Genomic DNA, 57,671 nt, shown 5'->3' on the forward strand with positions numbered 1-57,671 from the left:
AAGTGAGGTGTTATCTATCTTTTTTCTACTATAATAATCCACTCTTCGGGATAACTATTTCTTCGGTATTATCCTGGTTATCCCGATATCGGGATAACCAGGACCTGAGTGTGGCTGGGCAGCGTGCCGGACTTGCCGGAGAACGCTCTGGTCTATTTATGGAGCAGACACGGATTGCAAAGGAGATGAGAAAAGCCGATGAGCAGCGAAACGTACCAGCTCACTTTATTCGACCTCGATACCTCGTTTGGGAGAATGTCCCCGGAGCCTTTAGCTCCGCAGACGGCGAGGATTTCAGGGCGGTCATCGAGGAGATCGTCCGCATTAAGTACAGTGCCTGTGATGTGCCTCGACCTGAGTCCGGGCGCTGGGAATCTGCTGGGGCTGTCATATTGGGAACTGAATTCAGCTTGGCTTGGCGTGTCATGGACGCTCAATTCTGGGGAGTCGCCCAGCGTCGCCGTCGCATCTTCCTTGTCGCAGATTTTGGAGGCACAACCGCACCCGAAATACTATTTAAGCAAGACGGCCTGTTTGGGGATATTGCGGAGAGCGGAAGCCAGGGGCAAGGAGCTGCCGCCCCAGCTCAAGGAGGCACTGACGATACAGGCGGAGCTTGCCTGACCCCATGGGATGTGCAGAGCCGCCGCATCTTTGAGGAAACTGGAACATGGCCCTCTCTTTATGGCGGCGAAGGCGGCGGGCATGGGTATATCCAGACAGAGGAAAAAACAGCGATAGCCTTTGCCGCCAACCAGCGTGATGAAGTGCGGAACCTCCAGGATGTAGCCGGAGCCTTGGGTGCCAGCCCCGGCATGAAACAGCAGACTTTTGTGGCGGATGCTGAAAAAATCAGCGCTTTTCATGTCAACCAACGGGACGAGGTGATTGATCTTGACGGCATATCAGGCGCTCTGCTGGCAACCCGCAATATGCAGATGCAGACCTTTGTCACCCAGCAGCCATTGGTCTGCTTAAACGACCATGGCGGAGAACGAATGGATATCACCGAGGAAGTAACCCCTACGCTCCGTGCAGACATGGGAGGTCATCCTCCCCTTATATCCCAGCCGAACTGTCTAAACGGATGGGATACCCAGCAAAGCCGTGTGTTCACGCCGGAGGGTGTGGCGCCCACTCTTGCCGGAGCGGACGGGGGCGGCGGAAGAAACCCGGCAGGACTTCTATTTGCGGCAGGAGTTATCAGCAAAGGTGACGGCGATTGTTTTCTCACGCCGGAGGTTCATACCTCCATCACCAGCGGCGGCGGTCAGGCCGGACAGGGCTATCCCTGTGTGCTTACCGCAGGATTCTGCGGCAATGCCAGCGCAGAGGCCAGAGGAATCGGTTATCAGTCAGAGTGTTCGCCCACTATTAAAACCGGTACTGCTCCATCCGTGCTTTGCTTAAACGATCAAGGCGGCAGCCAGATGCACTGCACGGAGGACATCACAGGTACGCTCCGCGCCCAGGAGCATGGTCACCAGCCGCTGGTCATGGCGACCCAGCAGGGAGGCGCAGAAATCGGCGTCGGCATCTGCCCAACCATCACTGCCAGCGCAGGCATGAGCGGAAACAACCAGCCGGTGCTGTTTGATAACCATGCCAAGGATTGCAGATATAACGGACCGTTGGAGGTAGCCCCTACCGTCACCTCGACCTATGGTACCGGCGGCAATAATGTACCGCTCGTGGGAAGTGCTATTTTGCAGGAAACCATCTGCATTGCTGGCAACACCATTGACCGGGAGCCGGAGAACGGCGGCAACGGATTGGGCTGTCAGCCGGACATCAGCTATACCATTACCACCAGCGACCGCCATGCGGTATTCAGCCGACAGCGGAGCGATGAATTTTCCGAAAATGATGTGGTTGCCACACAAAGTGCAAGGCAGCATAAGGATGCCACCGATCTCATTTGTCAGCCTGAAGTATTCGGCCAATCACAATATGGCAACTATGCGGAGGGCTGTACCACTCTGCGTGCCCAGGGTGGCGACAACGGAGGCGGAAGCGAAAATCTTGTAAAAGAGAATGGACGCAACCTCATCCGCAGACTTACTCCTCTGGAATGTGAGCGGCTCCAGGGCTTTCCTGATGGCTGGACGTTGATACCGGGAGCATCGGACAGTGCCAGATACAAGGCACTTGGAAACAGCGTGGCGATACCGTGCGTGGACTTTGTCCTCCGTGGCATCGCTTATTTTTTGCGAATAATCCATGAGGAACAGGAGGAATCACCCCCATGTATATCTACCCCGACAACTTAAAGTCAAAGGCTACCCTGTGGCTATGGGAGCTACGGGATATTGGAATCATCGGCGTCGGATGTCTGATTTCTGTCTTTGCCCTTTCCCAGCTCGGCTGGCTGCCGCCCATCGTCCTGACGGCGCTCTATGCCTTTTTATCCATACGTTTTGAGGACGTGAGTATCCTCGATTTTATCCGCTATGCCGCCGCTTTCTTCTTCGGCAAGCAACAATCCTATGAATGGAGGGCATGAATATGAACAGAAAAAGGAAACAGGAGGCAAGGGAGAAAGCCTCCACCCGCCAGCTCATCGGCATCGAGGACATCACAGGCCACAGCCTTGTGACTCCCCATGGTGAGCTGGTGTTTTTTATGGTTAAACCCACCAACATCAGCGTCCTGTCCGATTCCAGCATCGGGGCAAGGATTTATGCTCTTATGAATGTGCTGAAAGGCATCTCGGATATTGAAATGCTGTGCCTTAACAGCCGTGAAAACTTTGAGGGCAACAAGAGCTATCTGAAAGCCAGGATGGATGCCGAGCAGAATCCTGTCATCCGAAAGCTGCTGGCACAGGACATGACCGCCCTTGACCGTATGCAAGTGCAGATGGCAACAGCGCGGGAATTTTTAATCATCATCCGCCTGCGTGGAGAAAAAGAAAAGGACGTAGGCCCCTACCTCTCCCGTATCGAAAAGAGCCTCAAGGATCAGGGCTTTACTGCGCGCAGAGCCGGTGAAGCCGATACCAAGCGTCTGCTTGGAGTCTACTATGAGCAAAATGTCACTACTAAGATGTATGAGGATTATGACGGCGAGCGCTGGGTGATTCTCGGAGAATAAGTAAAATTCAATAGGCCGTAGGGAGGTACCTTGCGGCCAAAAGGCATGGAACCTCCCACGGCTGGACAGGAGGTATTTTTTCATGCCTAAAATCAAAAAAACAAAGGCTGATGCTGGGGCGGCAGAGTCGAAAATCAAGGATTTTCTTGACATGATCGCACCGGGCATCATCAAGTTCAATACGGACCATTTTATATGCGGCAACACCTATCGGTGTGTCTGGGCTCTCCGTGAGTACCCTACCGCAACCGATGAGCAGGCCATCCTGCGTCATCTTGGGGAAAAGGACGGTGTGACCCTGCGTATCTACACCAGACAGGTAACGGCGGCAGAGGAAAAGAGAATCATCCATAACGCAGCCAATAAAAACCGCATGGATAAGAGCAGCACCAACGATCTCCAGCAGACAGTCACCGCCGAAAGCAATTTGCAGGATGTGGTCACACTGGTGTCCTCCATGCACCGAAACCGTGAGCCGCTCCTCCACTGCGCTGTTTTTATTGAGCTGACAGCGAACAATTTGGACGATTTAAAGCTCCTCCAGACCGACGTCTTGACTGAGCTGGTCCGCTCAAAACTCAATGTAGACCGGCTGATACTGCGCCAGCGGGAGGGCTTTCTGTCGGTCGGCCCTGCGGGACGGAATGTGTTCGGCAGCCAATTTGAACGGGTTTTACCCGCCAGCTCGGTGGCAAACCTCTATCCGTTCAATTACAGTGGCAAGACCGATCCCCACGGCTTCTATCTTGGCCGTGATAAATTTGGTTCAAATATCATTGTGGACTTCGATAAGCGTGACGATGACAAGACGAATGCGAACATTTTAATCCTCGGTAACTCCGGTCAGGGCAAGAGCTATCTCCTCAAGCTCATCCTCTGTAACATCCTCGAATCGGGTAAGTCCGTCCTGTGCCTTGATCCTGAACATGAATATGTTGACCTCGCAGAGAACCTCGGCTGTTTCATCGACTTGATGAGCGGGCAATACCGTATCAATCCTCTGGAGCCTAAAACATGGGATGAAGGAGGCAGCCCGGAGGACACCGACGCACCCCAGGCATTCCGCCAGTCCACCAAGCTCAGTCAACACATTTCCTTTCTTAAGGATTTTTTCCGCTGTTATAAAGATTTTTCCGACCGCCACATCGACGCCATAGAAATCATGCTGGGCAAGCTGTACGAAAAATTTGGCATCAGCGACCGCACTGATTTCAGAAGCCTTGCCACCACAGACTATCCTGTCTTATCTGACCTTTATGCTCTCATTGACGATGAGTTTAGGGGATATGACAAAAGTAACTATCAGCTCTACCCGCAGGAATTGCTGCAGGAAATCCTGCTGGGGCTCCACTCCATGTGTATGGGAGCCGAAAGTAAATTCTTCAACGGCCACACCAACGTGACCGACCACCGCTTTATTGTGTTCGGAGTAAAAGGATTGCTGCAAGCCAGCCGGAATGTGAAAAACGCCCTGCTGTTCAATGTGCTTTCCTTTATGAGCGACAAGCTCTTGACCGGGGGAAATACCGCCGCATCAATTGATGAGCTGTATCTGTTCCTGACCAATCTGACTGCGATTGAGTATATCCGAAATTTCATGAAGCGTGTCAGAAAAAAGGAGTCGGCGATAATTCTGGCTTCTCAGAATTTGGAGGACTTCAATATAGAGGGCATCAGGGAGCTGACAAAACCGCTGTTCTCCATTCCTACTCACGCTTTCCTCTTTAATGCAGGGAACATTGACAAACAGTTTTATATCGACAGCCTCCAGTTAGAGGAATCCGAATACAACCTAATCCGCTTCCCCCAGCGTGGTGTGTGCCTCTACAAATGCGGCATAGAGCGGTATAACCTTGCGGTCCATGCCCCTGCCTACAAGGAAAAGCTGTTCGGAAAGGCGGGTGGCAGATAATGAAGAAGGGAGAAAAAGTCATGGACAGAGTTCAAAATCAGAAAGAAAACAAGGCGGGTATCCTCGATGATATGCTGTCTTTTATCCGCTACACTCCGAACCGGGAAGCGGATATATTAGCTTTTATGGAGAAGTACCAAAAAGCGGATCACGAAGAACGCCCTGCTATTTTGGAGCATCTCCGGTGCTGCATGGACGGAAAGGAATACCCCAACCCTTACGCCGGGGGCTACCATTATACGCCGGATGATGTGTCCCTCATGGGAAAGATTCTGGATGAGTACATCGATGATCTCGTATCCGCAGAGGGTGATCCTGCCGCTATCTCGGAGTGTGTGCGGGATACAGTCTTGAAAATCAATGCTCTCAATGAGGAATGCGGACGGTACCTGATTGATACCTGGCGCAGGGAACGGCTGTGCGGATTCATCAACTCTGCTGCGGAAACAGCGGGACTGTCACAGGAAAAAGACCTTACCCTGCAGCACAGGATGTGGTAAAGGCGGTGGGTAAATGGAGATACAAGGTCAGAATTTCGGGATTGAAATTGAAATGACTGGGATTACACGAAGCCGTGCCGCCGAGGTGATTGCAGAACATTTCGGCACGACAAAGGAATATGAAGGCAGCTTCTACGATGCCTATTATGCCTGTGACAGCCAGCGGCGAAAATGGAGGGTCATGAGTGACGGCAGTATTGACTGTCAGAAGAAAGACGGCCGCAGAAAAGTAAGCGCCGACAGGAGCTACAGCGTAGAGATGGTCAGCCCCATCTGCCAGTACCAGGATATCGAAACTGTGCAGGAATTGATGCGCAAGCTCCGGGAAGCCGGGGCATTTGTGAATTCCTCCTGCGGTATCCATATCCACATCAATGCCGCCCCCTTTGATGCCCCCAAACTCCGCAACTTGGTCAACATCATGGCGGCCAAGGAGGATATGATCTATAAGGCATTAAAGGTTTCAAGAGGCAGGGAAACCAACTACTGCCAAAAGATTGACTCTGCCTTTTTAGAGCGGATCAACCGGCAGAAACCCACTACCCTCGACCAACTGAAGCGTATCTGGTACAACGGCAGCGATGGCAGCCGGGAGCATTATCACGATAGCCGCTACCACTGTCTCAATCTGCACAGCGTGTTCCAGAAAGGCACGGTGGAATTCCGTGCTTTCAATGGGGACCTCCATGCCGGAAAAGTCAAAGCATATGTGCAGTTCTGCCTCGCCATGACCGCACAGGCGCTCAACCAGCGGTCGGCAAGCCCGACAAAAACACAGTCCACCAATGAAAAATATACCTTTCGGGTGTGGCTTTTGCGCCTCGGTATGATTGGGGATGAATTTAAAACGGCCCGTAAGCATCTGCTGGATCACTTGGAGGGCTGCATCGCATGGAAAGACCCGGCACAGGCAGAAAGGCAAAAAGAACGGCTGCGGCAAAAGCGTGAAGCGGAGCGGTCGCAGGAGCAGACACCGCCGGAAGAAGCTGTGCCGGAAACTGTATTGGAAGCGGAGGATGAACAGTCCTCCGCTTTTACTATGTCAATGTAAAGGAGATCGTATGAAAAACAAACTGTATATTGCCTATGGCAGCAACCTCAATCTGCCGCAGATGGCTGGGAGATGCCCCACCGCCAAGGTGGTCGGGGCTTCCGAGATAAAGGATTATGCCCTTGTGTTTCGGGGCGGCAGGCACGGTGCGGTGGCTACCATTGAGCCTTGCGAGGGTTCTTCTGTTCCTGTTTTGCTGTGGAAGATCACGCCGAAAGATGAGACTGCCCTCGATATTTATGAAGGCTTTCCCAGATTTTACGACAAGGAAACCATGGACCTCCCGTTGGACGGCAAGACTGTTTCAGCCATGGTCTACGTTATGACGCCGGGGCATCGCCTGGGCTATCCCTCCGACTATTATTACAATACCATCCATGACGGTTACAAAACTGCGGGCTTTGATACCGCTGTTTTGGAGCAGGCGATAGATTATACCGAGCAGCTCATGGAAAGCGAACCGGAGCCGGAACAGCAGAACCTGTTCGGTTTTGGCAGCCAGAAATGGTGGTGATGGCATGGCAGATCCCGCTACCATTACGGCTGTTGCAAAAGCCGCCGCTGCCGCTCTTTCGGATGAACGCACCCGAAAGACCATCGGCTGGACCATTGCCGCCATCCTGTCGCCGCTTATTTTAATCATCGTGCTGGTCTGCTCCCTGCTCTCCGGAACCACCAACCACAACAACACCGCCGTGGAGCTGTGCTTCCATGGCGGTGTGATACCGGGGAGTATGCCCGCGGATTACAGGGAATACATCGGGGATATGCGTCGCAGCTTTACCCTCATAGACGGAGCCATCGCCACAGTGAATTCGCAGATGGAGGACGGCAACAGCCTTGACGATTACCGGGTCAAGGCTATTTTTTATTCTCTGTTTTTCGGCGCTGAGTCCCCCTCCCGGCTGGAACACCGGAAATATGTGGACTGTTTTGTGACCTACGAGGAACGCACCCGCACCGTGGAAAATGATGACGGAACAACCTCGGAGGAAACTTATACCGTGGCTGTTCCCATTACCTCTCTGCCTGCCATCTACAACAACATCAGGACATTGTTAGGCAGAGCTATTACCTATGAGGATCAGGCAAACGCCAATGAAATCTATTACCGTGCCTTATACGGTATCGGAGCTCCGGCCGAGGATGATGATTTCACCATGTGGGAGGGTTGGACTCCAGACCAGCTTGACGGTTTCTTTTCTGACTTGCCTGTGGGTGAGGTGGGAGCTGAAGCTGTCCGCCTCGGCCTTTCCCGCCTCGGTGATCCCTACTCCCAAGAGCTGCGTGGACAAGGAAGCTACACCGACTGCAGCTATCTTGTGCGGTGGGTGTACAAAAAGCTGGGGGTAAATCTTCCCGGCACGGCTGCGGCGCAGGGAAAATACTGCGTGGACAATGGGCTGACCATTCCAAAATCAAGTCTTGCTCCCGGTGATTTGGTGTTCTGGAGCCATAAACCTAACGGCCGTTTCATGAACATCACCCATGTGGGAATCTACGCCGGTGACGGCAAAGTGGTTGACGCTTCCTCCTCCAGAGGACAGGTCGTCTACCGGGACTTATTCGATTCCGGCAATCAGGTTCTGTACGGCAGACCCTACGCCGAGGCACAAAAATCTTCTGCCGATGGCTTTATTTCTCCCCTCGGCAGCGGCTGGCGTTCCATGGTGACCTCGGAATTTGGTGGCAGGACAGACCCCCTCACAGGGGAATGGGCGGGACATACCGGCCTTGACCTTGGCGCCTCCAAAGGAACTGCCATCCGCTCGGCAAAGGCGGGGACAGTGAAAACTGTGGTCTACGGAAACACCGGCTACGGCTACTATCTGACCATTGACCATGGGAATGGAATGGTCACTTTATACGGACACTGCTCTCAAATCCTCGTCCGTGAGGGGCAGACGGTAAAGGCCGGAGAAACCGTTGCAAAGGTAGGTTCCACAGGGCGAAGCACCGGAAATCATCTGCACTTTGAGGTGAGAGTGAACGGTGCGCAGAAGAATCCGAGAAACTATTTGCCGTAAACAGGCTGGTTTTTTCTTTCTGTTTTGCGGCATTGATACCAATAAAAAATTCAAGGGAGGACACTCAATATGAAAAAAGAAGCCATCACCGTACAAATGGATGCCGAAAAACTCCGAGCGGTCAAACGCTATATGGAGAAGAAAGATGCGGACTTGGAGCAGGAGCTTTGCGACCAGCTCCAGCGCCTTTATGAAAAATTCGTCCCTGCCAATGTGCGGGAATACATCGATGAAAGTGCCGATATCGAAACCCCGGCAAGCACTTTGTCTAAAAAACAGAAAGAAAAAATCAGGCAGACCGCAGAGCCGAGGCAGGCGGATGAGCAATGATGCAGTATTTTGATAAGCACGGCAATGAGATTAAGGCCGGAATGTTTCTCCGAATGGAGGACGGCAGCATAGAGGAAATATACGCCTGCACTGACTCATACGGCAAAGAGGATCTCGGCATCAATGCCAGCAATGATGAATTTCTGAAACAGCACGGCTTGGGCGAGTTTGACCGGGAGTTCTATCCGCTTTCCTCTTTCAGCCTAAGAGAAACAGAACTTTGCCAATCTGAGCCTACCCAAGGTTATTCTGGCATGGAGATGAAGTAGCGTACCGCCCTACTGCCCCCGTCACCCAGCGTTGCCCCCTGTTCGCCCCTGTGTGGGCTTTTGCGGGGCTGGGTGACAGGTTTACCCGCCAAACCGAATACAACCGATTTTGAGGGCTTTGTGCAGAGCTGTAAGAACCCCGCTTCTCAGCCAAAGCATACAGAACCCTCATGCGGCCTCTACGGTCGAAAAAAGAGCAGGATAAAGGCGGGTGGTCGCAAGCGCCCTCCTGCCAACCATTTCGCCCAGCAGTGCTGGGCGTTTTTCGCACTTTCCCATGAGGTGGTCGGATTCCGGATTTGTCACGGTCAGGGTGGTCGGGATTTTAGAAAAGGCAAGAAAACAAAGGAATTTACACGGTCACCTCACAGGTGGACACCCATGAAAGGTCGGATTTCACATGAAAAATAACAAGGAACGAACAGCGGTCTGGCTGTACCCCGAAACAATGGAACGGCTGGACGGCTGGCTGTCAAAGGATAACTGCAAGAGCCGCAGCGAGTTTATTGAAAAGGCACTCAGCTTCTACATGGGCTACCTTGGGACGGAGGACATCTCCTCCTATCTCTCCAAGGCTCTGCTTGTATCCATCCAGGGCACATTGCAAAAGACCGAAAACCGGGTGGCAAACAATCTGTTTCGGCTTTCTGTGGAAATCAGCATGATGATGCATCTGCTGGCAACTACGCTGGAGATTACCGATGAGGAACTGCACCGGCTCCGCGGCCGATGCGTTGCCGAGGTAAAACGGACCAGAGGGAAAATCCGTCTGGACGATGCGGTGGATTTCCAGAGCAGCCCTGAGACGGAAGAATAATGGCCCGCATCATTCTCAAGTGCCCCTACCTCAAAGGCGGGGAAAAGACTGCTGCCCATTTAAGCAACCTCGTCAAATACATTGCCACCCGCGACGGCGTAGAAAAAATGGAAAGTGGTCATAAGCTCTGGCACTCCACCAAAAAACAAAAGGATTTGATTGCACAGATACTCCGGGAGTTTCCCGATGCCAAGGAACTGTTTGAATATGAGGATTACCTCGAAAATTCCAACCGGGGAAACGCCTCCGAATTCATCACCATCGCATTGGAACGGCATCTTGATAAAATCAGCGGCCGGGAAAAATATCTGGACTACATCGCAAACCGTCCCCGTGTCGAAAAGTTTGACAGCCATGGCTTATTCACAGCCGGTGACGATCCGCTAGTTTTATCACAGGTCGCTGATGAAGTAGCCAACCACACCGGAAATGTGTGGACTCCGATTATTTCTCTCCGGCGTGAGGATGCCGCACAGATGGGATATGACAATGTACTTGCATGGAAGGCTCTGCTTTCTGAAAAGGCTGTGGAAATTGCGGAGAACATGAAAATCCATCCTGACCATCTGAAATGGTATGCCGCCTTTCACAATGAATCGCACCATCCGCATATTCACATGGTCTGCTATAGCACCGACCCAAGAGAGGGCTATCTTACGAAACAGGGCATCAAAAAAATGAAGTCCTCTCTGGCAAATGAGATTTTTCGTCAGGAGCTCATTCCGCTCTACGGAGAAAAGACGCAGCGGCGGGATGACCTGAAGGAACAGGCGGCCGAGTCCATGAGGGAGATGATCCGTCAGATGAAAGGCGGCGTTTTACAGAGCGGCCGCATGGAGCAGCTCATTACACACCTTGCTGAGCGCCTGCAAAACACCTCCGGTAAAAAACAGTATGGCTATCTCAAAGCAGACCTGAAAAATGTGGTGGATGAAATCGTGGATGAGCTTGCCAAGGACAGCCGTATCGCAGAAGCCTATCGCCTGTGGTGGGAGGTCAGGGGCAGGATCGAATCCATCTACACCGAAACACCGTCAGAGCCGCCGCCCCTTTCCCGCTGTGATGATTTTAAGCCCATCCGCAACATGGTCATTCAAGAAGCATTGCTGATTGGGAGCATGACCTTTGAGGAACCGGCATCTGTGGAAACAGCCCTGCCGGAGTCGGAGGATGATCTGGAGATGCCCTCCTCTGACATGGCGGATGAAGAAGATCAGGAACCGGCAGATGATTCCGGGGAACGGTCCTCCAGCGATGAAGCCTCTGCCGATAAGGAATCCTCCGACTCATGGTGGACGGATGGCTACAAACAGGCAAAGCAATATTTATATGGCGATGAGGATGCCGGAATTTTGCAGGATTTTGAAAAAGCCCATGAACTCTTCCTCATGGAAGCGGAGGCAGATAACCCTCTCGCCTTATGTGACCTGGGCAGAATGTCTGCGGATGGTCTTGGCTGCGAAGCGGACGCCGATGAAGCATACCGCTGGTACGAAAAGGCCCTTGCTGTTTTCCATGCTGCCGAGGAAGAAAAACCTTGGAAGTACACCGAGTACCGTATCGGCAAAATGTATGCCGCCGGACTTGGCACAGAGCAGGACTATCTGCAGGCGGCGGATTGGCTCACCCTGTCTGCGGATGAGAATTACAAGTACGCACAGTATTCTCTTGGCGGCCTGTATTACCATGGCAAAGGTGTGGATCAGGATCATGAATCTGCCTTTGCCCTCTACACCCGCTCGGCAGACCAGAGCTTCCCCTATGCCAGTTTTGAACTTGGTAAAATGCTGAGGGACGGAATTGGCTGTGTAAAAAATCAGCAGGACTCTGACCGTCGTTTCAAGGAAGCCTTTCTCGGTTTTGTTTCCCTGGAGGAACAGGGCCATGATGATAAGCTCCAGTACCGTTTGGGCTGGATGCTTCTGAATGGTGTGGGTACCGACAAGGATGAAGCCAGGGCAAAGGAATACTTTGAAAAAGCGGCATTCGTGGGAAACCCCTTTGCCTACCACCAGCTTGCCAAGCTTATCCTCTCCGATGAAAAAGCACCACAGCAGGATGTGGAGAAAGCCCTCGGCTACCTCAAAAAAGCGGTGGAGGCTGAGAATCCCTATGCCGCATATTTTCTCGGCAAGCTCTATGAAAAGGGACAGCACGTTCCGCAGAATATCGCAGAGGCAATACGGCTTTATACCCTTTCCGCAGGACAGGATAATGACTTCGCCGCATACCGGCTCGGCAAGCTGTACCTCGGCGGTGAGGGCGTACTGAAGGATGTGGAGTCCGCCATTCGCTGGATGACCTTTGCCGCCGACAGAAAGAACCAATTTGCTGAATATGCCCTCGGCGTCCTCTACTTCAAGGGGGAGGATGTTCCGAAGGATGTTCCCAAAGCTCTGGAATACCTAAAACGGTCTGCCGGTCAGGGCAATCAATTTGCACAGTACCGGCTGGGCAAGATTTACCTTATGGGCGAGGATGTGCCAAAGGATATTCAGACTGCCCTGCAATTTCTGACGGCTGCCGCAGAACAGGGAAATCAGTATGCGCAGTACACCCTCGGCAAGCTGTATCTGATGGGAAAAGATGTCCCCAAAGACAAAGAAACTGCCGTCCGCTGGTTTACCCTCTCGGCAGCACAGGGCAACATTTACGCCCAATTTTTCCTCGGCCATATAGATGATTTCAAAGACCCCTCCGTTCTGCTGGCGGGAACACGGCTCCTGCATCACATGAGCCGTGTTTTTGCAGACAACGCCCCACCGCTGAAACCACCCGGCCAGAGAACCGACCGTAAGCTCCTCCGCAAGCTCCGTGAGAAAAAGCAGGCGCAGGGCCATGCGAGGGATGACCACGAACAGACCATGTCATTATAACGATTGGAGGATAACCGTGAAGAAACAGAAAAAGAAAATTGAGCAGCCGCCGATCAAAGAGAAATCGCTCCAGACCTATTGCCGTCCTGTAAAAAGGGCGGCTTTTTTTCATAGAATCGGCACTCGCCATAAATAGGAGGGGGATCATGGGTGTATATGTGCATTTTACAGATGACCAGAAATACCGTGCCAACAATGTAGACCTCGTGGATTTTCTCCATCGGCGCGGTGAGAAGCTAATCCCCAGCGGCCGGGATAAGCGGTTGGCGTCCGACCACAGCATTACCGTCCGGGGAAACGAGTGGTACGATCACTCTGCAGAGAGCGGCGGGTATGCCATTGACTTCGTGCGACAGTTCTATGGCCTCACCTTTCCTGAGGCTGTAACCATGCTGCTGGGCGGTGAGCAGGGCGAAGTCTATCGACCCGCCTCACAAAAGAAACAGGAGGCGAAACAGCCCTTTGCCCTTCCGAATCCCCACAGCGATATGCGCCGCGTCTATGCGTACTTGGTGAAAACCCGGCTCATCGACCGTGAAGTGGTCAGTTACTTTGCCAAGGCGAAGCTCCTGTATGAGAGCTGTGAAAAATCTAAGGACAGCATGAAGGAATACCACAATGCGGTCTTTGTGGGATACGATGAAAACGGAGTTCCCCGCCATGCCCATAAACGAGGGCTCTATACCGAGGGAACCGGCTTCAAAGGAAATGTGGATAGCTGCGATCCGGCATACAGCTTCCACCACATCGGCACAAGTAACCACCTCTATGTGTTTGAGGCTCCCATCGACTTGCTGTCTTACATCACCCTGCATCCCAACGACTGGCGGAACCACAGCTATGTGGCGCTCTGCGGTGTTTCCGAATACGCCATGCTGAAGATGCTGGAGCTGCATCCGAACCTAAACCATGTGGTTCTGTGTCTGGATCATGACGAGGCGGGGATCGAAGCCTCGGAGAAATATCACGATCTGCTCATAGAAAAGTGTGTTTCATGTGATAGGGATTTGTCCATACACAAGGACTGGAACGAGGATATCAAGGCAAATCACGGATTACCGGCAATCCCTGCTGAGGAACATCCCCAGCATTTAATCCGGGATGAAATATGCCGGGAGCTTACCGAAACGTCAATGACTGTGAAATCCAACTGTTCCGCCAACACCCTGTCAGCCCTGCTCGTAAAAGCCCGATCCCATCTGCATTGGGGACAATTTTCAGGGGTGGATGAATGTCTGAGGGAAATGTGTCGCCTCTCCATGGCTGCTGCTGCGAGGGAGTATCGGCAGATGGATCACAGCCGGAATCTCTCCACGGTGCAAAGCCGCCTGCATAGTGGTTTCAGGACTTATGAAAACCGCGGACATCTGAAAACCCGGCTGGATTTACTGGAATCCGATATCATGGCTCTGCAGGGCTTTGAGCGTGTGGTGACCGCCGGTGAAAAGGAAAAGCTGGCAGAGTGCTATGAACGCATTGCCTCCCACGGCCTCAAAGGAGCGATCCTGCTGGAGAAATACCGGCAAAAGATGGAGCAGACCCAGGAAATGAAACTGTCTATGTAATCCCGGCAATAACTCCATCCCCGCTTCTGACATTCTAAATGAATTCAGAAGAAGGAGGATACTATTATGCCGTCTCAGGTCTATATTTTAATTGCAGCGGCCGCCGTGATGTTTTGTGTCATCGGCGGTCTTTCCCTTTTGGCTCACTATTATACCCTAAACGGAATCAAGTCCCGCACGGTAGGTGATGGCCAGCATGGTACGGCACGGTTCGCATCAAAACAGGAAATCAAAAATACCTATAAGCACATCCCCTTTCAGCCGGAGCTGTGGAGGCAAGGACAATGCCTCCCTACTGCCGCCGAGCAGGGAATCATTCTCGGAAGCGTAGGTGCAAAAAATAAAGTTACGGCAATGGTGGATACTGACGATGTCCACTGTCTCATGATCGGTGCCTCTGGCGTGGGGAAAACTGCATACTTTTTATACCCCAACCTGGAATATGCCTGTGCCTCCGGCATGAGCTTCCTGACCACCGACACCAAGGGCGACCTGTATAGAAACTATGGAACTATCGCCCGCAACCACTACGGCTACCATGTGGCGGTCATCGACCTAAGAAACCCCACCCGCTCGGACGGCAACAATATGCTCCATCTGGTGAACACCTACATGGATCAGTACCTTGCCGATGAAAACAACATTGTGGCAAAGGCAAAAGCAGAAAAATACGCCAAGATTATCTCCAAAACCATCATCAACGCCAGCAACGAGAATTACGGACAGAATCAGTTTTTTTATGATGCCGCAGAAGGACTCCTGTCCTCAGTGATTCTGCTGATTGCCGAGTATTTGCCCCCCACTGAGGTAGATGGGAAAAAGGTGGACTGCCGCCATATCATCAGCGTGTTCAAATTGGTTCAGGACTTACTCGTGCCCAGCAAGGTAAAGGGGAAAAGTCAGTTTCAGCTATTAATGGATAAATTGCCATCCGACCACAAGGCCCGCTGGTTTGCAGGAGCAGCCCTAAATTCCGCGGAGCAGGCTATGGCGTCGGTACTTTCCACTGTGCTATCCCGTTTGAATGCCTTTCTCGACTCCGAAATGGAACAGATTCTGTGTTTTGAAACATCCATTGATGCGGAGAAATTCTGTAACGAAAAATCCGCTCTGTTCATCGTATTACCAGAAGAAGATTTGACCAAATACTTTATGGTCAGCCTTATGATCCAACAGCTCTACAGGGAAATCCTTGCGGTTGCGGATGAAAACGGAGGCAAGCTGAAAAACCGAGTAATGTTTTACTGCGATGAGCTCGGAACGCTTCCAGCCATCGAATCGCTCGAATTAATTTTCAGCGCCTCACGCTCTCGCCGGCTTTCTATGGTACCAATCATACAGTCCTTCGGCCAGCTCGAAAAGAATTACGGCAAAGAGGGTTCAGAAATAATCGTGGACAATTGCCAGGACACCATCTTTGGCGGCTTTGCCCCCAACAGCCAGACCGCCGAAGTGCTGAGTAAAGCATTGGGCAGCCGCACGATCATGAGCGGCAGCGTGAGTCGTGGTAAGAATGACCCCAGCCAATCCTTGCAGATGATGGAGCGCCCTCTCATGACACCGGACGAATTGAAATCCATTCCAAAGGGCAGCTTTGTCGTGATGAAAACCGGCACCCATCCCATGAGGACAAAGCTGCGGCTGTTCCTTGAATGGGGCATCCGTTTCGGAGAGGCTTACACCATGGAGGAAAAAGCTCATCGAAAAGTGGTCTATGCCGATAAGCAGATGCTGGAGGAAAATATCGTCCGCAAGCACACGGCCTGCCTTATGGTGGACGAAGAAACCGGGGAGATATTGGAGCCGCCGTCCAGAACAGGAACCCTTCATACCCCGGTAGCAGAACCATCTGAAAACACCATGCGCCGCCGTAATGTACTCAAAACGTAAAGGAGGTTCCCATGAGCTACTTCAACCACATTTATACCGCTTCGCCCGATGAGATTCCCCATCGGGCGAGGGCTGTTTATATATATATTTGTGACCGGGCAGGAAAAGGAAAGGACTGCTGGCCTGCGGTAAAGACCATTGCTTCCGATCTGCAGCTTTCCCGCAGCACCGTCAAGCGTGCCTTACATGATCTGGTGAGGGCGGGACTCATTGAAAAGGAGCCTCGCTTCCGGGAGAATGGGAGCAATACCAGCAACAGACTTATTTTAAGAAAATAGCAGGATGCGGCAAAGCGAAAAGACAGAGTTCCCGCCAAGGGGGTACTCCGTTTTTTTGCTGGACCGAGGTGCGGTTCGTGGTGAACCCACCGGAATCTCTCACTCTAAGAAGATATTATCACAGAAAAAGAACAAGGTGTATCTTACTATGTTTTTATGTAACATTTTGGAGATCTTCTGGAACATCCCGTGATACCTGACAGCGTGGAGCAGCTCGGAAAGCAGTTTAAACATTTGATACCGGAACAGATTGAAATGATTAGCGAAATGGTGGAGGTAAATGATCAAAAAGCACACCACCTCAAAAGAAAAATGGCAGTAAACGAATAAGAGTCTCTCTCAGAGGCTCTTTTGCTATTGATAAAGTGATTGAAAGCTATCCTTGATGTGCGAAAAAACTTTCTATAAAAAATCATGACTTCACATTGACGAATTTCGATTTGAAACATATAATATAACATATCAAAGTATTTAGATTTGAGGTGTTGGTATGAACTATTACTTAGAGAACACAAAAGTGTTCAAAGCATTGGGCGATCCCAAAAGAGCCATGATTGTGGATATGCTCTCCTGTGGAGAACTTTGTGCCTGCGAGATTTTAGAGAAGTTTGAAATGTCCCAATCCACGCTGTCCCATCACATGAAACTCCTCTGCGAATGCGGACTTGTCAAGGCACGGGCAGAAGGCAAATGGACGTATTATTCTTTGGATGATGATGCCATCGGCAAAACAAAGCAGTTTTTCTGGGCGATCACATCCGATAAAGAAAATTGTATTTGCAGAGATAAAACAAATTGTTGTAAGGGGTGTAACGAAAATGAGTAAATGTTGTTGTTCTTCTGAAAATTGCTGCCAGCCAGAGCCGAAAAAGTCAATAAACATTGATTTTCTTTATCTGGACACGACCGTTTGCGGCAGGTGCCAGGATACGGAAAAAGCTCTGGACGACGCAGTTTCCGGCGTAGCCGTGGTGCTGAATGCGTCAGGATATGAAGTCAAGGTAAATGAAGTGAACATCACAACGAGAGAGTTGGCGATACAGTATCATTTGGTCAGCTCACCGACCATCCGTGTGAACGGAAACGATATTGCCGTGGAATCGCGGGAATCAGTCTGCGAGGACTGTGGAGAACATTGCGGTGATACCGTAGATTGCCGTGTATGGGTATATAACGGAGTCGAATATACATCCCCTCCGAAGGAATTGATCGTGGATGCCATTCTACGGGAAGTGTATAACCCCAATCAGGGCGAGCCGGAGCGTGAAGCCTATTGGCTTCCAGAAAATCTGGAAACATACTTTATAGCCAAGACACACAAGGATGAAACGGAACGTCAGGGAAAGGGCGGTGATGTGATATGAGCCAAGAAAAAAATAAAGGTATTGGCTTTTTTGAAAAATATCTAACCGTGTGGGTGCTGCTGTGCATGGCGGCTGGAATCCTTGTCGGAAAATTCCTGCCCGGCATTCCAGATGTCTTGGAAGGATTTCAATACGCCGGGCAGAACCTCCCGATTGCCGTACTCATTTGGATTATGATTTTCCCCATGATGATGAAGATTGATTTCCAGTCTATCAAGAATGTGAGGAAAAATCCTTCAGGCATCCTTATTTCCAGCGGTAGCAGCTGGCTCATCAAGCCCTTCCTCATGTTCGGGTTAGCAACCCTGTTTTTCAAAGTTATCTTTCAAGCCTTCATCCCAGCGGATTTGGCACAGGACTTCGTAACAGGCGCAGTATTGCTGGGCGTAGCACCCTGCACGGCGATGGTGTTTGTATGGAGTCATCTGACCAAAGGCGATCCGGCGCATACGCTTGTACAGGTTTCGGTCAATGACCTCTTGATTCTCGTATTGTTTGTGCCATTGGTACAAATCTTGTTGGGAGTAAACGGCGTTACGATTCCTTGGGATACGCTCTTCTTTTCCATCGTATTATTCGTTGTCGTTCCGCTGGCTGGCGGCGCACTTACGCGCTTTCTGATGATACAGAAAAAAGGCATAGAGTATTTCAACGAAAGATTTCTCCCCAAGTTTGACGGCATCACGACCTTGGGGTTGCTGCTCACCTTGATTATCATTTTTTCCTTCCAAGGTGACATTATTTTGGAACAGCCTCTGTTCGTTTTGCTGATCGCAGTACCGCTGGTTCTGCAAAACGTAATCTCCGCCAACTTTACCTACTTGATATGCAAGTGGACAAAGCAACCACACAATATTGCGGCTCCGGCTTCTCTGATTGCAGCCTCGGACTTCTTCGAACTTTCTGTAGCGGTAGCAATTGCCCTTTTCGGTCCAAATTCGCCGGTTGTGCTTGCTTGTACGGTGGGCGTATTGACCGAAGTCCCCGTTATGCTTTTGCTAGTACGCTTTATTAATAAGACCCACCACTGGTTTCTAAAGGAGGTTTAAATGGTGTATATATGCTATTGCAACAAAGTCAAAGAAGCAGATATCATGAAAGCAATTACAGAAAAAGGTGCAAAAAATGTAGATGATGTTATTAAGATTACCGGAGCCATGCAAAACAGTAATTGCGCTGTAAATAATCCGAAGGGAATTTGCTGTTACTCAGATATTGTGAAAACTTTTAATAAATATAGGGAGAAAATTATTATGAAAAAAATGAAAATCTTTGAACCCGCCATGTGTTGCCCGACCGGGCTTTGCGGCTTGGGTGTTGACCCTGAACTGCTGCGTATGTCCACGGTACTGGAAACACTGAAAAAACATGGCGTTATTGTTGAACGTTTTAACTTGGGCAGCGCACCGGCAGAGTTTATCACCGACCAGACCATCAATGCCTATATTAATGAGAAAGGCACAGAGGGACTGCCCGCTGTGATGCTCGATGGCAAAATTGTCATCACAGGTCGGTATCCCACCAATGAAGAATTCACAAAGCTGCTCGACCTTCCTGAAAATGTGCTGGGCAAGCAGAAAAAATCCGAGTCCGGCGGAGGCTGTTGCAAGGGAGGTTGCTGTTAAATGAATCAATTCGATCCCGGCAGTATCAAACTGACAAAGTATCTTTTTTATACCGGCAAGGGCGGCGTTGGTAAAACCAGCGTTGCCTGTGCCACCGCCGTCTCCCTTGCGGACAGTGGGAAAAAGGTGCTGCTTATCAGCACCGACCCTGCTTCCAATTTACAGGATGTCTTTTCGATGGAACTGACAAACAAAGGAGTGCCCATCTCCGATGTGCCGAATTTAGTGGTAGCGAACCTTGACCCCATACAAGCGGCGGCTGAGTACCGGGAAAGCGTGATCGCGCCTTATCGCGGCAAGCTGCCCGCATCTGTCATCACGAATATGGAGGAGCAGCTTTCTGGCTCCTGCACCATAGAAATTGCGGCATTCAATGAGTTTTCCAATTTCATTACGGACGGTAAGGTTCAGCAGGAATACGACCATATTATTTTTGATACCGCCCCTACTGGACACACCCTGCGGATGCTTCAGCTTCCGTCCGCTTGGAGTAATTTCATCAGTGAAAGCACCCACGGTGCATCTTGCCTCGGTCAACTCTCCGGCTTGGAGAGCAAGAAAGCCATTTACAAGCAAGCCGTGGAAACACTGGCCGACGGAAGCCTGACCACGCTACTCCTTGTCACCCGCTCGGAAACCGCGCCGTTCAAGGAAGCGGAACGTGCTTCCGGCGAATTGTCCGCGCTGGGCGTCGACAATCAAATGCTGGTTGTCAACGGAATATTGATGGAACATAACGATGATCTATCTTCCAGTCTGTACGAAAAACAGCAGTCTGCACTTGCCGCGATGCCGGAAAGTCTGAGGGCGCTTCCAATCCATAGCGTTCCTCTGCGAGCTTACAATGTCACAGGGCTGGAAAATATCCGCGCCTTGCTGAACACCGATTATTTTACTGCTCCCGTGCAAACGCTAAATGCCACGCATATTCCTGCGCTGAACGATGTGATAGATGAGTTAGCGATGGAGGGCAAACGTGTTATTTTCACGATGGGCAAAGGTGGTGTGGGTAAGACCACCGTCGCCGCCGCCGTTGCGCTGGGGCTTGCGAAGCGCGGAAAGAAAGTCCACCTCACTACCACCGATCCCGCCGCGCACCTGAAGTTTGTGCTGGATGAAACTGGCGGCGTGTCCATGAGCCATATCGACGAAGCCGAGGAATTGAAAAAGTATCAGTCCGAGGTGCTTTTCAAAGCCCGCGCGTCCGGCATGGGCGATGAGGATATTGCTTATGTCGAGGAAGATCTACGTTCGCCCTGCACACAGGAGATCGCCGTATTCCGCGCCTTCGCCGAGATCGTCGAAAAAGCTGACGATCAGGTGGTGGTAATTGACACCGCCCCCACAGGGCATACCCTGCTTTTGTTGGAATCCACACAAAGCTATAACCATGAAATTCAGCGTACCAAGGGCGAAATCCCCGAATCGGTGGCGCAGCTGTTGCCGAGGCTGAAATCCGAGGAAACCGAGGTACTGATTGTGACCCTGCCGGAAGCGACCCCTGTTTATGAGGCGCACCGCTTGGAGGACGATCTGAAACGGGCGGGCATCGCCGCCAAATGGTGGGTGGTCAATCAATCCCTTTATGGCACGAACACCACCAATCCTATGCTGGTGTCAAAGGCGGCTGGCGAAGTGGAATGGCTCAACCTCATCGACGAACACGCCGGTGGCAAATTTGCCCTGATCGCGTGGAGCGCAGAGGAAATCAAGGGCGACAGTCTGCTGGCGCTGTAAGGAGGTAAAAATGATAAAAGTTGCATTTATTTGTGTTCATAATTCTTGTCGCAGCCAGATTGCAGAGGCGCTGGGACGGCATCTTGCCGGCGACGCTTTTGAAAGCTATTCGGCGGGAACGGAAACGAAGCTGCAAATCAATCAGGATGCCGTGCGGCTGATGAAACAACTTTATGGCATTGACATGGAAGCGACACAGCGCAGCAAACTCTTGTCCGAAATCCCGCCTGTTGATATTGTCGTTACAATGGGCTGCAATGTCGAGTGTCCGTATCTGCCCTGTAAACACCGCGAAGATTGGAGGCTGGATGATCCAACGGGCAAAAGCGACGAGGAATTTATTCAGGTTATAAAACAGATTGAGCAAAAAATGCTTGAGCTAAAAAATTTTGTGGGGGTTCTTTAGTAGTAAAATCATTGGCTGTAAATGCTAAATTCAAAAAAGCCAATTAAAGTCATTGATTTTAATTGGCTTTTTTGTTTAGAGCAAAACAGAATTTCCATTCAAATTCCTTTTGGATGAATATAAAGTTAAGAGATTTACACTCACTCAATCGAAAAGACTTGCATTGGTATCCCGCACTTTTTTTGCTTAATTGATTGTAAACTTCGTGCCACATGACTTCCGTTCCACGCAGCAGATAAACTGCTACGAACCACTACACAGCCTGATCTCGTGTTGGGATGATTTTAAAAAAATATTCTAAAAACCCCTTGACAATTGAGTATATATTCAACTATACTATATACAGTTGAGCGTTTGCTCAATTAAAATTTCGGAAGGAGGACTAATTATGTCTGTCAGAAGCGATGTTTGCGATTGTGATGTTATACACGAAGAAACCGTCACCGCAGTAAAAACAAAAATGCTTTCAGATGATACTTTTAATATTTTGACGGAATTTTTGAAAGCTGTGGGAGATGGTACAAGGATCAGAATTTTATGGGCTCTGGATGTCAGTGAAATGTGTGTCTGTGATTTGGCAGTCTTGCTTGGTATGACAAAATCCGCTATATCACACCAGCTACGCACTTTGAAACAGGCAAATCTTGTCAAATTTAGGAAAGATGGTAAGATTGCTTATTACTCTCTCGCGGATGACCATGTGAAAATCGTTTTGGAACAAAGTTTAAGCCATGTAACTGAATAAAATTTAATTATAGGAGGAAAATAACATGAAAAAGTCATTTAGGTTGGAAGGACTGGACTGCGCCAACTGTGCGGCGAAAATCGAAAAGGACATCAAGGCGCTGGACGGCGTAACCGAAGTAACCGTAAACGCTATGACGACTAAGATGGTTCTTGTGGCAGACGACGACAAAATGGACGAGATTATTAAGACCGCTGAAAAAATCGTCAAGAAGCATGAACCTCATGTTGTCGTAAAAAAGGCGTAAACATTTACCGGCAATAATTCCAGCTTTTGGCGTAACACTTCAAAGCGATACGCCAAAAGCGAAGGAATTTAAAAAATTCAAATTTTTTTGCGACAATAGTTGAGCGTTCACTCAATGTTACTCGTCATTCTCTTATAGCAAAGATAAGAAAGGAGTTCAATATGAACAAGAAGCTTGTAAGAATTATCATAGCAGCGGTTATTTTCGTAATCGGGCTGCTAGTAAAAACCGACATTGTTTGGCTTAGTCCCGCTATCTTCATTGCCGCCTACATTGTAGTGGGCAGCGAAGTCGTAATAAAAGCCATCAAGAATATTATGCAAGGCCAAGTTTTTCAGGAAAGCTTTTTAATGACCGTGGCGACCGGTGGCGCACTTATCATTGGGGAATATCCAGAGGCCATTGCCGTTATGCTGTTTTATCAGGTTGGCGAATATTTTCAAAGTTATGCCGTTGCGAAGTCGCGGAAATCCATTGCAAGCTTAATGGATATACGTCCTGATTACGCAAATGTTAAGAGGGGCGATGAATTGGTAAAAGTCGACCCTGACGAAGTTGCGATTGGCGATATCATCGTTGTCCGTGCTGGTGAAAAAATCCCGCTTGACGGCAAGGTGCTTGACGGCAATTCAATGATTGATACGTCCGCTTTGACCGGCGAATCTGTTCCGCGCGAAGCTGGTGTTGGCTCTGATGTTTTGAGCGGCTGTATCAATGTGAACGGCGTACTGACGATTGAGGTCACAAAAGAATTTGGGGAATCGACGGTCAGCAAAATCCTTGATCTCGTGGAAAACGCCAGTAGTAAAAAGGCGAACACCGAGAATTTCATTACAAAATTTGCACGAGTTTATACTCCGATTGTTATGGCTGCCGCACTGTTGCTTGCAATTATCCCGCCTCTGTTCTTTGGTGGTACTTGGGGCGACTGGATTTACAGGGCTTTAACTTTCTTAGTGGTTTCCTGCCCTTGCGCTCTGGTTGTTTCTATTCCACTCTCCTTCTTTGGCGGTATCGGCGGCGCGTCAAGGCGTGGTGTGCTTGTTAAGGGTAGCAACTATTTAGAAGCTTTGGCGCAGACTGAAATCGTTGTGTTTGATAAGACGGGGACATTGACAAAAGGCGTATTTAAAGTACAAGAGGTAAATGCTATCGGCATTTCCGAAGCAGAACTGCTGGAACTTACCGCACATGTTGAGAGTTATTCCAATCACCCCATTTCACTCTCTTTGAAAACTGCTTATGGGAAAGATATTGACAACGAAAGGATTACGGATGTTGAGGAAATCGCAGGCCACGGCGTCAGCGCAACGGTTGATAGTCGTAAAGTTTTCGCAGGAAATACAAAACTCATGCAAAAAATCGGCGTTAAATTTTCTCAAGACGAAATTATTGGAACAGCCGTACACGTTGCTGTTGATGGCAAATATGCGGGATATATTGTAATTGCTGATGAGGTTAAGGAAGATGCAGCGGAAGCGATTAGATTGCTAAAAAAGGCAAATATCCGTCAAACGGTGATGCTGACGGGCGACGCCAAGAGTGTGGGAGAAAAAGTTGCCAAGGAATTGGGGTTAGATAAGGTTTACACAGAGCTTCTTCCCGGTGACAAGGTAGATAAAGTAGAGGAACTGCTGGCTCAAAAATCAGCTAAAGGCAAGCTGGCCTTTGTAGGCGATGGGATTAATGACGCACCAGTTTTAGCTCGTGCCGACATTGGTATTGCGATGGGTGGCTTGGGTTCCGACGCGGCTATAGAAGCCGCCGATGTTGTAATAATGACCGATGAGCCGTCCAAACTAGCTACAGGTATGAAAATTTCACAGAAAACGCTAAGAATCGCACAACAGAATATATGGCTGGCTTTGTCGATAAAAGCAATTGTGCTTGTACTCAGTGCACTCGGTTTTGCTACCATGTGGGAGGCTGTGTTTGCAGATGTTGGTGTGACGGTTATAGCGGTATTGAACTCTTTCCGTGCTTTAAACACAAAGAAATTATAATCAGGTCAAAAGCCTGTTGTATCGGAAGCGATAAGTAAAATGTTAATTGTCCTGATTGCCTTGTTAGTTGGGATTTTGTGAACTTGCTTTGGTAGCGCAGTTGCTATTATAACAAAAGAAGTTTTCTGAAAATATGGCGAATTGCCTTTTAGTTTTCGCTGGTGGCGTAATGATGAGCCTTGTGTTCTTTGAGCTTATGCCGGAAACTTTAGAGGTATCAAATGTGTGGATGGTGGCCGGCGGCATCCTCATTATTCACTGAGATAAGGGGCAAAGTGAGAATCATTATATGAAGATTATTTTATTCGGTTTATTGGTGAAAGCAGTTGAGCTATTGAGCGCGATTGAATTAAAGCATAAACAGAAAATATGTTGTATGGAAAGGTGTGTGGCATGAAAAAGCAATGGCTTATCACAGGAATCTTGGCAGCAGTTGATCAAACAATAAAACTGCTGATAGCTCATTTTGCGATAGATAAGATGATTATCTGGATACCGAGTGTTTTGCGTTTTGAGCCTTTCCAGAACACAAATTTGAATTGGTTTGCAAGTATGGCTAATTTTAAGACTCCTGTAATCGGAATGATCTTTTTACAGATAACGGCTATAGCAGGATTGCTTTTATTCTATCGATTCCAAACATATAAAGTTGGTGCAAAGAGTCGCTTGTTGAGTGGAGCATTCTGTTTTGCATCTGCTGGCATATTATGTTCATTTATTGATGTAGTGTTCTGGGGCGGCAGCCTTGACTTTATTGGTTTATTCAATTGGTTTATTTTTGATACAAAGGACGTATTTCTGAACACGGGATGGATTTTGGCTCTAATTTGGACGTGGCGGCATGAAAAAAAGCTAAAAAAGTCTTATTCAAACGATCTCAATACAGAAGATATAGCTTTTGCTATATGGTTTCGGAGCGGATGCAAACTCCTTCCCAACACAACGTCTGAATATACCAGAATATAAAATATATAAACACAATTGAGAGGTGGTCACAGTGAAGCGAAAAGAAAATAGAAACTTGACGGGCATATTTCGTATCGGTTTGGCCACCCTTGTTGTGATTTTACAACTTTTATTTATCTATTTTATCATCAATATACTCAAAAACTATGCGGTATATTTTTATGCACTCATTCAAATTATAGCGGTAATAAACATCTTTATTATGGTGAGCAAAAGTAAAAACACATCTTACATAATCGTATGGCTTATTATAATATTTATCCTTCCGGTTTTCGGTTATTTCCTATATCTCTTATGGGGTCGTTCCGATGTGTTCGGACGATGTATAAGAAATAATCGAATAAGAGCGGCTATCCAGCACGGTTCCATGTATTTATATAAGGACCCGGAAGTTTACGCCGAACTCGATCAAATCCATCCGTCAAGAAAAAGAATAGCAGGATATTTAGGCAGGAAAGGATTCCCTCTTTATAAAAATACAACGTGTGAGTATTTCTCGCTTGGCGAGTATCAATTTGAAGCAATGATAAAGGATATTGAAAACGCTGAAAGATACGTTTTCTTGGAATATTTTATTTTAGATAGTGGGGAGCTTTGGGACAGGATTTCAGAAGTATTGATTCGCAAAGCCGAACAAGGAGTGGAAATACGGCTGATGTTCGATGACTTTGGGAGTATTGTTACAGCACCAGATAATCTGATTAAGGCTCTTAACAGTCACAATATTCAGGTGTTGCGTTTTAATCCAGTTCATCGGTATATTTCATCCTTTTGCTTCAATTGCCGTAATCACCAGAAAATTACGGTCATAGACGGCTGCGTTGGGTATACAGGGGGAACGAATCTTGCTGATGAATATGCCAACATATACCCAAAGCACGGCCATTGGAAAGACACGGCAATCCGGCTTGAAGGCGACGCGGTTTGGGGTCTGACCTCAATATTTCTTCAGATGTGGGATGCTGAAAGTGGAGGAACTACAGATTACGAAGCTTACCGGTCTGTAGTGAACTACGAGGGTCAAGGCTTCTATCAACCATTTTCAGACGGGCCTTCAAATAATCCCGATAACCCTGCCGAGGTTATGTACCGCACGATGATATATAATGCAAAGAAATATGTTTATATATCTACCCCCTATCTTGTCATTGACAACTCCATGAAGGAAGCGTTGTGTACATCCGCACAGGGAGGTACAGATGTCAGGATTATTACTCCAAAGATATGGGATCATTGGTATGTGCATATGGTAACGCAATCGAATTATGGAGAGCTGCTGGAATCGGGTGTTAGAATCTATGAATATACCCCGGGGTTCATCCATGCAAAGACTATCATAAGCGATGATGATCATGCCATTTGCGGAAGCATTAACATGGATTACCGGAGCTTTTATCTCCACTTTGAAAACGGTGTGTGGATTTGCGGATCGCCTGTACTCCAAGACATAAAAAATGACCTCCAGCAAACATTTGATGTTTGTGAAGAAATAAGTCTTGATGAATGGCGTCGCCGTCCCTGGCACATAAAATGCGTTCAATCGTTCCTTAGATTGTTTGCTGTATTCTTTTGAGATTAATTTGTTATGAAGTCAAAAGAATAGCACTCATGTTGTCCCTATCATCTTGGCAATTTCAACGGATCTATAAGACGTAGTTCATCCCAATTTGCCGGAAATCGAGGGAATGTATCTATCCACGAAAATGACGGATATAAAAGGTAATTACCGTTATTTGACTGAATTGGAGTGCTTAAAAAAGAACAGAGAGCTGTTCTATCAGTATTGCTTTAAGGAACTGAAGCTATGTATATGGCAAAAGCAGAAGGAAGAAATAGAGTGAAGGTGTTATAAAATACCTGTTCAATGCATGAAGTTTAACGATGCATAGAGAAAGTCCAGTAAAAATAAAAATAAAGCCAAGGGCAAACCCATCAAAAGATGGGGACGCAAAGCCATAGGGTCTAAGGTGCTTTACTGCGCTATGATAGCCTGGCTGCCAAAAACCATGCGGAGCCTGCCCTCATTCAAAGGGCAGGCTCTATATCTGTCTGTCGGTTTTTGACGGATAAACAGGATATCGGGATACCGGCTTTCGCCATGCTCCGGCGAGAGGGGTATCCTATGGGGTTTTATACTTATAAGAGGTGGCAATAGAGCAGACAGAGCTCGTACATATTACCCACCACCCAAACAATCTCATATTGTAATTTTGAAAAAGTCAGCATTTCGCCATGGGCGCAGTGCTGACTTTTTTCTTTCGACAAAAAAATCTATACTCCGACCATATTTACCATATTCAGGGGAAATGTGGCATGTTTCTAATATAAGCAGGTCGTTTCCACGCTGCCGCTCCCCTCCGCTTCTGACATTTTGACTCACCATCAAAATTTCAGAAAACGGAGGACAAGCCATATGGCAGAAAAGAAAGAGTATCAAATCAAAGTTCAGGGGCAGCTCGTCCCTGTCACCGAAGAAGTCTATTTAACATATTACCGCATGAAACGCCGTGAACTACATCTGGAGGAAAAGGACGCAGCACATGGTGTGTTTTATTACAGTGCCTTGGATACGGAGGAAACCAATGGTGAGGATGCGATTTCAGATCTCTCTTCTCCCCGTGTGGAGGATATTGTCACGGACAAGCTGATAGCCGAAAAACTCCACTTGTGCCTTTCCCAGCTTGCCAAAGAGGAACAGGAACTGATTTTTACTCTGTTTTTTAAGAATAAAAGCGAGCATCAACTGGCAGCGGAAACTGGTATCCCGCGCATGACAATCCACGACCGAAAGGTTAAAATTCTGCGTACTTTAAAAAAACTTATGGAAAAGTAAAAATTTTTCCGTCCAACCCCCTCACGAAACCGGATTAGTAGTGAGGGGGTTTTTCTCATTCCCTCCATGGTTCCTTGAAAACTTAATATCCGATGACCTGAACACGTTAGCTGACGGACCCCGAAAGGGTAAAGCGACCTCGGAGGATGCGCCAAGACCACCTGTAGGCAGGCAGCAAGAAAAGTGAAATCACTCATTTTTCTGTTCGCTCGTTTCTTCCTGCTCCTATCAAAGACGGCCAAATAAGGTGCAAAGCGGTACCCATCCGACCGGAAAACAGGCTGTGGCGGCCTGTCTCGCAATGATCCCGTCAGCCTATAATGATACTTTTGCTCCGTCATAGCCCCCCGCGACCGGGGGATCACGCAATGAGAGCAACCGGCAGAGATCCTGGCGGGGGTGAAATTCCCATGATGCGGCGAAGCCAGCCGCAGTTCAGGCCATCGCCTTTGTTGTGCAAGACTCATACGCTTTGCACAGTGCGCTTGGGGAGTAGTGTCGAATTAAGCGCCTTGATTATAAAAAAAGACTTAATGTCAGAAGCGATGGGGATCGCTCTGCTTATACAGCAGGGCGATCCCTATATTTGTGCCATTAAGAAAAAACAGAGAATCTCGAATCAAGGAGGTGTAAAGTTTGAACACGATGAAGCAAGGCATCAGCCGCGGCGATATTTACTACGCCGATTTAAACCCCGTTATGGGCTGTGAACAAGGGGGCATCCGTCCTGTACTTATCCTGCAAAATGACATAGGCAACCACTACAGCCCCACCACCATCGTCTGCGCCATCACCGGCAAGCCGAAAAAGCCCTTACCCACCCATACGGCTATTGCCGGGGCGGGCAGATTGTCCAGAGAGTCCTTTGCACTTCTGGAGCAGATACGCACCATTGACCGGACTCGACTTCGGGGCTGGATCGGCAAACTGGATGAACAGGAGATGGAAGAAATCAACCAGGCACTTTCTATCAGCATCGGACTTAGTCCGGCGCTTTTTTTATGAAGGGGGGAATTTTTATGAGCAACAAAACAATCATGTTTGAAAAATACCCCGATGTAGTCGAGGTAAATCAATTACGAGAAATGCTCGGAGGCATCAGCCGGAAACTGGCTTATAAATTGCTTTCGGAAAAAGAGATACATAGTGTTCGCATTGGACGGACCTATAAGATTCCCAAAGCATGCGTTATTGAATATTTACTGAGTGAAGAAATGTGCCATATCAAGATTGGTTGATATGGTTTTTTGCTTATTATTGGCCCAAGACCGTAGAAAAATCCGTTGGGTTGCTTCCGCGTAAAACAGTAGCTATCCCATGCCTTCTGTGGTATTGTGATGTTGTCAATGGTAGGCAAATACGCTGTTATTTCAAAGGAGGATAACCATGATAACAGGCTGCCTACAAGAAAAAAACAATACTTTTTATGCTGTCCTTTATATCAAAGTAGACGGAAAAAGAAAAACCAAATGGATTCCCACCGGACTGCCGGTAGCGGGAACCAGCGACAGAAAAGCTAAAAAAGCCTTTGACCAAATTCGGTTGGAATACGAACAGGAGCAGGAAGAAAAGGAGCGTCGGGAGGCCGAGGAACGGGCCAGAGAGCTGATCGAGGGCAAACGTAATCCCCATGCGGAGGTGCTGTTTACCGACTACCTTCAAAAATGGCTGATACAAGCAAAGCCCACGATAGCCAAAACAACATTCAAAGGCTATCAAACCATGCTGGATGGGCGAATCAGCCGGTACTTTACTGAACTGGACATCACCTTGGCGGAGGTTACTCCACAGCATATTCAGGACTTTCATCAATCAATTTTTGATGAGGGTCACACACCGAATACGGTCATCCATTATCACGCAGTCCTCCGCAGAGCATTGCAGAATGCGGTGAAAAAGGAGATCATCGGCAGTAACCCCGCTGACAGGGTAGACAGGCCAAAGAAGAATGTATACCATGCTCAGTTTTATTCCGCAGAGGAAATGATGGCGCTGTTTGATGCGATATCAGATGATCCCTTGGAGATTTGTGTGAAGCTGGCAGCTTACTATGGCTTACGCCGAAGTGAAGTCCTGGGATTAAAGTGGGATGCGATCAACCTCGAACAAAAAACCATCTCCATCAAGCACAAGGTGATTGAGGACACGGTAGATGGCAAATCCATAGCGGTCGGGGAAGATGTACTGAAAACCAAGTCCAGCTTCCGCACCCTTCCGTTACTGCCATCGGTGGAAAAGCTACTGCTTGCAGAAAAGGAAAAGCAAGAAATGTATCGAAAGCTGTTCAAGCGCTCTTACTGCCGGGATTACCTCGACTACATCTGCCTCGACCAAACAGGGAAGCTCATGCGCCCTAATTATGTGACGGATCACTTTAGCTGGGTGCTTGAAAAAGCCGACCTCAAAAAAATCCGGTTTCACGATTTAAGACATTCCTGCGCCAGCCTACTGCTTGCAAATGGGATATCAATGAAGCAAATCCAGATATGGCTGGGGCACAGCACATTTTCGACCACAGCGGACATTTACTCTCATCTGGACTTCCACGCACAGATCGAATCTGGCTTGGTTATGGATGGGATGTTTGAAAGAAACTAAGTGGCAGAACCTACTGGACTTGCAGCGGTCAACTGATTTTCTACGGACTGCTTTATGGGAATACGGAAAAGCCTTATAGAGTGAGGACTCAGGCATATCCGTTTTCTACACAAACAAAAAAACGCCCTCAAAAGAGAGCGTAGAAAAGGTAAAAAAATGGAGGGCCTGTTGCGGACATTGACCGCAAACAGGCCCCTGGCGGAGGCGGTGAGATTCGAACTCACGTGCCCGTGAGGACAACCTGATTTCGAGTCAGGCTCGTTATGACCACTTCGATACGCCTCCATATTTATTTTAATACACCAAGCCCCGCGTAGAAGTCAAGGCAAAGTGTAGAAAAACCGTAGAAATCGCTAAAACACTAAATTTTCAAAATCCCGCAAACCCACGGAAACTCAAGGGTTTCCGGCATTATCAAGGCAACTGACCGAGTGGATTTCGAGTCAGCCCCGTTATGACCACTTCGATACTTCTCCATATTATATTTGTCTTTTACGAACAAAGTTGATTATAGCATATTGGAAAGCACATCTGCAAGCCTTGTTTTTCGTTATATTTTCATCTTATCGGTTGGAAACTGTCTTTTTTTCAGTGAAACCAAATATAACAGCCAGAAGAACCCAAAAAATAATCATATCGGTAACTACAGTGCAATTAAGCATATTTTTAATCAGATAGGTAATCAAACCCAGTAAAAGTGGAACAATCTGAGAATTTTCTTTTATTTTTCGTATTCCCTTGACCAAAATAACGATTACAATCGCCCAATAAGTGATCAAAGAGAAAATTCCGGTGGTAATAAGAATCAAAAGACTCTCATTATGGGGAGATGCAATTTGAACACCATTTTGATTAAATCCAAAAGTGTCGTATACCTGAAAAAAGGTGGCGGGTCCGCTGCCAAATAACCAATATTCTTTAATCAACGGGATGGAATTTATCCAAATTTCCATTCTTTTCGATCCTAAATCAGGGTTCACTTCACCTTGCGCTATCATTCCTGCCTCAGAATAAATCGTTGACATTCTGTCCATCAAATAACTGCCGGAGGCGTAATCCATGATGATAAAAATCAGGGAGCAGGTAAGCGCCAATGTAAAATACCTTTTTACATAATTTTTATTTTTTAGCACAAAAGGCAGAGAAACAAGATATACGATAGAGATAGAAAGTAATCCGCCTCTTGAGCTTGCAGCCATAACTCCGGCGAAAATGAGTATGGAAGAAATAAAAGTAAGGAGTTTGTCGGAGCGTTTTTGTTCTTCCATAATGAAATAGAAGGATAATATCACAAATGCCACAATGAAACAGGTGGCTACCTGGTTCTGATTTCCGATAGTTGCAAAAACCTGACCTTCATAATTTTTCATAAGATCACTGTAAAATGGGGTGAGGGGATCCAGTCTGAAATACTGCAGAATCGAGTAGATTGAAATGATTATGTAAGTAATTGCAACATACTTTAGATAGGCTAGCCGAAATTCAAACAAACCGGCAACGAGCAGAAAGGTACCGATGCTCAGTATAAGCTGAAAGAGTCCGTTGTAAAGGGGGAGGCCCGTAATACTTGACATTTTATCTACTGAAAGCAAGGTTGAAATGGTCCAAAGAGCCATGTAAATTCCAAGCATCAGATTGATTCTTGAAGAAAATATCCAATGAATCTCCTCTTTTGTTCGGATCCGTTCTCTCAGTAGAAATAAAACTGTAATCAGAAAAGAAGCGGTCCATAAGGCAAACTTAGGCTGCCTGAAGACATCTGCTTCGCTGAAAGGAAGATAGAATAAAGGAACGATACAAATGATAATAAAAACATAATAATTTACGAGTTTACCGGAAACATTCATAGAGTTCTAAACCTAACCTTTCCGAAGTTGTTTAGGATATTGGAACAGAGAAATTCAGAGCCTGCGGAATGATTTCAAATGTGGTATTTCCTGTGAGAGAAAGCTCTCCGTCTGTGCATAATTTCATTTCTGATTTAGGAGTAATTTTTAAATGCTTGCATCTTTTATAGGTAATTATTTTTTCAATATTAGGTACTTCAAGATAAGTTCCGTTTCGGTATTTACCAATCAGTTTTAGAAAGGTACTTCTGGAAATATTTTTGACGATGCTTACATCCATGAACCCGTCATCAAGCCTGGCATAAGGAGCCGCCTTAAAACCTCCGCCGTAATAGCCGCCATTTGCAATGGATACCAGCAGAACCTCGCCTTCATATTTGACTCCGTCATCAAAGTCGATGCTCAGGATTGTCCCTTCTTTTTGCATAAAGGCAATTCCAACACCCAAAGCATAGGAAAAAGAGCCTGATATCAGAAATTTCTTTATCGATGCCGTCTTTTCCACTACTTCACTATCCAGTCCGATATTAAACATATTGATACCGTATTTGGCAGGTGTAATCCTGTTGCCGTAACGGATAAGATCTACTTTAACAGCTTTTCCAAGTATTTGACGCTTGATATCATAGAAAGCATCGTGATCATCAAAATTTCGTACAAAGTCGTTCCCTGTGCCGGCAGGAATCATAGCAACCTCGGCATTTTCGAATCCAAAAGCACCGTTCACTACCTCATTGAAGGTTCCGTCTCCGCCGCAGGCGTAAAAACGCAGAATTGATTTTTTATCGCTTTCCGCTTCCGCTTCACAGCGGCTTCTGACAAAATGTTCACCATCACCTATTCCCACTGTTCTATGGATTTCATAATCGATTTCCATGGATTTGGCAGTCTTTATAATTTGCGGCAAAAACAGTGTGGAAGCCTGTTTCTTGCCTGCAGCCGGATTTAAAATAAATATATGTTTCATAAATACTCCTAATTGATTGCTGTTAATTTATTTTAGCATATTAAAACCATTAGGCAAAATATATTTTCCAGATACTTGCTTTTATTATTCGGATGGTTGGGGTATAATAAAGGAAAAAGTTTGAATAATTAGGAGATATATAAGATATGGATTCAAGAATAAAAAAGTTAGCTGAAGTATTAGTTCACTATTCCTGCAATGTGCAGAAGGGAGAAAAGGTTCTGATTTCCTATGAAGGAGAGAGTACAAAGCCGTTGGCAAAGCAATTGGTAAAGGAAGTTTATCATTGCGGCGGATATCCATATGTAGAAATTAGGGATTCCTCCATGACAAGAGAAATTCTGCTTGGCTGCAACGAGGAACAACTCAACTTTATGAATGAGTATCAGCTTGCTCAGATGCAGGGAATGGCAGCATACATTGCGGTACGGGCAAGTGATAATGTTTCCGAGCTGTCGGACGTTTCTTCCGCAAAGTTAAATTTATACAGCAAAATATTACGCCCGGTTCTGGACTATAGGGTAAACCATACAAAATGGGTAGTTTTGAGATACCCGAACAATGCCATGGCTCAATTGGCAAATACAAGTCTGGAGGCATTTGAGGACTTTTATTTTAATGTTTGCACTTTGGACTATAAAAAGATGTCTGATGCAATGGATCCTCTTGTAGAGCTGATGAACCGTACGGATAAGGTTCGAATTACCGGACAGAATACGGACCTCACATTCTCCATAAAGGGTATCGGTGCAAGAAAATGTGACGGAGAGCGGAATATTCCCGACGGAGAAGTCTATACTGCTCCGGTTAGAGAATCAATGAACGGTATTATTTCATATAATACACCGTCGGAGGAGCAGGGCTTTACTTTTGATAATATTGTATTTGAAGTGAAGGATGGCAAAATCATAAAGGCTACCTCAAACAATGATGCACGTATTAATGAATTGCTTGATACCGATGAAAATGCACGGTACTTCGGTGAATTCGCCATTGGCGTGAATCCATATATTCTGCATCCGATGAAAGATACCCTGTTTGACGAGAAGATTGCGGGGAGCTTTCATTTAACGCCGGGCGCTGCTTATGAGGATGCTTTTAACGGAAATAAATCTGCGATTCATTGGGATTTGGTTTTCATCCAAAGACCTGAGTATGGCGGCGGAGAAATCTGGTTTGACGATGTTCTTGTGAGGAAAGACGGAATTTTTGTACTGCCTGAACTATATGATTTAAATCCGGAAAATTTAAAATAACAACAATTTCAATACTCAGCCGTATTTTATCCACCCATCCGGGTGGATATTTTATGCGAGTCCGTTGTGCTGAATTATAAATCAGAAAGGAGAAACAATGAAAGAAATCAAAAGTGTTCAACTTGTTTATTTTAGCGGCACCGGAGGAACGGCATGGGTCATGGAGAAGTTTGAAAAGGCCTTTGCAAATCATAAAATAGATGTTAAGAAAACCGAGTTAAACAAAAGGGATCCTATGCCGGCTGATGCAGATATGCTTGTGCTTTTCTTTCCAGTTCATGCGTTTAATGCCCCAAAACCCATTGACGAGTGGATCGCCTCTGCTGCTAACGGGGAGGATAGACCGGCAGCGGTCATATCCGTTTCCGGCGGAGGTGAAATATCGCCCAATACCGCATGCCGTGTTGAAGTCATCAAGAAACTGAAAGGGAAGGGATATGATGTGTTCTATGAAAATATGCTAATTATGCCGAGCAATGTCATGATTCGCTATGACGACGTCCTTTCAGCGATGGTGTTAAGAACAACAGCGCAAAAATCTGACAGGGCCGTTTCCGATATCCTTGCCGGTAACAGGATGAGATTGAAACCTCATTTGGTTGACCGGTTTCTGTCAAAGCTTGGAAGTTTAGAAAAAGCTTATGGAAATATTTTTGGAAAAAGACTGAAAGCAGATAATAACTGTACCGGATGCGCGTGGTGCGCAAACCACTGCCCAAGAGGCAATATTTCAATGCGAGAGAACAAACCCGATTTTGGCAGCGAGTGTGTTGTCTGCTTGCGGTGTGTGTACGGATGCCCGCAAAATGCCATCGTTCCCGGTTCAGGCAAATGGGTGGTGTTAAAGGATGGTTATGATCTGAAAACAATAGAAAACCTTGCTTTTCAGTTAACGGAATTCCCTCCACCCTCCCAGACTGCCAAAGGGCTGATGCTGAAAGGTGTACGAAAATATATAGAGGAATGACGGAGGTTATGATGTTTTTAGACCATGTGGCAATCTATACATATGATATTGAGAAGCTAAAGGACTTTTATACCAAATATTTTTCCGGGAAGGAAAATCGGAAATACTATAATGAAAAAACCGGCCTTCAAACCTATTTTATAACCTTTGAAGGCGGAGCCAGGCTTGAGATCATGTCAAAGCCAAATCTGGCTTTGACAGATCAATCCTTTCCCGCCATCGGGATGGCACATATATCCTTTCGTACAGGAAGCAGAGAAAAGGTGGATCGGCTTACGAAAGCTTTGATTGAGGATGGTTACTTTTTAAAAAGCGGACCCAGGGAAACAGGCGATGGATATTACGAAAGCTGTGTTCTGGATCCTGATTCCAATGAGGTTGAAATCATGGCATGAGCGTAAGATCCGGCTTTGTATGTGATCTGTAAGTTCCCCCGCAGTTATCATTATTTAAAGCGCCGGATAAGTCAATCAGAAGGATTTTTACCAGCTCTTTGCAAACAGGGCGATGTTCAATTCCCTTTGGTACGATCAGAAGATCGCCTGTATTCATTTCGATACAGCCATCCTTCAGTTCAAGGCAAAAACTGCCTTCAACGACATAAAATAATTCATCCGACTCCTCGTGTACATGAAAATCCAAAGTTCTCTGTGCAACTTGCACCACATTCAGCATTTGATGATTCATTTTCCCTATCTCTATATACTCATAGAGCGCTCCACGGTTAACAGCATCCAACACGTTTACTTTTGATAACATATGATTTCCTCCTGTTTTTTTATTTTTATTTATGGTACCATAGTGATATCGATTAATAAAACGAATAATTTCGATTATAATATTCGGATATTCCGATTGACCGATTCAATAATAAAACTCTGATTCCGAGCTTTAAAATAAAAATGAAATGAAGAAAAATAAATAAGAATAGAGGGATGTCAGTGGATCTGAAACAACTGAACACATTTCTGACAGTGGCAGAATTTTTGAACTTTACGAAAGCCGCGGCACAATTAGGATATGCCCAATCCAGCATTACGGCTCAGATTCAGCAATTAGAAAATGAAATGGGTGTAAAGCTGTTCGAAAGAATCGGAAAAACGGTTACGTTAACCCATGAGGGAAAAAGGATGCTCCCTTATGCATCTCAAATACTGCAGCTGGCCGGAAACATGAAATCTGACCTGTCTGGTTCAGATGTACCGGCCGGTGTTCTAACCATAGGTGCAGCAGAATCCTTGAGTATTTACCGTCTCCCCGCTATCATCAAAGAATATCGCAGTCTGTATCCGAAAGTAGATATCAATTTGAAACTTCTTCATTGCTCGGAATTTATACCCAATCTTATGAACGGAACCATTGATGCAGCTTTTACTATTGGAAACGAAATAGAAGCCGAATTTCTGATTGAAGTATTTCAATTGCCGGAGCCTATGGCCTTATTGGCACATCCGGAGCATCTTTTGGCCAGAAAAAAACATGTTGCTTCCGAAGATCTGGAAACGGAAGCCCTTCTTTTAACGGGAAAAGATTGCTGCTATAGAGGGATGTTTACAGATAAACTGGCAGAAAATCATATACTGCCCAGAGTGGCATTGGAGACGGACAGCATTCAGGCGATTAAACTGGCAGCGATGAGCGGCCTTGGAATTTGTATACTGCCTAAAATCTCAATCCAGGAAGAAGTATCGTCAGGAAAGCTGGCAACCTTGAACTTTCCTACGGAGGATTTTGAAATCGTATCACAGCTTCTCTATCACAAGGATAAGTGGATATCCGCGTCATTTCGTGCTTTTTTAGAGCTGTCTGCTGAAATCATGCATAATATGCCCGCTCTGTTCTGAATTGCTTCCCGAATCCGGTAATAAGAAGGAGGAAGAATATTTGATTCTGGCATGCAACTGCGTATAAATTGCAGTTAATCATGCAATTGAACTATAGTTGCATTTATTATAGCAACTTTGTTGACCAATGATGAGCCAGACTGTTATAATATGGAATATGAGGAGGTGATATCATGTACGTTGCTATAATCGGTGATATTGTCGGATCCCGAAAAATAAAAAATAGAAATGAGCTTCAAAATCGATTAAATTTCATTTTAAAAGAAATAAACAATGAATATTCACATGTGATTGCCGCTGATTTTCTGATCACTCTTGGTGACGAATTCCAAGGCCTATTAGAAAGTTCGGAATATCTGTTTGAAATCGTTGATAAGATAAGATTTTCCATGTATCCTGTAAAGCTTCGGGTCGGAGTCGGTATTGGCACCATAGATACGGAAGTGGTCAGGCATATGGCCATTGGTGCTGACGGACCTGCGTTTCATTATGCGCGTAAAATGATGGAAGAACTCCATATGAACGAAGACAGCCAGCAGAGTAGAATGATGAACCTGAAACTGTGGATGAACGGAGATGAAGACCTTATAAATTTGGTGAATTCAAATTTAAGCTTATGTTCCTGTTTGGAAAACGGATGGACAGAAAAGCAGATAGAAGCCGTTTCCTCCATCCTGTATCAGGATATTACACAACGGGAATTGGCCGGTAAACTGGGGATTTCACCATCAAGCGTGCAGCGAAGATTAAACAGTGCTCATTATTATGATTACAGATCAGCCAGAGAGATCATAACTGAAATCTTTCAGAAAAGATGGGGAAAAGAAAATGAATGAGATTCTTGTATATTTATTTTTTTCACATATTATAGGGGATTTTTATTTACAAACGGAAACGATAGCCAAGAGGAAGAATCAAGAGATTACATTATTGATTGCACATGGACTTTTGTATTGTATTCCTTTTCTTTTCCTTTTTATAATCAGTACGGACCGGAATCATTTGTTGCAAGCCATAGTTTTCGTCTGTCTTGGCCATTTCCTTGTAGATTACTTAAAAGCGATGCTGTATCAAAAGGAAAGCCTTGGGCGAAAATTAAAAAAATATAATCTAAATGAAGCAATTGTATATATTTTGGATCAAGGCTTACATATTATAGTAATGATCGGTATTACCATGTATTTTTGGCGAAAGGGCATGAGCCTTTCCCTGATTCATGCGGATAGAATTGCAGAATATATGGGCTTTCACCTGGAACATATCGTGAAATGGGCCTTCCTGATTTCTTTGCTGTATAAACCGGCCAATCTGACCTTTGTGAAACTGTTTGCCTGTTACAAACCCTTCCATCCAGACCATGGCGAACAGGAGAGTGAGATCATTGATGAAAACAATAGGAAAGCAGGGGCCGTGATAGGATTTTTAGAAAAATTATTAATCGTTATATTTTTGAGTATTCAACAGTATGCATCCATTGCTCTTATCATGACTGCAAAGTCCATTGCACGTTACGATAAATTATCCAAAGAATCTGGGTTTGCTGAATATTATTTGATCGGAACTTTGTTCAGCTTATTGATTGCTATCGTTGCCTATTATTTTGTATTTTCGGTATTATGATTTCTGGGGGGTAGCGCTGTGGAATTGGGATTTGGAATTTTCGTTCTATTTCTATTCGGTATATTCCTTACCATGTTGCTTTCTTTTTTTCTGTCATTTGCAAAGCATACCTGTGTTTCTACCATCGGTTTTATGATTTTTACATCAATGAGTGCTTTTTTCGCATTTTCCACTGCTGATGAAGCTGTGTTTACTGCGCCTTTGATGTTGGCTCAGATCAATCTAAGCTCCTTTAATATCTTACCCGTGCTATGCGGTATGTTATCCGTAGTCTCTGCTGTTCTATGGTTTTTTTCCAGAAGGAAATTTGCACGGACATTAGGAGCTTTTAGTGTTGCAGCAGTCATGTATATTTATCTGCAGGTCTGATATGCATGCCTGTGAGTTTAAAGGGCATAAAGTATATACTCGGTGGGAAGGAGTTCTTTCCCGTAATAGCGGAGATAAAAGCGGTAGGAGGGATCCAACTCGTCAATCATTCTAGCCAGCTTCCAAAGATCTTTGTGGCTGTGATATACGCTCAGCGCGAGCTTGGGGTGATTTTCCAGAATTTTTTTTCGACATCCCTTTAATGCCTGCTCTTCCGAGCCCTCGACATCCATTTTTATAAATGTAACATTTTCTTCAATATCATCATCTATCGCTACTGTGGGAATTTTTCTTTCACCGCTTTCTGAAAGTCTGCTGACAGAGGTCGTTTCGCCGCTGATAAAAGAATAGATACCGCTCTTATCACTGGCACCTTTTCTGCAATTGATTACATTTTTTAAATTTAACAACTCTATGTTTTTATCGATGTAATTCTGATTCTCGGGTACAATTTCATAGCAGTAAATCCTTTTATAACTATCTGATCCGAATGTCTTGACAAAATCTGCGGCAGTATCACCAATATAGGCACCGATATCCACAAAAACCTCGTCCTCTTTGCATTGGATCAGATCAAGGTCGAAGTATTGATGAAATATTTTATCCTGCAATTCGCTGACCTTACGATAATTTGGAGCAAACCAATAAGAGAGGAGATTCGATAGAATCTTTTTGGAACGATTGTCGCACAAGCGTCCGTAAAGCCATTGAAAATCCTCTCTATGATCAACCAGGGCTTCAGCAATGTTATCTACGAGTTCAAAGTTGTCATTGTCCGGATCTATGGTTCCCCAAAGTTTGTATTTGTTGTAATAGTTTATTGTCAACGTATAGTTCGTTTTATCCGTATTTTTATAAAAGTTCAGATTCCTTTTGACGGCCGCTTTTGTCTGCTCGAGATTGCAGCCTCCGAGAAAACCCATTAGATCATTAAAATCTTTATCAATTTTATTTGGCATGATTACACCACCTTACAATAATGCTTTTTTCATTCTATGCTTTTATTGTATAGGTTGTGCTGCTTACTGACTCTTGACTCAGAGCTCAATCAATTCGTAATCCATGGTTCCCAATCCAAGCTTAACAGCGTGGTCGAGCCCGACACGCCAATTGGTTTCCGGCGTTACGTTGGTAAAATGGTCATGGTGATGATGCTCTCTTTCTGCCAGCAGGCTTCCCGCCATTACAGGCTGCCGATTGACTGCGTCGACACATGCCATATCAAGCGCCACAGGATCAAAAGAGGCAAACATACCAACATCCGGAACAATAGGTACGTCATTTTCTGAATGACAATCACAATAAGGGGATACGTCCACCACCAGACTTACATGGAAATGAGGTCTTCCATGCAGAACAGCCCAGCTGTATTCTGCTATTTTTTTGTTCAGGATATCAAAGGACTCGTCTCCCGCAGGCTGCACCGCATCTTTTGGACAGACTCCGATACATCGGCCGCAGCCTACACATTTATTCTGATCGATGGCGGCAAGTCTATCTATAATCTGTGGTGCATCATGTGCGCAGATTTCTACGCATCTGCCGCAGCCAATACAGGTTTTTTGATAAACAAATGGTTTGCCGGCACTATGCATTTCCATCTTGCCGGCTCTTGAGCCGCAGCCCATGCCGATATTCTTCAGGGCTCCGCCGAATCCGGTAGCTTCATGACCTTTAAAGTGGTTTAAAGTGATCAGGATATCAGCATCCATCACCGCACGGCCGATTTTTGCTTCTTTTACATATTCTCCTTTTTCAACGGGGATCAAGGCTTCATCCGTACCTTTTAAACCGTCTGCAATGATGACATGACAACCGGTGGAAAGTGGTGAAAAACCGTTTTGATAAGCAGCATCAATATGATCCAGAGCATTTTTTCTTCCGCCTACATATAAAGTATTACAGTCGGTCAGGAAGGGTCTGCCTCCCAATTCCTTTACAACACCTGCCAAGACCGCCGCATAATTTGGCCGCAGAAACGCCAGATTTCCAGGCTCTCCAAAATGCAGCTTAATTGCTGTAAATTTATTATCAAAATCAATGGTTTCAATACCGGCTTTCCTGATCAGCCGTTCCAGCTTTTGCAGCAAATTATTATTAAAGGTACAGCGCATATCGGTAAAATACACTTTAGATTTTTTCATAATACACCTCCTGGGATAATTCTCTAATGTAAAACCTATTCTACCACTTAGAGTCTACTTTAAGTCAATTATAAAATTAAGATTCTTGTGTAAAATGAATCTGTTGAAATAATGGAAAGTATACTTGACATTTCAGACAAACCATAGGCTCACTGGAAAATGGAAGATATAATCCTTCCCTTATTCTCGCCTTTAAAATTGCCCGTTACTTTAACTTGTCTATTGAAGAAATATTTATCTATGAGGAGGAAGACGCAGTTGAAAAATAAGAATTTAAAACAGGAAGGGTTACTTTCTTTTATCGGATTTATCATTTTAATAGCCGGATTTATATTGCTTAAATTTCCGGCAGAAGGCTCTTTCAAAATTTTGCCCTATCTATTAATTGGATTGGGTGCAGGATATTTTGGTCAGCATATCACCTCCCGCTATTATTATTTCTTTCGGTAACAGGAATATACAGCATCTGACAGGCGGCAATTCGTAACAATTCCAAATTCTATGAATATAGTATAATAACTCATAATGAGTTTAATTCATTGAAAGGCGTGATACTATGGCGATTATCAATGTATCGCCTTCCACTAATATCACTGCACTCATTGCTTCTGCAGCAGTTTCGGAAGGTGACGTTTTGCTGCTTGCTGATGGAGTGTATAATCAAACGGTGGTAATTAGTAAAAATTATATTCGAATTGTAGCCGCTGGTAATCGTGCCATATTTGATGGAACGAATACTTTAGTTGCAGCTTTCATTTTGGCAGGAGTTACCGGCGTAGAAATAAACGGGTTGATTATCAGAAGGTATATCGTGTTCGGTATTGCAATCATAGGAGGCTCTGCAAACCGTATCCTCTGTAATAGTATTTCCCAGATTGAACTTTTTGGAATTTTCGTGGCTGGTTCTTCAGCAAATCTGATTTGGAGAAACAAGATCAGGAACGTTGATGATGGCGTTCTGCTGATCGCAGCCAGTACAAGTAACTGGGTGATTGAAAATACAGTAAAGGATAGTAACTTTGACGGTTTTGAGTCTTTCCTTTCCGTAGACGCTAATAATGCTTTCATCAGCAATTTTGCCTGTGACTGCGGAGATAATTGCTTTGAAATCAGGGGTGCGAATAATCTGGTTTACAGAAATACGGCAGTGAATGCGACGTTCGCCGATTTTCTGATTGCCAGTGGAAACAATATTGTTGCAATTGAAAACAAAGGAAGCAATGCTCAGGACGGTGCTGTTGTCACTTCAAACAATGCATTTTTAGGACGTAATGACCTTCATGATAACAGTCAAAGCGGGCTTGAAATTTCAGGCGATTTTAATATTATCCAGAGCAACCTGATCACCTTTAACAAAGACTCAGGTATTCTATTAAATAGTACGGCAAATGACAACTTTATTTTCTTTAACAGAGTTGAATGCAATACTCCTGCGGATATTACAAACAGAGGCATTGACAATAATCTCCTGCAAAATATTACAGGATGCAGGCATAAATTCGGCCTCTGATTTTTTTGGGTATTGCTGGAAAAAGTCATACGGAAAGGTGGTTACAAAATTGGAAGACAAAGAACGACTGATGAAGTTAATCGATCGTCAGAAAGAACACATTTCAAAAATAGAAACAGAATTGGGCGGATTGCCTGAGAATTTGTTAAATAACCAGATGGTTGCTTTACAGCATGTAAAAACAGAATTTGAAAAATTAGAAAAAGCATTATCAAAACTATAATATTTAGTTTCAAGGCTGAATCATTTCAGCCTTGAATCGTTTCAGATATTCTGTAATAATAATAGAGTAATTTCCAATTGGGTTTTGAGGAGGTTCTATGAAAAAATATGTATGTTTCAGCATAATCGTTCTCATCTTATCTTTCTCAACGCAGTCGTCCTATGGGAATTCCGGGCCTGTATATTGGACCGGGTATCCTAATTATGAATTAATGTCAGTTGATGATAATTCTCCCATTGAAGTCACGAGGGAAACGTTGGAGTTTGATCTCACAAAAAGTGAAAAATCCTCCTTTACCATAAGCGGCACCGTAAAAGCTGCGTATCAAATGCGAAATACCACTGAGGTCGATCACTCCGTACAAATGGCATTTCCTTTTATTTCATCTGTAAATCAGCTTGATTCGGAAAACATTAAGATTTCGGCTGATGGTCAATCTGTTCCCTATGAGATCTATTTCGGTGATGTGGTGGGCAATCATGGCAGCCCGTTTCAAGAAGAGTCTTCTTTGGAATTTGAATTCTCGGATATTGTAGAGAAGATATCGCAGAAAACCTATCAAGCGAAGCATTTTACTCTTGAATCTAAGGGAACGCTTTATCGTTTTCAGGTCAGGCCGACTTCAGAAGAAAGGATTCATTTTTCCGTTGAGTTTCAATTTAACCCGCAAAAAACAAAGGTTCTTACTTATGGGTTTGATCGTTATGAACGCAGTGAGGATAAAATTAGAATTGCATCCGGATGCATGGAACCTCAAATTTTAGAAATCTTTGTGATGGGTGAAGATTTGGATTTCAACGTTCAGAGCTTTTCGGACGGCAGCTTGGAAGAAAAAACGGATTTATTTGATTATGATCTATCGGTTCAGGAAATAGATTTTAAAAATTATTTTAATCAATATATAGAAACATTACAAATGAATTATGGTGGTACAGTAAGATATAAACCGCAGATTTTTGAACTCTATTGCAAGGCATTGGATGTCTCTTTTGTCAGAAACGAGGGCTTCAGCTCAGAGCATGATCTATTGGAACAGGGACAATATCAGCGCATTATGACATTTATTTATACGGTGGATTTTCCGAAACAGAGTGAAAAATCGGTGGAAGTATCCTATTCTACCTTCGGCACTATGGATAAGACTAAAACGGCCAAACCCATTTATTCCTTTCAGTATATTTTAAATCCTGCCGAACATTGGAAAGACTTCAAAGATTTATCCGTAAAAATCTTGACTCCAAAAGAAGCTCCTTATCTCGTTGACAGCAGTGTCTCCTTTGAAAAGACAGGGGAAAGGGAGTATACGGCTTTTCTTTCTTCCTTGCCGGATCAGGATCTCCGGTTTTCACTCTATGAGGATGAACAAATCACGCTTATCGACAGGACTACCGGTAAGTTGTATGGCTATTTCGGATATGCAACACCTGTTGTGGTTGGAGGAATTGTAATCATAGCTGCAATTATAATCCTTTTAAGCTTCAGCCGTATGATAAAGAAAAAAGAATAAACAATCCCGGACTACTTCACGAGCAGTCCGAGATAAGATGAATTAGCGTATGCTTTGCGGGAAATGCACCCTCTTTTTAAGAATAACTTTTTCTATGATAGAATGAACGCATACCATTGAGAACCAGCGCTTCTGAGAGGAAACGTTCATTGAATCATCTTGGTAACTTGTGTTATGATATAATATTGAAAAAACTAGTATTCTGTGAGGGTTGGCTATGGATTATAAAATGAAACAGGTAATTGATAATTTAAACCGAAACAATATGGCAGGTTATTATGTAGAAAGCAGGGATGAATTGTTGACTCTGCTGGGGAAGCTTATTTTACCCGGAGAAACAGTTGGGTCGGGGGATTCTGTTACATTGGAAGAAACGGGAGTATTTGAATTTCTTCGCCGGGGTGATTATATCTTTTATGACAAACATCAGCCGGGTTTATCGTCTTCGGATAAGAGGGAATTATATATAAAAAACTTTTCCGCCGACACCTTTATTACCGGAACCAATGCGGTTACCTTGGACGGAAAGCTCTTTAATATCGACGGTAATGGGAGCCGGGTGGCCCCTATGATCTATGGGCCGAAGCAGGTAATCGTCGTTGCCGGAATCAATAAACTGGTTGAGAATCTGGAAGAGGCGATTCATCGGACAAGACAGATCGCAGCACCCCTTGATGCAAAAAGACTTGGAAAAAACACACCATGCACAAGCCTAGGACGTTGCATCGACTGTAAGCATAAAGAGAGAATTTGCAATGACTTTGTGCTGATAACAGGACAGTTTGCCAAAGACAGAATTAAGGTGATTCTTTTGAATGAAAGGCTGGGGTTTTAGCGCTGCCGGAATCAATTCCGTATTTCTCTTGACGCCGGATTCAGAACATATTAAAATGGCTTTGCAAAGATAAAAACACAGTTCCGGTTGGTAGTCCGGACGCAGCAGAAGCTGTCAGTAACCTGCCTCCTTGGTTGTCCCTTCTTTGTTCATGTATAAAGGAGGGATTTCACATGATACAAGTGAAAGCACAGCTTACCGTTTTCTTTGAAGATCCTTTTTGGGTCGGGGTTTATGAACGAATCGTAGACGGAAACTTGGAAGCAGGAAGGATAATCTTTGGTTCCGAACCAAAAGATTATGAGATTTATCACTATATCCTTCACGACTGGAACGAAATAAAATTCAGTAAACCCATTCCAACCGATGAATTTGAAGCACGGCACCTGAATCCGAAACGGATGCAGAGAGAAATTTCTCGTCAATTAAAGAACTATGGTGTTGGAACCAAAGCACAGCAGGCATTAAAACTCCAGCAGGAGCAAAAGGTTCAGGAACGAAAGTCATCACGAAGGATGCGCAAAGAAGCGGAAGAAGACAGAAAATTCGAGCTTAGACAGCAAAAAAAGAAAGAAAAACATAGGGGCAGATAACAAACTGCTCCTATTTTTTTTGTCTGAACAGAAAAAACTTCGTCTTTATATAAGACTATTTTTCCCTGAATCGTCACACTGTTTTTTTCAATATTTATTTTGCATAGAATTCTTTGAAAACAAGGAAGATATAATGGTAGTAATGACATTATATTTTACAAGGAAGGGGTTTTCTTTTTTATGGAAAACAGCTCACTGAAAAAGTCGGTAACATTCCTGGAAGCCTTGTCTATCGTAATAGGAATGATCATAGGCTCCGGAATTTTTCTGAAACCCAGCATTGTATTAAGTAATGCGGGCTCACCGCTTATGAGCATTCTGGCATGGATTGCCGGTGGTGTTATTACACTTGCGGCAGCCTTAACCGTATCGGAAATCGCTGCAGCGATTCCGCGGTCAGGTGGATTCTATACCTATCTGGAGGAATTGTACGGGAAACCCTTTGGATTTCTTGTAGGATGGGTTCAGACCGTAATATCGTATCCGGCTTCTGTAGCTGCGCTGGCCATTGCTTTTGCTACTTATTCCGGTTTCTTTATCCAGATGGACAAGAGAGAAGAAAGACTCCTTGCTGTCTCTGTTCTGGTTTTTATCCTGGCCATGAACATGATCTCAACGAAATGCGGAGGCGTGATTCAGATACTGGCCACTATCGGAAAGCTGATTCCCATCATGGCGATTATCGGTTTTGGCATATTTTCCAAACAAACACCCGGATTCGAGAACCTGAGCGTGATGCCGGCAGCCGGTGCCGGTTTTGGAGTCGCTATTCTTGGTACCCTTTGGGCCTATGACGGTTGGATCAGTGTTGCAAATATGGCAGGAGAATTGAAAAATCCATCCGTTACATTACCACGGGTGATTTCTCTAGGGGTTATGTTCGTAATGATCGTATATGTTCTGTTTAATATTGCTATTTTTCAAGTACTGCCTTATGATGTGATTATTTCAACGCAAACTCCCGGAACGGACGCTGCAAAAGCTCTTTTTGGCAACGGAGGCGGTGCATTTATCACTGTGGGTATCATGATTTCCGTATTTGGTGCATTAAACGGATTCTTAATGACGGCAGCCAGAGTCCCTCAAGCTATGGGAGAAAGAAAGCAGCTTCCATTTGCCGCTTTCCTGGGAAGCGTTCATCCCAAGTTTCAGACTCCTGCAAATGCATTAATTTTTGAAAGTGTTTTAGCAGTTATCTATATTTTCTCCGGTACCTTTAACACCTTGACGGATTTGCTTGTCTTTGTGCTATGGATTTTTTTCACCATGGGTATCGCTGGCGTATTTTTACTAAGACGGAAAATACCTCCGCAAAAGGGTAGATACAGAGTGCCCTTATATCCAGTTACACCGGTCATAGGTGCAATAGGCGGAATTTACATCCTGGCCAGCACGATATTCAGTGATCCTGTAAGATCCATGATCGGCATCGGGATTACCCTTGTAGGTCTCCCTGTTTTTTATTATTTAAGAAAACAATAAGAAGCTTTTGACAGCAGAAAAGCCTTATGATAATATGAGATTAACAATAAAAAGAGCAATGTATCTGCTTGCATGACAAATGCCTGGGGATACAGGGCAAGTTTTTGAACCTGACCGTAAGGAGGCTCCGAGCGGGAAGAAAGCGATCTGCTGATGTCTGATTCGCTCCCTTTCCGTGCTGAAAACGGAGAGGGAGTTTTTTCGTTAGAGGTGATAAAAATTTGGAAAACAGGATAGGAATTATTGGAATCGTAGTAGAAGATAACAATTGTATCGAGAAAATCAATACCATTCTCCACGAGTACGCACGATTGATCATCGGACGAATGGGAATCCCCTACAGAGAACGGGGGGTATCGGTTATTTCACTTATTGTAGATGGAAGCAATGATGAGATCAGTGCATTCACCGGAAAACTGGGAAGAGTCAACGGTGCTTCCGTAAAATCCATGGTTACAAAAAATCTATGATGCCGTAAAGGGCAGGAAGAAGAGAGGTAAGATGATATGGACTTTTTAGAAAAATACAGGGAATGTTTCGAGGAATACGACAGGATGCCCCACGATTTTATTGACGATGATAAAATATGGGAACAGCTGAATAAATGGGAGAATCCTACAAAGGAAGATGTCAGGCGCGTCTTGAAGAAAGCGGAGCAATGTATTCGGCTGGAACCGGAGGAGACGGCAATTCTGATTCAAAATAAAGATGAAGAGACGTTACAGGAAATGTTCTCTTTAGCTCATTCTCTGAAAGAAGAAGTTTACGGAAATCGAATGGTTTTCTTCGCCCCGCTTTACATCAGTGATGAATGCGCGAACAACTGCAAGTACTGCGGTTTTCGAAGTGACAATGCATCAATACACAGAAAGACGCTGACCCCGGAAGAAATCGAGCAGGAAGTCCGAATCATGATCGAGGAAGGCCAAAAAAGAACCGTGCTTGTTTACGGAGAATCTCCCGCAACAGGGATTGACTTTATCTGCGATACGGTTAACCAAGTTTACAATGTCAAGTCGGAGCATGGAGAAATCAGACGTGCCAATATCAATTGTGCGCCGCTGTCTGTGGAAGAGCTAAAGCAGTTGAAATCAGTGGGTATTGGAACCTATCAGGTATTTCAGGAAACGTATCATCACGAAACCTATCGCAAAATGCATCCGGCCGGAACCATTAAAGGCCATTACCGCTGGAGACTCTATGTGATGGACCGGGCCCAGAAAGCGGGAGTTGATGATTGCGGCCTGGGGGTTCTTTTCGGACTGTATGACTGGCGTTTTGAGATTATGGGCTTACTTTATCATACCATCCATCTGGAGGAAACCTTCGGGGGAGTGGGTCCTCATACCATTTCCTTCCCTCGTATTAATCCTGCTACGGATACTCCTTTTTCCGAGCACCCGGAATATGCGGTAAGTGACAGCGACTTTAAAAAGCTGGTGGCAATTTTACGTTTGTCTATCCCCTATACCGGATTGATCTGCACTGCCAGAGAGTCCGTAGAAATGAGAAAAGAGGTAGTGCCTTTTGGTGTATCTCAAATCGATGCAGGAACCAGAATCGGCGTAGGCGCTTACGCTCAATCAAAATGTGCGAACCAGATGCCGAATAAAGAGCAGTTCTCAATCGGGGACACTCGTTCTCTGGATGATGTGGTTCGTGAAATGGGAGAGATGGACTTTATCCCTTCCTTCTGTACCGCCTGTTATCGGGCAGGACGTACTGGAGAACATTTTATGAAAGTGGCAAAGTCAAAATTTGTTCGAAATTACTGTGTACCCAATGCGATTTTAACCCTGAAAGAATATCTTTTGGATTATGCTTCCGAGGAAACAAAGCAGGTTGGAAATGAAGTCCTGAAAAAACAGGTGGAACAATTCAAAGGCAAGCCCGTATATGATAAAATCCTTGAGAATCTTAGCAGGATTGAACAGGGAGAACGGGATCTGCGTTTATAAGGAGATAGTAAATGAAGATAAATTTCAATGATCCAATCAGTGCCTCACAATGGCTGAATACTGTACAAAAGGAGGAACTGAAAGAAATCATACGATACTTCTTTGAAGACGCTTCCGAAGAAGAACGGGAAGCCCTGTATTCCTGCGCCAAAAAATTGAGAGAGATCCATTACGGAAAGAAGGTATATTTCCGGGGATTGATTGAGTTCAGCAGTTACTGTAAAAATGACTGTTATTATTGCGGTATCAGAAAAAGCAATGCACAGGCCCGCAGATACCGATTATCGGAGGAGGAGATCCTGGCCTGCTGCCAAAAAGGCTATGAACTGGGCTTCCGTACCTTTGTGCTGCAAAGCGGCGAAGATCCGTATTTCACAGATGAAAAGCTATGCAGTATAATAAGAGAAATAAAAAGACAATTTGCGGATTGTGCGGTCACCATATCGGTGGGAGAGCGCGGCAGGGAATCCTATGAACAGATTTTTCAGGCCGGAGCAGACCGTTTCTTGCTTCGCCATGAAACTGCGGATGAAAACCATTACGGCAAGCTTCATCCTTCGGAACTGACCTTTTCACATAGAAAAGAATGCCTGATGCAATTAAAGGAAATCGGATTTCAGGTTGGGGCCGGATTCATGGTGGAATCCCCCTATCAAACCTATGGTACCCTTGCAGAAGATTTCCTGTTTCTGCGCGAATTAAATCCTCATATGATCGGAGTCGGGCCCTTTATTCCTCATAAAGATACTGATTTTGCAGGATATCCCGCTCCTTCCTCAGAAAAGACCGTTATCCTGCTGGCTTTGATCCGAATTATGCTGCCCAAGACCTTGATACCGGCAACTACAGCTTTAGGAACCGTAGATGATCAGGGACGGGAAAAAGCCCTAAAAGCCGGAGCCAATGTGGTCATGCCTAATCTTTCCCCCATAGAGCACCGGAAGGATTACGCCCTCTATGACAATAAGATCTGCACCGGAGAAGAAGCGGCAGAGTGTCTGTTCTGCCTTTCCAACCGAATCCGCTCTGCAGGATATATTCCTGATTTTTCAAGAGGAGACTATATAGATATGCAAGATTCAAGAGAAATTTCTATCGATAGGCAAGAGGGAGGCGAAGGAATGTGCGGATAGAACACGACATGCTGGGGGAATTGCAGCTGGAGGATTCTCATTACTTTGGAATTCATACAGCCAGAGCTGCAAGAAACTTTCCCATTACCGGAACTCCCATCCATTACGAACTGGTCCTTGCTCTTGTTAGTGTAAAAAAGGCAGCCGCGATTACCAACCGACAGATTGGAGCATTGGATAAAAAAATAGCAGATGCAATCATAGAGGCTTGCAATGAAATTTTAGCCGGCAGTCTGAGAGAACAGTTTGTCGTGGATTGTATGCAGGGGGGAGCAGGAACTTCATCCAATATGAACGTGAACGAGGTCATAGCAAACCGGGCTATCGAGCTGCTCCATGGGGAAAAAGGCGACTACCGGCTGGTTCATCCCTTAGACCACGTAAATCTTCACCAATCCACCAACGATGTATTTCCAACAGCGGTCCGCATTGCAGGAATTCGTTTGATGAAACCTGTAACGGAGCATCTGGCAGCTTTGCAGACGGCACTTCAGGAAAAAGAGGAGGAATTCTCAGACCAGCTAAAAGTCGGACGTACTCAGCTGCAGGATGCCGTTCCTATTACCCTGGGCCAGGAATTTGGCGCCTGGGCTCAGGCTGTCTCCAGGGATCGATGGAGACTGTATAAAGCAGAAGAACGGCTGCGGCAGGTGAACATCGGAGGTACGGCGGTGGGAACCGGTCTGAATGCACCGAAGGCATATATTTTTACCATGATTGAACAGCTTCGGCAATTGACCGGAATCGGCCTTGCCAGAGCGGAATATATGATGGATCCTACCCAAAACTGCGATGTTTTCGTAGAAGTATCCGGCATACTGAAGGCTGCGGCAGTGAACCTTTCGAAGATTGCAAGTGATTTACGCCTTCTGTCCTCCGGGCCCAAAGCCGGTTTCGGAGAAATATCCCTTCCTGCACTGCAGGCAGGTTCCTCCATCATGCCGGGAAAAGTAAACCCTGTCATGGCGGAATCGGTAAATCAGGTAGCTTATCAGATCATAGCCAATGATATGGCGATCACCATGGCTGCCCAGGCAGGCCAGCTGGAATTAAATGCTTTCTTACCGCTGATTGCCAAAAATCTATTCGAAATGCTGGATATGCTTTTGCGTGTTTTGCCTTTGTTTACCAATTCCTGTATTAAAGGAATCCAGGCAAATAAAGAAAGTTGCCTTCAACATTTACATCATAGCTATGTTCTGGTTCCTGCGCTGATTAAAAAAATCGGTTACGATAAAGCCGGTGAAGTGGCGGCCCTGTGTCTGAAAACAGGAAAACCGGTTCATGAGGTTGTTCTTGAACATGGATTTATGGATAAAAAAACACTGGATGAAATCCTGAATCCGGTGCAGCTTACAACACCCAGCAAATAAGGAGGTATGCTATCATGATAGAGAATATGAATACCACACCCATGGCAAATCGCTTCACCATCGGTATTTTCGGCAGGAGAAATGCGGGAAAATCTTCTTTGATCAACGCACTGACAGGCCAAAGCATTGCTGTTACCTCCCAGGTGCCGGGCACTACCACGGATCCCGTTTATAAAGCCATGGAGCTGTTGCCTTTAGGACCGGTAGTGTTTATTGATACGGCAGGCTTTGACGATACAGGTGAACTTGGTGAACTTCGAATCGAAAAAACTTATGAAGTATTAAGAAAATGCAACTTTGCCATTGTGGTGGGAGAGTTCGGCAGGGGAACAGACCCTGAAGCGCTGGCATTTGTCAAAGAGCTGACGGAACGTCAAATTCCGTGCATCTATGTTTTAAATAAATGTGATCAGGCAGGGAGCCGGGAAACGGAGATTGAAAAAATCAAAGAACTTGCTAAAGTGCCGGTCATTTGTGTGAGCGCCTTAAAAAGGGAAGGGATCGATGAATTAAAAGATCAAATTGCCCGGCACAACAATCCCGATGACAGGGAGCCTGCTCTTATCGGAGATCTGATGGGTTCCGGAGAAATTGCAGTACTGGTTACCCCCATTGATAAGGCAGCCCCAAAGGGACGGCTGATTCTGCCCCAGCAGCAGACGATCCGGGATATCCTTGAAATCGATGGAATCGCATTGGTTACCAAAGAACATGAACTAAAGCAGACATTGGATTGTCTGAAAGCAGACCCTGCTATTGTGATTACGGACTCCCAGGCATTTTTAAAAGTGTCGGCGGATACGCCTCCCCATGTCCCGCTTACTTCTTTTTCCATTCTTTTTGCCAGACAAAAATCAGATCTGGCAGAAATGGTAAGAGGAATCAAAAGAATTGAGAGACTGCAGCCGGGTGAAAAGGTGCTGATCGTCGAGGGTTGCACCCATCACAGACAGGCTGATGATATTGGAAAGGTAAAGATTCCTCGCTGGATCCGGCAAATTGCGGGAGGAGAAATTTCCTTTGAGTGGGCTTCGGGAGCCGGTTTTCCGAAGGATATCAAAGAGTATGCGGTCATTGTTCATTGCGGGGGCTGCATGATTAACCGGAGGGAGATGCAGTATCGTGTAAACAAGGCGCTGAAACAAGGTGTTCCCGTTACCAACTATGGTATTCTGATCGCTTATGTACAGGGAATTTTGGAACGGGCAATCAGACCATTTCCGGCAGCTTCCCTTGCTTATGAAGAAAATTGGGATTATAATGATTGAGATGCAGGGCGGCTGCAGGGGAGTGATCCCTAAAGCATACACAGCTTGTTCTGTATGATTCAATCTGAAATTTCTTTTCATAATAGGAGGATATCATATGGTTACCATTGATTCGGATAAATGTATCGGATGTCAAAGATGCATTTTTGTATGTCCCTTTACGGTTTTGGAAGTAAAGGACGGAAAGCCGTCGATTCATCCGGAAAAACAATGTTTAAACTGCATGCACTGTGCCGCTGTCTGTCCTGAGAAGGCTTTAGGCCTTGATAGCGAAAAAGGAACCCTGCCCGGGGAGCTGCCTCTATTGCCCGAAAACTTCTCCGGTATGCTGGAGGACTTTTTATTTCTGAGAAGGTCCTATCGTCACTTTAAACCGGAGCCGGTACCAAAGGAAGAATTGGAGCATGCCCTTCACGTGGCCGCCTGGGCCCCCAGCGCAAAAAATCAGCATCCCACAAAATGGATTGTGATCAATCAAGTAGATAAAATTCAGGAAATCATGCATCTTATTTTACAATACATAGAGAAAACAGGGATTTCTCCTGAAGTAGCAAAAGAGTATGAACATGGCAATAACGTAGTAATGGGAACGGCAAATACCATTATTATGTCCTATACCGGACCGAATGCCATCAATCCGCCGGTAGATTCCGCTCTGGCTTTATATACGGCTGAACTAATCCTGCAGTCAAAGGGAATCGGTACATGCTGGGCAGGTTACTTAACCAGGCTGTCCAATCAAATTCCCGAGGTAAGAGAACTGCTGCAGCTTCCTGAGGGCTGTCAGATTTGCAGCGCCTTAATGGTGGGGTATCCTGAAAATGAAACTTATATTCACATCCCCAATCGAAAGAAAAAACCGGCAATACGATGGATAGAATGACAAATAACAAGCCTGTAAGGCTTAGAACGAGAGCTGCTAAGTATAAAGCAGAGTCTATACAAAACCTGTAAAGTATAATACTTGACAGAAGTAGACTCTTGCTATATAATAAAAAAGGTTTGTTGGATGAAAGGGAATCACCGTTGTCCGGCACCTGATATTACGACAAGATTGGAGTTGAAAGGATGCGTAATTTTTCTTGCTAAACATGTAAATAAGCACTTCAGAACGGAACAGCAACTATTTGGTTGCCGGTTTTGCTGTGCACACAAAGCAAGAAAGTTACGAATAGTGATCAACTCTTCCTATTGAATTTGGAATGCCTACATTTTTTCTGTTAAAAGGCAGTTTACCGATTTCTGTTTATGGAGCCGCAAGATAACTTTCTTGCGGTTATTTTTTTGAAAAGCGGCGGTCCGCTTTTCTGAAGGAGGTAAGCATATGTCGTTAATCAATATTTCAAATTTAACTTTCAGCTATGACAGCTGCTATGAAAATATATTCCAGAATGCATCCTTTCAGATGGATACAAATTGGAAACTCGGATTGATCGGGAGAAACGGCAGGGGGAAAACAACACTGCTAAAGCTTTTGCTAGGAATGTATCCGTACAGCGGGTCCATTTCATCCAACGTTTCTTTCGAGTATTTCCCATATGAAATCGAAAATAAGGAGAGGGATACCCTTGAGATCATCGAGGACATGATTCCGGATCTTGAATTGTGGAAGCTGAAACGGGAGTTGTCTCTGCTTGAACTGCCGGAAGAGGTTTTATATCGCTCCTTCTCCACGTTAAGTAACGGAGAGCAGACGAAGGTGCTGCTGGCAGCACTTTTTATGAAGGAAGAGGCTTTCCTGCTCATCGACGAACCCACCAATCATCTGGATTTAAGGGGGCGTGAAATTGTAGGAAATTATCTGAATTCCAAAAGAGGATTTATTCTGGTTTCTCATGACCGTTTTTTTCTTAATCAATGTACGGATCACATTTTGTCAATCAACAAAGCAGATATAGAAATCCAGAAGGGGAATTTCTCAACCTGGCAATTGAATAAAGATAGAATGGACCAGTTTGAACTGGCGGAAAATGAAAAACTGAAAAAAGAAATCAAAAATTTGACAGAAGCCTCAAAACGTACCGCAAAATGGTCAGACCAGGTGGAAAGCACAAAGAACGGCTCTTTGCTGTCAGGAATCAAACCTGATAAAGGCTATATCGGGCATAAAGCTGCTAAAATGATGAAACGTTCAAAAACCATAGAAGCAAGAATGGAGAAATCCATTGAGGACAAATCCAAACTTCTGAAGAATCTGGAAACTGTTGAATCCCTTGCCATTAAGCCTGTCAGCTACCATAAAAGCAAATTGGCGGAGGCAATTGATCTGTTCGTTGTTTATGATGAGCGTAAAATTATGGATCCGATAAGCTTTTCTGTAAGCGCAGGAGATCGAATTGCTATAAAGGGTCAGAATGGCTCCGGAAAATCCAGCATATTAAAGCTGATCCTCGGGGAAGAGATCGAATATCGCGGAAATTACCATACAGGCAGTGGTCTGATAATCTCCTATGTACCCCAGGACACTTCCTTTTTACAGGGAGATTTAAGAACCTTTGCCAGAGAGGAAAGCATTGATGAAAGCTTGTTCAAGGCAATTCTGCGCAAATTGGACTTCTCCAGGACACAATTTGATAAAGATCTGAGAGAGTTCAGTGCCGGGCAGAAGAAAAAAGTTCTTATCGCAAAAAGCCTTTGCCAGGAAGCCCACCTATATATTTGGGATGAACCGTTAAACTATATTGATGTCATCTCACGCATGCAAATTGAAGAGCTGATATTGCAGTACCGGCCCACCATGATTTTCGTAGAGCATGATCGATGCTTTATCAGAAATATTGCGACAGCGCAGATTACGCTGACAAAATAAAAGGCTGCGGGAGATTTTGGCAGTGAGAAGATTGATAAAAGAGCAGGAGAGTCGTTGACGAGCCGGAAAGGCTGTGATATGATAAAGGACAAGTGAATATTTGGGGAGCTTGTGTGCAGGCTGAGAGGAAGTAATCAAACTTCGACCCTTATAACCTGATTTGGATAATGCCAACGTAGGGAAGAACATTTTGATTTCAAAAAGAAAAGTGGGAGACTCCGGTTGGTGTTTCCCACTATTTTTTTTAGGAGTTGAATGAAATGAAAGAAAAAAAAATGACGATCTTCAGCAGCGGCTTGATCTGGTTTGGCGCCGCGGTATCTATTGCAGAAATTCTGACTGGGACCCTGATTGCACCCTTAGGCTTGGGCAAGGGGCTGGCGGCAATTATCTTGGGGCATGTGATCGGATGTATCCTTTTATATCTTGCTGCTCTCATCGGAGCAAATACGGAAAAAAGTGCCATGGACACCGTAAAAGGATCCTTTGGGAAGAAGGGCTCCGTTTTATTTTCCGTACTGAACATAATCCAGCTGGTAGGCTGGACAGCGGTGATGATTATCGGAGGGGCCAGAGCGGCAGGGGCGATTTTAAATGAACCTCTTGGGATAGAAGGGGTATCATTGTGGTGCATACTTATCGGTATCCTGATATTGATTTGGATCTTCATAGGAATTAAGAACATCAGCAAGATTAATATTGTGGCAATGAGTGCACTGTTTCTCTGTACAATTATATTAAGCGGTGTCGTTTTTCGGGGAGAACCGATGGCTGCAGAAATGGGTCTGAGTTTTGGTCTTGCCGTGGAGCTGTCTGCTGCGATGCCGCTGTCAT

At 45.5% G+C, this 57,671-nt stretch carries 58 protein-coding genes, 1 tRNA gene, 1 pseudogene and 2 riboswitches (1 of these 62 running past the window's edge); of the genes and pseudogenes, 54 read left to right on the forward strand and 6 right to left on the reverse strand.

Features of this window, described 5'->3' with window-relative positions; translation table 11 throughout:
• The 31 genes from KCX82_RS00005 to KCX82_RS00160 form a co-directional block, all read left to right on the forward strand.
• Nucleotides 1–2,270, forward strand: a 2,270-nt coding sequence (locus KCX82_RS00005; protein WP_465250595.1) for a DNA cytosine methyltransferase, incomplete at its 5' end; no start/stop codon positions are given.
• Entirely contained in the window at nucleotides 2,246–2,503 is a 258-nt protein-coding gene (locus KCX82_RS00010) for a hypothetical protein (RefSeq protein ID WP_013623292.1), read from the forward strand. The genes KCX82_RS00005 and KCX82_RS00010, both read left to right, overlap by 25 nt.
• Nucleotides 2,504–2,505: 2 nt before the next feature.
• Nucleotides 2,506–3,093, forward strand: a complete 588-nt coding sequence (locus tag KCX82_RS00015; protein ID WP_013623291.1) for a hypothetical protein — start codon at nucleotides 2,506–2,508, stop codon at nucleotides 3,091–3,093.
• 82 nt (nucleotides 3,094–3,175) lie between these two features.
• Nucleotides 3,176–5,005 carry a VirB4 family type IV secretion system protein gene (locus KCX82_RS00020; RefSeq protein WP_013623290.1) on the forward strand — a complete coding sequence of 610 codons (1,830 nt, stop codon included), beginning with the start codon at nucleotides 3,176–3,178 and terminating at the stop codon, nucleotides 5,003–5,005.
• Nucleotides 5,005–5,505, forward strand: coding sequence for a hypothetical protein (locus tag KCX82_RS00025; protein ID WP_013623289.1), 501 nt, complete (start codon nucleotides 5,005–5,007; stop codon nucleotides 5,503–5,505). The genes KCX82_RS00020 and KCX82_RS00025 overlap by 1 nt, the downstream gene beginning before the upstream one ends.
• Before the next feature lie 13 nt (nucleotides 5,506–5,518).
• Entirely contained in the window at nucleotides 5,519–6,556 is a 1,038-nt protein-coding gene (locus KCX82_RS00030; protein ID WP_013623288.1) for an amidoligase family protein, read from the forward strand.
• Between the two features lie 10 nt (nucleotides 6,557–6,566).
• The gene (locus KCX82_RS00035) at nucleotides 6,567–7,070 is read left to right on the forward strand and encodes a gamma-glutamylcyclotransferase family protein (RefSeq protein WP_013623287.1); all 504 of its coding nucleotides are present in this window, start codon (nucleotides 6,567–6,569) and stop codon (nucleotides 7,068–7,070) included.
• Entirely contained in the window at nucleotides 7,048–8,583 is a 1,536-nt protein-coding gene (locus KCX82_RS00040; protein WP_227016414.1) for a peptidoglycan DD-metalloendopeptidase family protein, read from the forward strand. Before KCX82_RS00035 ends, KCX82_RS00040 begins: the two co-directional genes overlap by 23 nt.
• A gap of 69 nt (nucleotides 8,584–8,652) precedes the next feature.
• Nucleotides 8,653–8,913, forward strand: coding sequence for a DUF6103 family protein (locus KCX82_RS00045; RefSeq protein WP_013623285.1), 261 nt, complete (start codon nucleotides 8,653–8,655; stop codon nucleotides 8,911–8,913).
• Nucleotides 8,910–9,182 carry a hypothetical protein gene (locus tag KCX82_RS00050; RefSeq protein ID WP_013623284.1) on the forward strand — a complete coding sequence of 91 codons (273 nt, stop codon included), beginning with the start codon at nucleotides 8,910–8,912 and terminating at the stop codon, nucleotides 9,180–9,182. The genes KCX82_RS00045 and KCX82_RS00050 overlap by 4 nt, the downstream gene beginning before the upstream one ends.
• Nucleotides 9,183–9,582: 400 nt before the next feature.
• Complete coding sequence (locus KCX82_RS00055) at nucleotides 9,583–9,999, forward strand: hypothetical protein (RefSeq protein ID WP_013623283.1); 417 nt, start codon at nucleotides 9,583–9,585, stop codon at nucleotides 9,997–9,999.
• The gene (mobP3, locus tag KCX82_RS00060; protein WP_027096097.1) at nucleotides 9,999–12,875 is read left to right on the forward strand and encodes a MobP3 family relaxase; all 2,877 of its coding nucleotides are present in this window, start codon (nucleotides 9,999–10,001) and stop codon (nucleotides 12,873–12,875) included. The genes KCX82_RS00055 and mobP3 overlap by 1 nt, the downstream gene beginning before the upstream one ends.
• Nucleotides 12,876–13,021: 146 nt before the next feature.
• Nucleotides 13,022–14,440: a DUF3991 and toprim domain-containing protein gene (locus KCX82_RS00065; RefSeq protein ID WP_013623281.1), complete on the forward strand. Its 1,419-nt coding sequence runs from the start codon at nucleotides 13,022–13,024 to the stop codon at nucleotides 14,438–14,440.
• Between the two features lie 66 nt (nucleotides 14,441–14,506).
• Nucleotides 14,507–16,330 (forward strand): VirD4-like conjugal transfer protein, CD1115 family, encoded by a 1,824-nt coding sequence (locus KCX82_RS00070; RefSeq protein ID WP_013623280.1) that lies wholly within the window; start codon nucleotides 14,507–14,509, stop codon nucleotides 16,328–16,330.
• A gap of 11 nt (nucleotides 16,331–16,341) precedes the next feature.
• The gene (locus tag KCX82_RS00075; protein WP_013623279.1) at nucleotides 16,342–16,608 is read left to right on the forward strand and encodes a helix-turn-helix domain-containing protein; all 267 of its coding nucleotides are present in this window, start codon (nucleotides 16,342–16,344) and stop codon (nucleotides 16,606–16,608) included.
• Nucleotides 16,609–17,098: 490 nt separating this feature from the next.
• Nucleotides 17,099–17,434, forward strand: coding sequence for an ArsR/SmtB family transcription factor (locus KCX82_RS00080; RefSeq protein WP_013623278.1), 336 nt, complete (start codon nucleotides 17,099–17,101; stop codon nucleotides 17,432–17,434).
• Nucleotides 17,427–17,972: a DUF2703 domain-containing protein gene (locus KCX82_RS00085; RefSeq protein WP_013623277.1), complete on the forward strand. Its 546-nt coding sequence runs from the start codon at nucleotides 17,427–17,429 to the stop codon at nucleotides 17,970–17,972. Before KCX82_RS00080 ends, KCX82_RS00085 begins: the two co-directional genes overlap by 8 nt.
• A complete protein-coding gene (gene arsB / locus KCX82_RS00090) occupies nucleotides 17,969–19,021 on the forward strand; it encodes an ACR3 family arsenite efflux transporter (RefSeq protein WP_013623276.1) in 1,053 nt (350 codons plus the stop codon). The genes KCX82_RS00085 and arsB overlap by 4 nt, the downstream gene beginning before the upstream one ends.
• Nucleotides 19,022–19,024: 3 nt before the next feature.
• Nucleotides 19,025–19,597: an arsenite efflux transporter metallochaperone ArsD gene (arsD, locus tag KCX82_RS23315; RefSeq protein ID WP_465250596.1), complete on the forward strand. Its 573-nt coding sequence runs from the start codon at nucleotides 19,025–19,027 to the stop codon at nucleotides 19,595–19,597.
• The gene (gene arsA / locus KCX82_RS00105; protein ID WP_013623275.1) at nucleotides 19,598–21,334 is read left to right on the forward strand and encodes an arsenical pump-driving ATPase; all 1,737 of its coding nucleotides are present in this window, start codon (nucleotides 19,598–19,600) and stop codon (nucleotides 21,332–21,334) included.
• 10 nt (nucleotides 21,335–21,344) lie between these two features.
• Nucleotides 21,345–21,740, forward strand: coding sequence for an arsenate reductase ArsC (locus KCX82_RS00110; RefSeq protein WP_013623274.1), 396 nt, complete (start codon nucleotides 21,345–21,347; stop codon nucleotides 21,738–21,740).
• 388 nt (nucleotides 21,741–22,128) lie between these two features.
• Nucleotides 22,129–22,485 carry an ArsR/SmtB family transcription factor gene (locus KCX82_RS00115; protein WP_013623273.1) on the forward strand — a complete coding sequence of 119 codons (357 nt, stop codon included), beginning with the start codon at nucleotides 22,129–22,131 and terminating at the stop codon, nucleotides 22,483–22,485.
• 25 nt (nucleotides 22,486–22,510) lie between these two features.
• Complete coding sequence (locus KCX82_RS00120; protein ID WP_013623272.1) at nucleotides 22,511–22,732, forward strand: cation transporter; 222 nt, start codon at nucleotides 22,511–22,513, stop codon at nucleotides 22,730–22,732.
• A gap of 161 nt (nucleotides 22,733–22,893) precedes the next feature.
• Complete coding sequence (locus tag KCX82_RS00125; protein WP_013623271.1) at nucleotides 22,894–24,735, forward strand: heavy metal translocating P-type ATPase; 1,842 nt, start codon at nucleotides 22,894–22,896, stop codon at nucleotides 24,733–24,735.
• 393 nt (nucleotides 24,736–25,128) lie between these two features.
• Nucleotides 25,129–25,701, forward strand: coding sequence for a signal peptidase II (locus tag KCX82_RS00130; protein WP_013623270.1), 573 nt, complete (start codon nucleotides 25,129–25,131; stop codon nucleotides 25,699–25,701).
• 94 nt (nucleotides 25,702–25,795) lie between these two features.
• Nucleotides 25,796–27,274 (forward strand): cardiolipin synthase, encoded by a 1,479-nt coding sequence (gene cls / locus KCX82_RS00135; protein WP_227016952.1) that lies wholly within the window; start codon nucleotides 25,796–25,798, stop codon nucleotides 27,272–27,274.
• Between the two features lie 130 nt (nucleotides 27,275–27,404).
• Nucleotides 27,405–27,542 (forward strand): hypothetical protein, encoded by a 138-nt coding sequence (locus KCX82_RS00140; RefSeq protein ID WP_227016415.1) that lies wholly within the window; start codon nucleotides 27,405–27,407, stop codon nucleotides 27,540–27,542.
• Nucleotides 27,543–27,613: 71 nt separating this feature from the next.
• A riboswitch (cyclic di-GMP riboswitch) is annotated at nucleotides 27,614–27,703 on the forward strand.
• A 411-nt stretch (nucleotides 27,704–28,114) separates the two neighbouring features.
• A complete protein-coding gene (locus KCX82_RS00145) occupies nucleotides 28,115–28,534 on the forward strand; it encodes a sigma-70 RNA polymerase sigma factor region 4 domain-containing protein (protein WP_013623268.1) in 420 nt (139 codons plus the stop codon).
• 699 nt (nucleotides 28,535–29,233) lie between these two features.
• A complete protein-coding gene (locus KCX82_RS00150; protein ID WP_319633319.1) occupies nucleotides 29,234–29,539 on the forward strand; it encodes a type II toxin-antitoxin system PemK/MazF family toxin in 306 nt (101 codons plus the stop codon).
• Between the two features lie 14 nt (nucleotides 29,540–29,553).
• On the forward strand, nucleotides 29,554–29,772 hold the full coding sequence (locus KCX82_RS00155) for a helix-turn-helix domain-containing protein (protein ID WP_013623266.1): 219 nt from the start codon (nucleotides 29,554–29,556) through the stop codon (nucleotides 29,770–29,772).
• A gap of 148 nt (nucleotides 29,773–29,920) precedes the next feature.
• On the forward strand, nucleotides 29,921–31,132 hold the full coding sequence (locus tag KCX82_RS00160) for a tyrosine-type recombinase/integrase (protein WP_013623265.1): 1,212 nt from the start codon (nucleotides 29,921–29,923) through the stop codon (nucleotides 31,130–31,132).
• A 196-nt stretch (nucleotides 31,133–31,328) separates the two neighbouring features.
• On the opposite strand, the gene KCX82_RS00165 is transcribed toward KCX82_RS00160, so the two are convergent.
• The 3 genes from KCX82_RS00165 to KCX82_RS00175 all read right to left on the reverse strand — a co-directional run bounded on the left by KCX82_RS00165 (nucleotide 31,329) and on the right by KCX82_RS00175 (nucleotide 33,946).
• Nucleotides 31,329–31,417: transfer RNA gene (locus KCX82_RS00165), tRNA-Ser, on the reverse strand.
• 278 nt (nucleotides 31,418–31,695) lie between these two features.
• The gene (locus tag KCX82_RS00170; protein ID WP_227016416.1) at nucleotides 31,696–32,979 is read right to left on the reverse strand and encodes an O-antigen ligase family protein; all 1,284 of its coding nucleotides are present in this window, start codon (nucleotides 32,977–32,979) and stop codon (nucleotides 31,696–31,698) included.
• A gap of 31 nt (nucleotides 32,980–33,010) precedes the next feature.
• On the reverse strand, nucleotides 33,011–33,946 hold the full coding sequence (locus tag KCX82_RS00175; RefSeq protein ID WP_227016417.1) for a diacylglycerol/lipid kinase family protein: 936 nt from the start codon (nucleotides 33,944–33,946) through the stop codon (nucleotides 33,011–33,013).
• 146 nt (nucleotides 33,947–34,092) lie between these two features.
• Between KCX82_RS00175 and KCX82_RS00180 the strand changes: the two genes are divergently transcribed.
• The 3 genes from KCX82_RS00180 to KCX82_RS00190 all read left to right on the forward strand — a co-directional run bounded on the left by KCX82_RS00180 (nucleotide 34,093) and on the right by KCX82_RS00190 (nucleotide 36,564).
• Nucleotides 34,093–35,202 carry an aminopeptidase gene (locus KCX82_RS00180; protein ID WP_227016418.1) on the forward strand — a complete coding sequence of 370 codons (1,110 nt, stop codon included), beginning with the start codon at nucleotides 34,093–34,095 and terminating at the stop codon, nucleotides 35,200–35,202.
• A 97-nt stretch (nucleotides 35,203–35,299) separates the two neighbouring features.
• The gene (locus KCX82_RS00185; RefSeq protein ID WP_227016419.1) at nucleotides 35,300–36,169 is read left to right on the forward strand and encodes an EFR1 family ferrodoxin; all 870 of its coding nucleotides are present in this window, start codon (nucleotides 35,300–35,302) and stop codon (nucleotides 36,167–36,169) included.
• A gap of 8 nt (nucleotides 36,170–36,177) precedes the next feature.
• Nucleotides 36,178–36,564 (forward strand): VOC family protein, encoded by a 387-nt coding sequence (locus KCX82_RS00190; RefSeq protein ID WP_319633320.1) that lies wholly within the window; start codon nucleotides 36,178–36,180, stop codon nucleotides 36,562–36,564.
• Here the strand turns inward: KCX82_RS00190 and KCX82_RS00195 are convergent.
• Nucleotides 36,554–36,928, reverse strand: a complete 375-nt coding sequence (locus KCX82_RS00195) for a cupin domain-containing protein (RefSeq protein WP_227016420.1) — start codon at nucleotides 36,926–36,928, stop codon at nucleotides 36,554–36,556. The genes KCX82_RS00190 and KCX82_RS00195 overlap by 11 nt on opposite strands.
• Nucleotides 36,929–37,110: 182 nt before the next feature.
• Here KCX82_RS00195 and KCX82_RS00200 point away from each other — a divergent pair, with 182 nt between their 5' ends.
• The 4 genes from KCX82_RS00200 to KCX82_RS00215 all read left to right on the forward strand — a co-directional run bounded on the left by KCX82_RS00200 (nucleotide 37,111) and on the right by KCX82_RS00215 (nucleotide 40,002).
• Nucleotides 37,111–38,013 (forward strand): LysR family transcriptional regulator, encoded by a 903-nt coding sequence (locus tag KCX82_RS00200; protein ID WP_227016421.1) that lies wholly within the window; start codon nucleotides 37,111–37,113, stop codon nucleotides 38,011–38,013.
• Between the two features lie 173 nt (nucleotides 38,014–38,186).
• The gene (locus KCX82_RS00205; protein ID WP_227016422.1) at nucleotides 38,187–38,849 is read left to right on the forward strand and encodes a SatD family protein; all 663 of its coding nucleotides are present in this window, start codon (nucleotides 38,187–38,189) and stop codon (nucleotides 38,847–38,849) included.
• A complete protein-coding gene (locus KCX82_RS00210) occupies nucleotides 38,842–39,633 on the forward strand; it encodes a DUF3307 domain-containing protein (RefSeq protein ID WP_227016423.1) in 792 nt (263 codons plus the stop codon). Before KCX82_RS00205 ends, KCX82_RS00210 begins: the two co-directional genes overlap by 8 nt.
• 18 nt (nucleotides 39,634–39,651) lie before the next feature.
• On the forward strand, nucleotides 39,652–40,002 hold the full coding sequence (locus KCX82_RS00215; RefSeq protein WP_227016424.1) for a hypothetical protein: 351 nt from the start codon (nucleotides 39,652–39,654) through the stop codon (nucleotides 40,000–40,002).
• Nucleotides 40,003–40,019: 17 nt separating this feature from the next.
• On the opposite strand, the gene KCX82_RS00220 is transcribed toward KCX82_RS00215, so the two are convergent.
• Complete coding sequence (locus KCX82_RS00220; protein ID WP_227016425.1) at nucleotides 40,020–40,961, reverse strand: FkbM family methyltransferase; 942 nt, start codon at nucleotides 40,959–40,961, stop codon at nucleotides 40,020–40,022.
• Nucleotides 40,962–41,039: 78 nt separating this feature from the next.
• On the reverse strand, nucleotides 41,040–42,146 hold the full coding sequence (locus tag KCX82_RS00225; protein ID WP_227016426.1) for a DUF362 domain-containing protein: 1,107 nt from the start codon (nucleotides 42,144–42,146) through the stop codon (nucleotides 41,040–41,042).
• 134 nt (nucleotides 42,147–42,280) lie between these two features.
• Here KCX82_RS00225 and KCX82_RS00230 point away from each other — a divergent pair.
• The 16 genes and pseudogenes from KCX82_RS00230 to cytX form a co-directional block, all read left to right on the forward strand.
• Nucleotides 42,281–42,415, forward strand: a pseudogene (locus KCX82_RS00230) (helix-turn-helix transcriptional regulator); the annotation flags it as partial.
• Nucleotides 42,405–42,596, forward strand: a complete 192-nt coding sequence (locus KCX82_RS00235) for a hypothetical protein (RefSeq protein ID WP_227016427.1) — start codon at nucleotides 42,405–42,407, stop codon at nucleotides 42,594–42,596. The pseudogene KCX82_RS00230 and the gene KCX82_RS00235, both read left to right, overlap by 11 nt.
• Before the next feature lie 106 nt (nucleotides 42,597–42,702).
• Nucleotides 42,703–43,656: a right-handed parallel beta-helix repeat-containing protein gene (locus tag KCX82_RS00240; RefSeq protein WP_227016428.1), complete on the forward strand. Its 954-nt coding sequence runs from the start codon at nucleotides 42,703–42,705 to the stop codon at nucleotides 43,654–43,656.
• A 49-nt stretch (nucleotides 43,657–43,705) separates the two neighbouring features.
• Nucleotides 43,706–43,879 carry a hypothetical protein gene (locus KCX82_RS00245; protein ID WP_227016429.1) on the forward strand — a complete coding sequence of 58 codons (174 nt, stop codon included), beginning with the start codon at nucleotides 43,706–43,708 and terminating at the stop codon, nucleotides 43,877–43,879.
• Nucleotides 43,880–43,976: 97 nt separating this feature from the next.
• Complete coding sequence (locus KCX82_RS00250) at nucleotides 43,977–45,386, forward strand: hypothetical protein (RefSeq protein WP_227016430.1); 1,410 nt, start codon at nucleotides 43,977–43,979, stop codon at nucleotides 45,384–45,386.
• A gap of 217 nt (nucleotides 45,387–45,603) precedes the next feature.
• Entirely contained in the window at nucleotides 45,604–46,221 is a 618-nt protein-coding gene (locus KCX82_RS00255; protein WP_227016431.1) for a lactate utilization protein, read from the forward strand.
• Between the two features lie 173 nt (nucleotides 46,222–46,394).
• Nucleotides 46,395–46,814, forward strand: coding sequence for a YjdF family protein (locus KCX82_RS00260; RefSeq protein WP_227016432.1), 420 nt, complete (start codon nucleotides 46,395–46,397; stop codon nucleotides 46,812–46,814).
• Between the two features lie 180 nt (nucleotides 46,815–46,994).
• Nucleotides 46,995–48,296 carry an APC family permease gene (locus KCX82_RS00265; RefSeq protein WP_227016433.1) on the forward strand — a complete coding sequence of 434 codons (1,302 nt, stop codon included), beginning with the start codon at nucleotides 46,995–46,997 and terminating at the stop codon, nucleotides 48,294–48,296.
• 221 nt (nucleotides 48,297–48,517) lie between these two features.
• Nucleotides 48,518–48,766: a TM1266 family iron-only hydrogenase system putative regulator gene (locus KCX82_RS00270; protein ID WP_227016434.1), complete on the forward strand. Its 249-nt coding sequence runs from the start codon at nucleotides 48,518–48,520 to the stop codon at nucleotides 48,764–48,766.
• Nucleotides 48,767–48,802: 36 nt separating this feature from the next.
• Nucleotides 48,803–50,254 (forward strand): [FeFe] hydrogenase H-cluster radical SAM maturase HydG, encoded by a 1,452-nt coding sequence (hydG, locus tag KCX82_RS00275; protein WP_227016435.1) that lies wholly within the window; start codon nucleotides 48,803–48,805, stop codon nucleotides 50,252–50,254.
• A gap of 11 nt (nucleotides 50,255–50,265) precedes the next feature.
• Complete coding sequence (hydE, locus tag KCX82_RS00280; protein ID WP_227016436.1) at nucleotides 50,266–51,387, forward strand: [FeFe] hydrogenase H-cluster radical SAM maturase HydE; 1,122 nt, start codon at nucleotides 50,266–50,268, stop codon at nucleotides 51,385–51,387.
• Entirely contained in the window at nucleotides 51,378–52,760 is a 1,383-nt protein-coding gene (locus tag KCX82_RS00285; protein WP_227016437.1) for an aspartate ammonia-lyase, read from the forward strand. The genes hydE and KCX82_RS00285 overlap by 10 nt, the downstream gene beginning before the upstream one ends.
• A gap of 14 nt (nucleotides 52,761–52,774) precedes the next feature.
• Nucleotides 52,775–54,028, forward strand: a complete 1,254-nt coding sequence (hydF, locus tag KCX82_RS00290) for a [FeFe] hydrogenase H-cluster maturation GTPase HydF (protein WP_227016438.1) — start codon at nucleotides 52,775–52,777, stop codon at nucleotides 54,026–54,028.
• A 97-nt stretch (nucleotides 54,029–54,125) separates the two neighbouring features.
• Nucleotides 54,126–54,911 carry a nitroreductase family protein gene (locus tag KCX82_RS00295; RefSeq protein WP_227016439.1) on the forward strand — a complete coding sequence of 262 codons (786 nt, stop codon included), beginning with the start codon at nucleotides 54,126–54,128 and terminating at the stop codon, nucleotides 54,909–54,911.
• Between the two features lie 441 nt (nucleotides 54,912–55,352).
• Nucleotides 55,353–56,837: an Lsa family ABC-F type ribosomal protection protein gene (locus KCX82_RS00300; RefSeq protein WP_227016440.1), complete on the forward strand. Its 1,485-nt coding sequence runs from the start codon at nucleotides 55,353–55,355 to the stop codon at nucleotides 56,835–56,837.
• A gap of 91 nt (nucleotides 56,838–56,928) precedes the next feature.
• A riboswitch (TPP riboswitch) is annotated at nucleotides 56,929–57,036 on the forward strand.
• 61 nt (nucleotides 57,037–57,097) lie between these two features.
• Nucleotides 57,098–57,671: the 5' end (the start) of a putative hydroxymethylpyrimidine transporter CytX gene (cytX, locus tag KCX82_RS00305; protein ID WP_227016441.1), read on the forward strand. The gene runs 614 nt beyond the window's last position; 574 of the gene's 1,188 nt are visible here — the first part of the coding sequence; the start codon lies at nucleotides 57,098–57,100; its stop codon lies off the right edge, out of view.

The organism is Sinanaerobacter chloroacetimidivorans (genome assembly GCF_018128545.1).
In the GTDB taxonomy this organism is placed as follows: domain Bacteria; phylum Bacillota; class Clostridia; order Peptostreptococcales; family Anaerovoracaceae; genus Sinanaerobacter; species Sinanaerobacter chloroacetimidivorans.

Excerpts from the sequence above, each read along its gene's own strand:
- KCX82_RS00175 (WP_227016417.1), bottom strand. The coding sequence starts at position 33,946 with ATGAAACATATATTTATTTTAAATCCGGCTGCAGGCAAGAAACAGGCT.
- KCX82_RS00045 (WP_013623285.1), top strand. The coding sequence starts at position 8,653 with ATGAAAAAAGAAGCCATCACCGTACAAATGGATGCCGAAAAACTCCGA.
- KCX82_RS00025 (WP_013623289.1), top strand. The coding sequence starts at position 5,005 with ATGAAGAAGGGAGAAAAAGTCATGGACAGAGTTCAAAATCAGAAAGAA.
- KCX82_RS00265 (WP_227016433.1), top strand. The coding sequence starts at position 46,995 with ATGGAAAACAGCTCACTGAAAAAGTCGGTAACATTCCTGGAAGCCTTG.
- KCX82_RS00185 (WP_227016419.1), top strand. The coding sequence starts at position 35,300 with ATGAAAGAAATCAAAAGTGTTCAACTTGTTTATTTTAGCGGCACCGGA.
- KCX82_RS00260 (WP_227016432.1), top strand. The coding sequence starts at position 46,395 with ATGATACAAGTGAAAGCACAGCTTACCGTTTTCTTTGAAGATCCTTTT.
- KCX82_RS00110 (WP_013623274.1), top strand. The coding sequence starts at position 21,345 with ATGATAAAAGTTGCATTTATTTGTGTTCATAATTCTTGTCGCAGCCAG.
- KCX82_RS00075 (WP_013623279.1), top strand. The coding sequence starts at position 16,342 with ATGAGCTACTTCAACCACATTTATACCGCTTCGCCCGATGAGATTCCC.
- KCX82_RS00130 (WP_013623270.1), top strand. The coding sequence starts at position 25,129 with ATGAAAAAGCAATGGCTTATCACAGGAATCTTGGCAGCAGTTGATCAA.
- mobP3 (WP_027096097.1), top strand. The coding sequence starts at position 9,999 with ATGGCCCGCATCATTCTCAAGTGCCCCTACCTCAAAGGCGGGGAAAAG.
- KCX82_RS00195 (WP_227016420.1), bottom strand. The coding sequence starts at position 36,928 with ATGTTATCAAAAGTAAACGTGTTGGATGCTGTTAACCGTGGAGCGCTC.
- KCX82_RS00035 (WP_013623287.1), top strand. The coding sequence starts at position 6,567 with ATGAAAAACAAACTGTATATTGCCTATGGCAGCAACCTCAATCTGCCG.
- arsB (WP_013623276.1), top strand. The coding sequence starts at position 17,969 with ATGAGCCAAGAAAAAAATAAAGGTATTGGCTTTTTTGAAAAATATCTA.
- KCX82_RS00155 (WP_013623266.1), top strand. The coding sequence starts at position 29,554 with ATGAGCAACAAAACAATCATGTTTGAAAAATACCCCGATGTAGTCGAG.
- KCX82_RS00115 (WP_013623273.1), top strand. The coding sequence starts at position 22,129 with ATGTCTGTCAGAAGCGATGTTTGCGATTGTGATGTTATACACGAAGAA.
- KCX82_RS00220 (WP_227016425.1), bottom strand. The coding sequence starts at position 40,961 with ATGCCAAATAAAATTGATAAAGATTTTAATGATCTAATGGGTTTTCTC.
- KCX82_RS00010 (WP_013623292.1), top strand. The coding sequence starts at position 2,246 with ATGTATATCTACCCCGACAACTTAAAGTCAAAGGCTACCCTGTGGCTA.
- KCX82_RS00125 (WP_013623271.1), top strand. The coding sequence starts at position 22,894 with ATGAACAAGAAGCTTGTAAGAATTATCATAGCAGCGGTTATTTTCGTA.
- KCX82_RS00210 (WP_227016423.1), top strand. The coding sequence starts at position 38,842 with ATGAATGAGATTCTTGTATATTTATTTTTTTCACATATTATAGGGGAT.
- KCX82_RS00085 (WP_013623277.1), top strand. The coding sequence starts at position 17,427 with ATGAGTAAATGTTGTTGTTCTTCTGAAAATTGCTGCCAGCCAGAGCCG.
- KCX82_RS00080 (WP_013623278.1), top strand. The coding sequence starts at position 17,099 with ATGAACTATTACTTAGAGAACACAAAAGTGTTCAAAGCATTGGGCGAT.
- KCX82_RS00020 (WP_013623290.1), top strand. The coding sequence starts at position 3,176 with ATGCCTAAAATCAAAAAAACAAAGGCTGATGCTGGGGCGGCAGAGTCG.
- KCX82_RS00160 (WP_013623265.1), top strand. The coding sequence starts at position 29,921 with ATGATAACAGGCTGCCTACAAGAAAAAAACAATACTTTTTATGCTGTC.
- KCX82_RS00205 (WP_227016422.1), top strand. The coding sequence starts at position 38,187 with ATGTACGTTGCTATAATCGGTGATATTGTCGGATCCCGAAAAATAAAA.
- hydE (WP_227016436.1), top strand. The coding sequence starts at position 50,266 with ATGAAGATAAATTTCAATGATCCAATCAGTGCCTCACAATGGCTGAAT.
- KCX82_RS00190 (WP_319633320.1), top strand. The coding sequence starts at position 36,178 with ATGATGTTTTTAGACCATGTGGCAATCTATACATATGATATTGAGAAG.
- KCX82_RS00295 (WP_227016439.1), top strand. The coding sequence starts at position 54,126 with ATGGTTACCATTGATTCGGATAAATGTATCGGATGTCAAAGATGCATT.
- KCX82_RS00120 (WP_013623272.1), top strand. The coding sequence starts at position 22,511 with ATGAAAAAGTCATTTAGGTTGGAAGGACTGGACTGCGCCAACTGTGCG.
- KCX82_RS00070 (WP_013623280.1), top strand. The coding sequence starts at position 14,507 with ATGCCGTCTCAGGTCTATATTTTAATTGCAGCGGCCGCCGTGATGTTT.
- KCX82_RS00140 (WP_227016415.1), top strand. The coding sequence starts at position 27,405 with ATGACGGATATAAAAGGTAATTACCGTTATTTGACTGAATTGGAGTGC.
- KCX82_RS00030 (WP_013623288.1), top strand. The coding sequence starts at position 5,519 with ATGGAGATACAAGGTCAGAATTTCGGGATTGAAATTGAAATGACTGGG.
- hydF (WP_227016438.1), top strand. The coding sequence starts at position 52,775 with ATGATAGAGAATATGAATACCACACCCATGGCAAATCGCTTCACCATC.
- KCX82_RS00150 (WP_319633319.1), top strand. The coding sequence starts at position 29,234 with ATGGGCTGTGAACAAGGGGGCATCCGTCCTGTACTTATCCTGCAAAAT.
- KCX82_RS00250 (WP_227016430.1), top strand. The coding sequence starts at position 43,977 with ATGAAAAAATATGTATGTTTCAGCATAATCGTTCTCATCTTATCTTTC.
- KCX82_RS00065 (WP_013623281.1), top strand. The coding sequence starts at position 13,022 with ATGGGTGTATATGTGCATTTTACAGATGACCAGAAATACCGTGCCAAC.
- KCX82_RS00170 (WP_227016416.1), bottom strand. The coding sequence starts at position 32,979 with ATGAATGTTTCCGGTAAACTCGTAAATTATTATGTTTTTATTATCATT.
- arsA (WP_013623275.1), top strand. The coding sequence starts at position 19,598 with ATGAATCAATTCGATCCCGGCAGTATCAAACTGACAAAGTATCTTTTT.
- KCX82_RS00240 (WP_227016428.1), top strand. The coding sequence starts at position 42,703 with ATGGCGATTATCAATGTATCGCCTTCCACTAATATCACTGCACTCATT.
- KCX82_RS00145 (WP_013623268.1), top strand. The coding sequence starts at position 28,115 with ATGGCAGAAAAGAAAGAGTATCAAATCAAAGTTCAGGGGCAGCTCGTC.
- KCX82_RS00015 (WP_013623291.1), top strand. The coding sequence starts at position 2,506 with ATGAACAGAAAAAGGAAACAGGAGGCAAGGGAGAAAGCCTCCACCCGC.
- KCX82_RS00055 (WP_013623283.1), top strand. The coding sequence starts at position 9,583 with ATGAAAAATAACAAGGAACGAACAGCGGTCTGGCTGTACCCCGAAACA.
- hydG (WP_227016435.1), top strand. The coding sequence starts at position 48,803 with ATGGACTTTTTAGAAAAATACAGGGAATGTTTCGAGGAATACGACAGG.
- KCX82_RS00225 (WP_227016426.1), bottom strand. The coding sequence starts at position 42,146 with ATGAAAAAATCTAAAGTGTATTTTACCGATATGCGCTGTACCTTTAAT.
- KCX82_RS00300 (WP_227016440.1), top strand. The coding sequence starts at position 55,353 with ATGTCGTTAATCAATATTTCAAATTTAACTTTCAGCTATGACAGCTGC.
- KCX82_RS00180 (WP_227016418.1), top strand. The coding sequence starts at position 34,093 with ATGGATTCAAGAATAAAAAAGTTAGCTGAAGTATTAGTTCACTATTCC.
- KCX82_RS00255 (WP_227016431.1), top strand. The coding sequence starts at position 45,604 with ATGGATTATAAAATGAAACAGGTAATTGATAATTTAAACCGAAACAAT.
- KCX82_RS00050 (WP_013623284.1), top strand. The coding sequence starts at position 8,910 with ATGATGCAGTATTTTGATAAGCACGGCAATGAGATTAAGGCCGGAATG.